The sequence below is a fragment of the Pseudomonas sp. MWU13-2862 genome (assembly GCF_023242495.1).
GTDB classification, from domain to species: Bacteria; Pseudomonadota; Gammaproteobacteria; order Pseudomonadales; family Pseudomonadaceae; genus Aquipseudomonas; species Aquipseudomonas gingeri_D.
Genome location: NZ_JALMEZ010000004.1, coordinates 115,344 through 173,014, shown reverse-complemented (window position 1 = coordinate 173,014; position 57,671 = coordinate 115,344). Strand labels below are relative to the sequence as shown.

At 62.0% G+C, this 57,671-nt stretch carries 47 protein-coding genes and 1 pseudogene (1 of these 48 only partly in view); 27 read left to right on the top strand and 21 right to left on the bottom strand.

Annotated elements, in window-relative coordinates; translation table 11 throughout:
• Positions 1-106: 106 nt before the first annotated feature.
• Positions 107-2,410 carry a YgiQ family radical SAM protein gene (locus M5C56_RS09050; RefSeq protein WP_103495682.1) on the top strand — a complete coding sequence of 768 codons (2,304 nt, stop codon included), beginning with the start codon at positions 107-109 and terminating at the stop codon, positions 2,408-2,410.
• A gap of 135 nt (positions 2,411-2,545) precedes the next feature.
• Here the strand turns inward: M5C56_RS09050 and M5C56_RS09045 are convergent, their stop codons facing one another.
• Positions 2,546-3,925: an ATP-binding protein gene (locus M5C56_RS09045; protein ID WP_103495660.1), complete on the bottom strand. Its 1,380-nt coding sequence runs from the start codon at positions 3,923-3,925 to the stop codon at positions 2,546-2,548.
• A gap of 316 nt (positions 3,926-4,241) precedes the next feature.
• On the opposite strand from M5C56_RS09045, the gene M5C56_RS09040 reads away from it, so the two are divergent.
• The 5 genes from M5C56_RS09040 to M5C56_RS09020 all read left to right on the top strand — a co-directional run bounded on the left by M5C56_RS09040 (position 4,242) and on the right by M5C56_RS09020 (position 12,564).
• Positions 4,242-5,162 (top strand): NAD synthetase, encoded by a 921-nt coding sequence (locus tag M5C56_RS09040; RefSeq protein WP_103495661.1) that lies wholly within the window; start codon positions 4,242-4,244, stop codon positions 5,160-5,162.
• On the top strand, positions 5,162-5,620 hold the full coding sequence (locus tag M5C56_RS09035; protein WP_103495662.1) for a hypothetical protein: 459 nt from the start codon (positions 5,162-5,164) through the stop codon (positions 5,618-5,620). Before M5C56_RS09040 ends, M5C56_RS09035 begins: the two co-directional genes overlap by 1 nt.
• A 182-nt stretch (positions 5,621-5,802) precedes the next feature.
• The gene (locus tag M5C56_RS09030) at positions 5,803-9,078 is read left to right on the top strand and encodes a transglutaminase family protein (protein ID WP_103495663.1); all 3,276 of its coding nucleotides are present in this window, start codon (positions 5,803-5,805) and stop codon (positions 9,076-9,078) included.
• 88 nt (positions 9,079-9,166) lie between these two features.
• Positions 9,167-11,653: a circularly permuted type 2 ATP-grasp protein gene (locus M5C56_RS09025; RefSeq protein WP_103495664.1), complete on the top strand. Its 2,487-nt coding sequence runs from the start codon at positions 9,167-9,169 to the stop codon at positions 11,651-11,653.
• Positions 11,653-12,564 carry a transglutaminase family protein gene (locus M5C56_RS09020; RefSeq protein WP_103495665.1) on the top strand — a complete coding sequence of 304 codons (912 nt, stop codon included), beginning with the start codon at positions 11,653-11,655 and terminating at the stop codon, positions 12,562-12,564. Before M5C56_RS09025 ends, M5C56_RS09020 begins: the two co-directional genes overlap by 1 nt.
• Positions 12,565-12,732: 168 nt before the next feature.
• Here M5C56_RS09020 and M5C56_RS09015 read toward each other — a convergent pair whose 3' ends face one another.
• Complete coding sequence (locus M5C56_RS09015; RefSeq protein WP_177144542.1) at positions 12,733-12,909, bottom strand: hypothetical protein; 177 nt, start codon at positions 12,907-12,909, stop codon at positions 12,733-12,735.
• 419 nt (positions 12,910-13,328) lie between these two features.
• On the opposite strand from M5C56_RS09015, the gene azu reads away from it, so the two are divergent.
• A complete protein-coding gene (gene azu / locus M5C56_RS09010) occupies positions 13,329-13,775 on the top strand; it encodes an azurin (protein WP_103495666.1) in 447 nt (148 codons plus the stop codon).
• A gap of 27 nt (positions 13,776-13,802) precedes the next feature.
• Here azu and M5C56_RS09005 read toward each other — a convergent pair whose 3' ends face one another.
• From M5C56_RS09005 to M5C56_RS08990, 4 genes are all read right to left on the bottom strand, one after another.
• A complete protein-coding gene (locus M5C56_RS09005) occupies positions 13,803-14,498 on the bottom strand; it encodes a hypothetical protein (protein WP_103495667.1) in 696 nt (231 codons plus the stop codon).
• A gap of 112 nt (positions 14,499-14,610) precedes the next feature.
• Complete coding sequence (gene nadE / locus M5C56_RS09000; protein ID WP_103495668.1) at positions 14,611-15,438, bottom strand: ammonia-dependent NAD(+) synthetase; 828 nt, start codon at positions 15,436-15,438, stop codon at positions 14,611-14,613.
• Between the two features lie 59 nt (positions 15,439-15,497).
• On the bottom strand, positions 15,498-16,697 hold the full coding sequence (pncB, locus tag M5C56_RS08995; RefSeq protein ID WP_103495669.1) for a nicotinate phosphoribosyltransferase: 1,200 nt from the start codon (positions 16,695-16,697) through the stop codon (positions 15,498-15,500).
• A 239-nt stretch (positions 16,698-16,936) separates the two neighbouring features.
• Complete coding sequence (locus M5C56_RS08990) at positions 16,937-17,842, bottom strand: LysR family transcriptional regulator (protein ID WP_103495683.1); 906 nt, start codon at positions 17,840-17,842, stop codon at positions 16,937-16,939.
• A 164-nt stretch (positions 17,843-18,006) separates the two neighbouring features.
• Between M5C56_RS08990 and M5C56_RS08985 the strand changes: the two genes are divergently transcribed.
• The 8 genes from M5C56_RS08985 to M5C56_RS08950 all read left to right on the top strand — a co-directional run bounded on the left by M5C56_RS08985 (position 18,007) and on the right by M5C56_RS08950 (position 27,789).
• Positions 18,007-19,497 carry an aldehyde dehydrogenase family protein gene (locus M5C56_RS08985; RefSeq protein ID WP_103495670.1) on the top strand — a complete coding sequence of 497 codons (1,491 nt, stop codon included), beginning with the start codon at positions 18,007-18,009 and terminating at the stop codon, positions 19,495-19,497.
• A 25-nt stretch (positions 19,498-19,522) separates the two neighbouring features.
• The gene (locus M5C56_RS08980) at positions 19,523-20,806 is read left to right on the top strand and encodes an FAD-binding oxidoreductase (protein WP_103495671.1); all 1,284 of its coding nucleotides are present in this window, start codon (positions 19,523-19,525) and stop codon (positions 20,804-20,806) included.
• A gap of 363 nt (positions 20,807-21,169) precedes the next feature.
• A complete protein-coding gene (locus tag M5C56_RS08975) occupies positions 21,170-22,303 on the top strand; it encodes a branched-chain amino acid ABC transporter substrate-binding protein (RefSeq protein ID WP_103495672.1) in 1,134 nt (377 codons plus the stop codon).
• A 170-nt stretch (positions 22,304-22,473) separates the two neighbouring features.
• The gene (locus M5C56_RS08970; protein ID WP_103495673.1) at positions 22,474-23,388 is read left to right on the top strand and encodes a branched-chain amino acid ABC transporter permease LivH; all 915 of its coding nucleotides are present in this window, start codon (positions 22,474-22,476) and stop codon (positions 23,386-23,388) included.
• Between the two features lie 3 nt (positions 23,389-23,391).
• Entirely contained in the window at positions 23,392-24,690 is a 1,299-nt protein-coding gene (gene livM / locus M5C56_RS08965; protein ID WP_103495674.1) for a high-affinity branched-chain amino acid ABC transporter permease LivM, read from the top strand.
• A complete protein-coding gene (locus tag M5C56_RS08960) occupies positions 24,687-25,562 on the top strand; it encodes an ATP-binding cassette domain-containing protein (protein ID WP_103495675.1) in 876 nt (291 codons plus the stop codon). The genes livM and M5C56_RS08960 overlap by 4 nt, the downstream gene beginning before the upstream one ends.
• Entirely contained in the window at positions 25,559-26,275 is a 717-nt protein-coding gene (locus tag M5C56_RS08955) for an ABC transporter ATP-binding protein (RefSeq protein WP_100939676.1), read from the top strand. The genes M5C56_RS08960 and M5C56_RS08955 overlap by 4 nt, the downstream gene beginning before the upstream one ends.
• Positions 26,276-27,024: 749 nt before the next feature.
• Positions 27,025-27,789 carry an SDR family oxidoreductase gene (locus M5C56_RS08950; protein WP_103495676.1) on the top strand — a complete coding sequence of 255 codons (765 nt, stop codon included), beginning with the start codon at positions 27,025-27,027 and terminating at the stop codon, positions 27,787-27,789.
• Between the two features lie 186 nt (positions 27,790-27,975).
• On the opposite strand, the gene M5C56_RS08945 is transcribed toward M5C56_RS08950, so the two are convergent.
• The 7 genes from M5C56_RS08945 to M5C56_RS08915 all read right to left on the bottom strand — a co-directional run bounded on the left by M5C56_RS08945 (position 27,976) and on the right by M5C56_RS08915 (position 33,273).
• Complete coding sequence (locus tag M5C56_RS08945) at positions 27,976-29,109, bottom strand: AGE family epimerase/isomerase (protein ID WP_103495677.1); 1,134 nt, start codon at positions 29,107-29,109, stop codon at positions 27,976-27,978.
• Positions 29,110-29,214: 105 nt separating this feature from the next.
• Positions 29,215-29,787 (bottom strand): HupE/UreJ family protein, encoded by a 573-nt coding sequence (locus M5C56_RS08940; RefSeq protein WP_103495678.1) that lies wholly within the window; start codon positions 29,785-29,787, stop codon positions 29,215-29,217.
• Positions 29,788-29,827: 40 nt separating this feature from the next.
• Positions 29,828-30,442, bottom strand: a complete 615-nt coding sequence (gene ureG / locus M5C56_RS08935) for an urease accessory protein UreG (RefSeq protein WP_103495679.1) — start codon at positions 30,440-30,442, stop codon at positions 29,828-29,830.
• Positions 30,443-30,451: 9 nt separating this feature from the next.
• The gene (locus tag M5C56_RS08930; protein ID WP_103495680.1) at positions 30,452-31,126 is read right to left on the bottom strand and encodes an urease accessory UreF family protein; all 675 of its coding nucleotides are present in this window, start codon (positions 31,124-31,126) and stop codon (positions 30,452-30,454) included.
• The gene (gene ureE, locus M5C56_RS08925; RefSeq protein WP_100939670.1) at positions 31,123-31,623 is read right to left on the bottom strand and encodes an urease accessory protein UreE; all 501 of its coding nucleotides are present in this window, start codon (positions 31,621-31,623) and stop codon (positions 31,123-31,125) included. The genes M5C56_RS08930 and ureE overlap by 4 nt, the downstream gene beginning before the upstream one ends.
• 292 nt (positions 31,624-31,915) lie before the next feature.
• Positions 31,916-32,548 (bottom strand): TetR family transcriptional regulator, encoded by a 633-nt coding sequence (locus tag M5C56_RS08920; protein WP_103495681.1) that lies wholly within the window; start codon positions 32,546-32,548, stop codon positions 31,916-31,918.
• Positions 32,549-32,712: 164 nt separating this feature from the next.
• Entirely contained in the window at positions 32,713-33,273 is a 561-nt protein-coding gene (locus M5C56_RS08915) for a hypothetical protein (RefSeq protein WP_247263103.1), read from the bottom strand.
• A gap of 361 nt (positions 33,274-33,634) precedes the next feature.
• Between M5C56_RS08915 and M5C56_RS08910 the strand changes: the two genes are divergently transcribed.
• The 4 genes and pseudogenes from M5C56_RS08910 to M5C56_RS08895 form a co-directional block, all read left to right on the top strand.
• Entirely contained in the window at positions 33,635-35,704 is a 2,070-nt protein-coding gene (locus tag M5C56_RS08910) for an AsmA family protein (RefSeq protein WP_103496131.1), read from the top strand.
• Positions 35,705-35,825: 121 nt separating this feature from the next.
• Positions 35,826-36,716, top strand: a complete 891-nt coding sequence (locus tag M5C56_RS08905) for a triacylglycerol lipase (RefSeq protein WP_103496132.1) — start codon at positions 35,826-35,828, stop codon at positions 36,714-36,716.
• A gap of 383 nt (positions 36,717-37,099) precedes the next feature.
• Positions 37,100-37,384, top strand: a complete 285-nt coding sequence (locus tag M5C56_RS08900; RefSeq protein WP_103496133.1) for a hypothetical protein — start codon at positions 37,100-37,102, stop codon at positions 37,382-37,384.
• Positions 37,385-37,563: 179 nt separating this feature from the next.
• A pseudogene (locus M5C56_RS08895) lies at positions 37,564-37,686 on the top strand (3-oxoacyl-ACP synthase); the annotation flags it as partial.
• 82 nt (positions 37,687-37,768) lie between these two features.
• Here M5C56_RS08895 and M5C56_RS08890 read toward each other — a convergent pair.
• Complete coding sequence (locus M5C56_RS08890) at positions 37,769-38,716, bottom strand: LysR family transcriptional regulator (RefSeq protein WP_103496134.1); 948 nt, start codon at positions 38,714-38,716, stop codon at positions 37,769-37,771.
• Positions 38,717-38,847: 131 nt separating this feature from the next.
• Here M5C56_RS08890 and M5C56_RS08885 point away from each other — a divergent pair, with 131 nt between their 5' ends.
• The 3 genes from M5C56_RS08885 to M5C56_RS08875 all read left to right on the top strand — a co-directional run bounded on the left by M5C56_RS08885 (position 38,848) and on the right by M5C56_RS08875 (position 43,870).
• Entirely contained in the window at positions 38,848-40,371 is a 1,524-nt protein-coding gene (locus tag M5C56_RS08885) for a CoA-acylating methylmalonate-semialdehyde dehydrogenase (RefSeq protein WP_103496135.1), read from the top strand.
• Between the two features lie 14 nt (positions 40,372-40,385).
• Positions 40,386-41,270: a 3-hydroxyisobutyrate dehydrogenase gene (gene mmsB / locus M5C56_RS08880; RefSeq protein WP_103496136.1), complete on the top strand. Its 885-nt coding sequence runs from the start codon at positions 40,386-40,388 to the stop codon at positions 41,268-41,270.
• A gap of 236 nt (positions 41,271-41,506) precedes the next feature.
• Positions 41,507-43,870 (top strand): DNA polymerase II, encoded by a 2,364-nt coding sequence (locus M5C56_RS08875; RefSeq protein WP_103496168.1) that lies wholly within the window; start codon positions 41,507-41,509, stop codon positions 43,868-43,870.
• A gap of 9 nt (positions 43,871-43,879) precedes the next feature.
• On the opposite strand, the gene M5C56_RS08870 is transcribed toward M5C56_RS08875, so the two are convergent.
• Complete coding sequence (locus tag M5C56_RS08870) at positions 43,880-45,502, bottom strand: methyl-accepting chemotaxis protein (RefSeq protein ID WP_247263102.1); 1,623 nt, start codon at positions 45,500-45,502, stop codon at positions 43,880-43,882.
• A 619-nt stretch (positions 45,503-46,121) separates the two neighbouring features.
• On the opposite strand from M5C56_RS08870, the gene M5C56_RS08865 reads away from it, so the two are divergent.
• On the top strand, positions 46,122-47,600 hold the full coding sequence (locus M5C56_RS08865; RefSeq protein WP_103496137.1) for an NCS1 family nucleobase:cation symporter-1: 1,479 nt from the start codon (positions 46,122-46,124) through the stop codon (positions 47,598-47,600).
• A gap of 68 nt (positions 47,601-47,668) precedes the next feature.
• Here the strand turns inward: M5C56_RS08865 and M5C56_RS08860 are convergent, their stop codons facing one another.
• Positions 47,669-48,016: a cupin domain-containing protein gene (locus M5C56_RS08860; RefSeq protein WP_103496138.1), complete on the bottom strand. Its 348-nt coding sequence runs from the start codon at positions 48,014-48,016 to the stop codon at positions 47,669-47,671.
• Positions 48,017-48,055: 39 nt separating this feature from the next.
• Complete coding sequence (locus M5C56_RS08855; protein ID WP_103496139.1) at positions 48,056-48,988, bottom strand: LysR family transcriptional regulator; 933 nt, start codon at positions 48,986-48,988, stop codon at positions 48,056-48,058.
• A gap of 80 nt (positions 48,989-49,068) precedes the next feature.
• Here M5C56_RS08855 and M5C56_RS08850 point away from each other — a divergent pair, with 80 nt between their 5' ends.
• Positions 49,069-49,836, top strand: a complete 768-nt coding sequence (locus M5C56_RS08850) for a sulfite exporter TauE/SafE family protein (protein WP_103496140.1) — start codon at positions 49,069-49,071, stop codon at positions 49,834-49,836.
• Between the two features lie 144 nt (positions 49,837-49,980).
• Here the strand turns inward: M5C56_RS08850 and M5C56_RS08845 are convergent, their stop codons facing one another.
• Positions 49,981-50,409, bottom strand: coding sequence for a hypothetical protein (locus M5C56_RS08845; protein ID WP_103496141.1), 429 nt, complete (start codon positions 50,407-50,409; stop codon positions 49,981-49,983).
• 488 nt (positions 50,410-50,897) lie between these two features.
• Here M5C56_RS08845 and M5C56_RS08840 point away from each other — a divergent pair, with 488 nt between their 5' ends.
• The 3 genes from M5C56_RS08840 to M5C56_RS08830 all read left to right on the top strand — a co-directional run bounded on the left by M5C56_RS08840 (position 50,898) and on the right by M5C56_RS08830 (position 53,409).
• Positions 50,898-51,794 (top strand): LysR family transcriptional regulator, encoded by an 897-nt coding sequence (locus M5C56_RS08840; RefSeq protein WP_103496142.1) that lies wholly within the window; start codon positions 50,898-50,900, stop codon positions 51,792-51,794.
• Between the two features lie 142 nt (positions 51,795-51,936).
• Entirely contained in the window at positions 51,937-52,830 is an 894-nt protein-coding gene (locus tag M5C56_RS08835; protein WP_103496143.1) for an NAD-dependent epimerase/dehydratase family protein, read from the top strand.
• A 210-nt stretch (positions 52,831-53,040) separates the two neighbouring features.
• Positions 53,041-53,409, top strand: coding sequence for a glyoxalase superfamily protein (locus M5C56_RS08830; protein WP_103496144.1), 369 nt, complete (start codon positions 53,041-53,043; stop codon positions 53,407-53,409).
• Between the two features lie 156 nt (positions 53,410-53,565).
• On the opposite strand, the gene M5C56_RS08825 is transcribed toward M5C56_RS08830, so the two are convergent.
• The 3 genes from M5C56_RS08825 to ggt all read right to left on the bottom strand — a co-directional run.
• Positions 53,566-55,488, bottom strand: coding sequence for a methyl-accepting chemotaxis protein (locus tag M5C56_RS08825; protein WP_103496145.1), 1,923 nt, complete (start codon positions 55,486-55,488; stop codon positions 53,566-53,568).
• 262 nt (positions 55,489-55,750) lie between these two features.
• Positions 55,751-57,217: a phospholipid carrier-dependent glycosyltransferase gene (locus M5C56_RS08820; protein ID WP_103496146.1), complete on the bottom strand. Its 1,467-nt coding sequence runs from the start codon at positions 57,215-57,217 to the stop codon at positions 55,751-55,753.
• Positions 57,218-57,334: 117 nt separating this feature from the next.
• Positions 57,335-57,671, bottom strand: partial view of a gamma-glutamyltransferase gene (gene ggt / locus M5C56_RS08815; protein WP_103496147.1) — the end only. The gene runs 1,496 nt beyond the window's last position; only the last 337 of its 1,833 coding nucleotides appear in the window; its start codon lies beyond the right edge, outside the window; its stop codon occupies positions 57,335-57,337.

Here is a 57,671-nt window from a genome sequence, read left to right as displayed (position 1 = left end):
CTCGGCGGATGGGCGCGGGTAAAACCCGACGGTTATCGTCGGACTTGATCAAAATTTGTGCTATATTCCGCGCCCGCGAATTTTCATCTCGACACCGGTCATCGCCATGCAAGCAGCCAAGCCGTTATTTGACTATCCCAAGTACTGGGCCGAATGTTTCGGGCCCGCGCCCTTCCTGCCCATGAGCCGGGAAGAGATGGATCAGCTTGGCTGGGACTCCTGCGACATCATCATCGTCACCGGTGACGCCTACGTTGACCATCCGTCCTTCGGCATGGCGATCATCGGCCGGCTGCTGGAGTCCCAGGGCTTCCGCGTCGGGATCATTGCCCAGCCGAACTGGCAGTCCAAGGACGACTTCATGAAGCTCGGCGAGCCGAACCTGTTCTTCGGGGTCGCGGCCGGCAACATGGACTCGATGATCAACCGCTACACCGCCGACAAGAAAATCCGCTCCGACGACGCCTACACGCCAGGCGGCCTGGCCGGTAAACGTCCGGATCGCGCCAGCCTGGTCTACAGCCAGCGCTGCAAGGAAGCCTACAAGCATGTGCCGATCGTCCTCGGCGGCATCGAGGCTTCGCTGCGCCGGATCGCCCACTACGACTACTGGCAGGACCGCGTGCGCAACTCGATCCTGATCGACGCCAGCGCCGATATCCTGCTCTACGGCAACGCCGAGCGGGCGATTGTCGAAGTCGCCCAGCGCCTGTCCTACGGCCACAAGATCGAAGACATCACCGATGTGCGCGGCACCGCGTTCATCCGTCGCGACACGCCGGCGGGCTGGTACGAAGTCGATTCCACGCGCATCGACCGGCCGGGCAAGGTCGACAAGATCATCAACCCGTACGTCAACACCCAGGACACCCAGGCCTGCGCCATCGAGCAGGAAAAGGGTCCGGTTGAAGACCCGCAGGAAGCCAAGGTCGTGCAGATCCTGGCCAGCCCGCGCATGACCCGCGACAAGACCGTGATCCGCCTGCCGTCGGTGGAAAAGGTCCGTGGCGACGCGGTGCTCTATGCCCACGCCAACCGCGTGCTGCACCTGGAAACCAACCCGGGCAACGCCCGTGCGCTGGTGCAGAAGCATGGCGATGTGGACGTCTGGTTCAACCCGCCGCCCATTCCGATGACCACGGAAGAAATGGACTACGTGTTCGGCATGCCTTATCAGCGTGTCCCGCACCCGGCGTATGGCAAGGAGAAGATCCCGGCCTACGACATGATCCGGTTCTCGGTAAATATCATGCGTGGCTGCTTCGGCGGCTGTACCTTCTGCTCCATTACCGAGCACGAAGGGCGGATCATCCAGAACCGTTCCGAAGAATCGATCATTCGCGAGATCGAAGAGATCCGCGACAAGGTGCCGGGTTTTACCGGGGTGATTTCCGACCTCGGCGGTCCGACCGCGAACATGTACCGCATTGCCTGCAAGAGCCCGGAAATCGAATCCGCGTGCCGCAAGCCGTCGTGCGTGTTCCCTGGCATCTGCCCGAACCTGAATACCGACCACTCGTCGTTGATCCAGTTGTATCGCAGCGCTCGCGCGTTGCCAGGTGTGAAGAAGATCCTGATCGCTTCCGGCCTGCGCTACGACCTCGCGGTCGAGTCGCCGGAGTATGTCAAGGAACTGGTGACCCACCACGTCGGCGGCTACCTGAAGATCGCCCCGGAGCATACCGAGGAAGGTCCGCTCAACCAGATGATGAAGCCGGGCATCGGCAGCTATGACAAGTTCAAGCGCATGTTCGAGAAGTACTCCAAGGAAGCCGGGAAAGAGCAGTACCTGATTCCGTACTTCATTGCCGCGCACCCGGGCACCACCGACGAAGACATGATGAACCTGGCGCTGTGGCTCAAGGGCAACGGCTTCCGGGCTGACCAGGTGCAGGCGTTCTATCCGTCGCCGATGGCCACCGCCACGGCCATGTACCACTCGGGCAAGAACCCGTTGCGCAAGGTCACCTACAAGAGCGACGCGGTGACCATCGTCAAGAGCGAGGAGCAGCGCCGGTTGCACAAGGCGTTCCTGCGCTACCACGATCCGAAGGGCTGGCCGATGCTGCGCGAGGCGTTGCAGCGCATGGGCCGTGGCGACCTGATCGGGCCGGGCAAGGACCAGTTGATTCCGCTGCACCAGCCGGCGACCGACAGCTACCAGAGCGCGCGCCGGAAGAACTCGACACCGGCCGGCAGCCACAAGGTGGCGAAGGACACGACCACCAAGATCCTCACCCAGCACACCGGCCTGCCGCCCCGTGGCAGCGATGGCGGCAATGCCTGGGACAAACGCGAACAGGCCAAGGCCGCCGCGTTTGCCCGCAACCAGCAAGCCGCCAAGGAGCGTTCCGACGCAGCCAAGGGCAAAGGCAAGAAGCCGACCCGCAAGCCGGTGGTGCCGCGCTGAGGCGCTAGCTTCAAACGCTAAGTGAAATACAAAACGCCAGCATCGCGCTGGCGTTTTGCTGTGTGTTCAACGTGGTTTTTTCGACAGCATCAGGTCACAGGAGCCTGTGTTCCACGTTAGCTTTGCCGGTATTGATTATTTGAGCACTTCCCAGTATCCGCTTTTAGTTGGGCCTACATGTCGGATAGTCCCGGATACCCGAAGCTTGTTCAGATGATATTTGACCCCATCAGAGCTCAGTCCGAGCTGCCTTGCCAGTTCGTAGCGGGTAGCGGCAGGTTGCTGGCGCAATAGCTCTACAATTTTCTCTCGCACCGTCCCCGGACGAACTTCTTGGGTAGTTTCTTGGGTAGTTTCTTGGGTAGTTTCTTGGGTGGTCAGCGCAGCATCTACTCGGTTCGCTGCCAGTTGTACCGGATCGGCTCGGAAAGTGAGCATCAGTCCAGACAAACCGTCATCGAATAGAGGTGGCGGAATACCGTGTTTGCGACACTCACTGAGGATCTTTTCGATCCCCCGTCCCCAGGACTCCACATAGCCAGCGCGGAAAAATGCTGACGCCAGAAGTGGATTGAATGGATGGGACGGATGTTTCGCCAGCAGTTGCTCCTGCGTCCAGCGATCCGGCAATTGGCCTGGGTTCCAGATCACGATTTGATGTTCATAGACGCTTATCTGGATTGGGATGCCGCTGGCGTAATCTTTGTGGATCACCGCGTTGAGCAGAGCTTCACGCAAGGCTTGCAAAGGGAACAGATATCGCTCCACGCGCTGGATACCTTCGTAACGGATATACGCCTTGAGGTATTTGCTGTGCAGTAGTTCCAGGGTCTTTTCCACTTGGCTGAACAAGTCGCCGTGGATTTCGTCCTGATAGCGCAAATCGTCGTCGGTGATGAAAAAACCGAGTTTGATATAGGCACCAGGTACGAAGCGCTCGGGCTGAGTGCCAAACAGGAGCGCGGTCGCCCGCTTCAGGTATTGGCCTTCTTCCAGTTGCAGGCTGGCGAGCAAGACGATGTCACTGTCTCCAAGCACGGCTTCATCCACCCGCCCACTCTTGGCGGCTCTGGCACGGAACCCTTGAAACGCGGTGGCTTGGCAGTCGTCGAGAGTCAGGCCCGGTAGAGGCACGCCATCCCAGTGCAGGCCCTGTTTGCGCAGTAGAAAGCGCGATAACGCAGGGCCTTTCAACTCCTGCTTGGTACTACCGCTGCGGTAGTGGTATTCACCCTTGTAACTGACTGGGCTGGGATAGGCCGGCACCACAATTTCCAATAGGTCTTTACCTGCCTCTTCACGCAGATTCACATCTACCATGATGCCGAGTACGTCGCGGACCTTATTGGGAATATCCTCCAGCAGGCGGGCGGCATCGGCCAGACCGACGGGGTTTCCAGAGTCGCTGCGCCCAATTTCCAGCACTCCGCCCTCGGCATTGGCGAAACCGCATATCCACTTCAGATAATCGTCTCGCCACGTGGCCTTCCATTCCCGCTGTTGGTGTTCACTCATGCCAATCGAATCCTTCCTGTGAGGAGTGCCTTGATTGGCCGCGTCATAATCGAGGTTCCTGAGCCGACCATCGTTGCCCACCTTTATCGTGAAGGCCGTAAGAATATCATCGCGCCCATATGGAATATGCCTCGACCTTGTCAGCGGATTTCTCTACGTCAACCTGCGAGCCCTCAGGAGAGCGTCGCGAGTTTCGAAGTCCTCGTTGAAAGCCGGGCGTTAGCTTGGTGCTGGCGTTTTGGTTTCTATCGGAGACCTGTTCCGTTTGCTAAGGTGCGGCGAATTTCCCAGCGCTCGATTCAAGGATGAACACTGCATGAGCAACCCGCTCCCTGGCATCGGCATGGATTCCAGCCCCTCGCAATTCCTCGCCCGCCAACGCATCGAAAGCCAGATCAACCTGCCGAAGCTCTTTGCGGCGATTGATGCCGACCCTGGCATCGTCGGGGCCGGCGTGGTCTATATCGACGCCGACTTCAACGTCGTCACCCTGCGCGAATTCCAGCCGATCTGCAGTATCCAGCCCAAGCGCATCATCCTGCGCGAGGCGCAGAAGTACATCGCGCCGGTGCAGTTTGCCCAGCAGGTGCAGGACAATCCCCGTGAGTCGCGTCTGGTCGGAGAAGCGATCAATACCACCTTGTCCTGCGCGGGGGCGGTGATCGGCTGGGTGGTGGTGTTGAGTGGCTCGGTGGCGGTTCCCTTTTCGGCCGGGGCCAGTTCGGTGGTGGTTGCCATTGGCTACACCGCAGCCGTCGCCAGTACCGCGCAATGCGCCATCGGGGGATACCGAACGGTCAACGAAGCGGTCAATCCTGCGCGCAATGACAATCTGGATAGCGAGGCCTGGTATCAGTACACCTCGATAGCCCTGGATGCTGCTTCGTTGATGGGGGTTGGGGCATCATCCCTGACGACCCTCAAGCTGGTACGCATGACCAAGGCCACCACCGGCAAGACCGTTCGTGAGGTGCTGCGCGGGCTTAACCGTCAGGAGCGTTCGAAGTTGACCAAGGAACTGTTGAGTATCAACGATCCCAGGCTGACCCCGAAAATGCTCAAGTTGAAACAGCTGGCCGGCGAGTTGCCCAAGCGTTTCACGCCCACGGAGATCAAACATGCCACAGTGACCCAGATCAAGGACTCCCTGGGGGCCGCCATTGGACTGACTGGCAGCGCCTTGTCCGGCAACGTGAAAACCATCGCCGTCGGGCTTTACGAGGAGATCGAGGAATAATGGAAGATCTGAGCCTGCCGCGTTTCTTGGCACACTACTTCCCCACCTTCATCGGCGGGATTTTTGCGGCGTTGATCTCCGTCTCCTGTGGCGTGCCGCTGGTGGGTGACCACTTTTTCCCTGACTCCTCGTTAGGCGAGCAGGCGACCGGCATGTTTATCGCGGTCGTGGCACTGGCATTGGTGGTGGTTCACTGCAATTTCATGATTGTACGCGGTCGTCCTCAATGGGTTCGGGGACTGGTTCTGTTATTCGCGCTTTGTTTTTTGAGTGTGTTGCCGACCATCGAGTCTCACCCTCATCGAGTCATTTACGGATTGGCTGTCTTTGCACCGCTTATTGGCCTGCTGCTGCTCAACAGCAAGCGCCACCGCGAAATGCGCAGCAAGCTCGTCGATATTCGCCACCAACGCGAAGCCCTGAAAAATGCCCTGAAGGCCCGGCGCAAACCACGCTGAGAACGTCGTTCGACCATTCGCCCCGTTTCTGTGCGACTCTCTGCACTACGCCCTCAAGCTGGCGCCATTCTGGTGCTGTGCTTAGCTGAGCGAGCACGACTCACGCCGAAAGCGCAGGACTTGGCCAAGTGGCATAAGTCTTGCGCGCACAGGTATAAGCCCAGGCTCGCAGGAGGCACGCCGTGTCGATCCATGTCGTATTGCACCATGTCACGCATTACCGCTATGAACGCGCCATCGAGCTCGGTCCGCAGATCGTTCGCCTGCGTCCGGCGGCCCACAGTCGCACGCGGATTTTGTCCTATGCGCTGAAGGTCCAGCCCGAGCAGCATTTCATCAACTGGCAACAGGACCCCCAGGGCAACTACCTGGCGCGGCTGGTGTTCCCGGAAAAAACCACGGAACTGCGTATCGAGGTCGACCTGGTCGCCGAGATGGCGGTGTTCAACCCGTTCGACTTTTTCCTCGAGCCCTACGCCGAGAAAATCCCGTTCACCTACGCCGCCGATGAAAAGCACGAGCTGTCGCCCTATCTGGAAAAGCTGCCGCTGACGCCCAAGTTCCAGGCCTACCTGGACGGCATCGACCGCACGCCGTTGCCCAGCGTGGACTTCCTCGTGGCCCTCAACCAGCGCCTGAGCGAAGACATCGGCTACCTGATCCGCATGGAGCCGGGCGTGCAGACGCCCGAGCAGACCCTCGTCAACGCCTCCGGCTCCTGCCGCGACTCGGCCTGGTTGTTGGTGCAACTGCTGCGTCACCTGGGGCTGGCGGCGCGTTTTGTCTCCGGCTACCTGATCCAGCTCACCGCCGATGTGAAAGCCCTCGACGGCCCATCCGGCACCGAGGTCGACTTCACCGACCTGCACGCCTGGTGCGAAGTCTATCTGCCGGGTGCCGGCTGGATCGGCCTGGACGCCACTTCCGGGCTGTTCGCCGGGGAAGGGCATATTCCGTTGGCCTGTAGTCCCGATCCGTCGTCAGCGGCGCCAATCAGTGGCCTGGTGGAACCTTGCGAGTGCGAGTTCAGCCATGAAATGTCGGTGGAGCGGATCTGGGAGGCGCCGCGCGTCACCAAGCCCTACACCGAGGAGCAATGGCTGGCGATCCAGGCCCTGGGCCGACAAATTGATGCCGATCTGCTCGAAGGTGATGTGCGCCTGACCATGGGCGGCGAGCCGACCTTCGTCTCCATCGACGATCCCGACGGCGCCGAGTGGAACACCGCCGCCCTGGGCCCGGACAAACGCCGGCTGTCCGCCGAACTGTTCCAGCGCATGCGCAAGCGGTATGCCCCGCAAGGCCTGGTGCATTTCGGCCAGGGCAAGTGGTATCCGGGCGAACAGCTGCCGCGCTGGTCGCTCAACAGCTACTGGCGCCGCGATGGCGTGCCGATCTGGCATAACGACGCACTGATCGCCGATGAGCAGGAAGATTACGGTGCCGACGGCGAAATGGCCGGGCGTTTCCTGGCGAGTGTTGCCGAGCGTCTGAAACTGCCGAGCCGCTTCGTGTTCCCGGCCTACGAGGATAATTTCTACTACCTGTGGCGCGAGGGGCAGTTGCCGATCAACGTCACGGCCACGGACCCACGACTGGATGACGAGCTGGAGCGCGCGCGGCTGCGCAAGGTGTTCTCCCAGGGCCTGGACAAGGTCATCGGCCAGGTGCTGCCGCTGGCCCGCACCGCCGCCAATGACCATTGGCAGAGCGGGCGCTGGTACCTGCGGGACAGCCATTGCCGGCTGGTACCGGGGGATTCGCCGCTGGGTTATCGCCTGCCGCTGGCGTCCCAGCCTTGGGTGACGGCGGCGGAATATCCCTTCGTGCACCCGACCGATCCGAACCAGGATCTGCCCGAGTTGCCGGACACCGCCGCCCTCAAGGTCCACGGCGAGCCCGTGGTCAGCGAAGAGCGGGTGCCGAAGATCGACGAGTCCGCCGCCTGGCTGACCCGCACCGCCTTGTGCGCCGAAGCCCGGGGCGGGCGCCTGTACCTGTTCATGCCACCGCTGGAGCGGGTCGAAGACTATCTGGAGTTGGTCAGCGCCATTGAGGCCACCGCCGAGGAGCTGCATTGCCCGGTGTTGCTGGAAGGCTACGAGCCACCCCACGATGCGCGTCTGGCAAACTTCCGGATCACCCCGGACCCGGGCGTGATCGAGGTCAATGTACAGCCGTCCGCCACCTGGGACGAGTTGGTGGAACGCACCGAGTTCCTCTATGAGGAGGCGCGCCAGACCCGCCTGACCACCGAGAAATTCATGATCGACGGGCGCCATACCGGCACCGGCGGCGGCAACCATTTTGTTCTCGGCGGCGCCACGCCGGCGGACTCGCCGTTCCTGCGCCGTCCCGACCTGCTGCGCAGCCTGATCAGCTATTGGCACAATCACCCGTCGCTGTCCTACCTGTTCTCCGGACTGTTTATCGGCCCGACCTCCCAGGCACCACGGGTGGACGAAGCGCGCAACGACTCGCTGTACGAACTGGAAATCGCCTTCGCCCAGATGCCGCAACCGGGTGAGGAATGCCCGCCCTGGTTGGTGGATCGGCTGTTGCGCAACCTGCTGATCGACGTGACCGGCAACACCCACCGTGCCGAGTTCTGCATCGACAAGCTCTATTCGCCGGATGGTGCGACGGGCCGCCTGGGCCTGCTGGAACTGCGCGCCTTTGAAATGCCGCCCCACGCGCGCATGAGCCTGACCCAGCAACTGCTGCTGCGGGCGCTGGTGGCGCGGTTCTGGCGCGAGCCCTATGCACCGCCCAAGCTGGCGCGCTGGGGCACCGAACTGCACGACCGCTTCCTGTTGCCGCACTTTATCGAACAGGACTTCGCCGATGTGATTGTCGATCTCAACGCCGCCGGTTATCCCCTGCGCGCCGAGTGGTTCGCCGCACACCTGGAGTTCCGTTTCCCGAAAGTCGGCGATTACGCGGTCAACGGCATCGAGCTGGAAGTGCGCCAGGCCCTCGAACCCTGGCATGTGCTGGGTGAGGAGGGCGCGGTCGGCGGCACGGTGCGTTATGTGGATTCGTCCCTGGAGCGCCTGCAGGTCAAGTTGAGCGGCCTGGCGCCGCAACGCTATCTGCTGACCTGCAACGGCGTGGCGGTCCCGCTGCAACCCACCGGGCGGGTCGGCGAATTTGTCGCCGGCGTGCGTTATCGCGCCTGGCAACCGGCCAACTGCCTGCAACCGACCATCCCGGTCCATGCGCCGTTGGTGTTCGACCTGCTCGACACCTGGATGCATCGCTCCCTGGGCGGTTGCCAGTACCATGTCGCCCACCCGGGCGGGCGCAACTATGAGACCTTGCCGGTGAACGCCAACGAAGCGGAAAGCCGGCGCATGGCGCGGTTCTTCCGCCTCGGCCACAGTCCTGGCACGCTGCCGGTTCCGACGTTGAAGATCAACGACGAACTGCCGATGACATTGGACTTGCGACACACATAAATCTGACAGGGCGCACGGAGTTTTCGCGTATCCGTGCGCCATCTGTCTGCGTTAACCTTGATTGCCCTTGCCGTCTGCCGAGCTTTCCATGCCCGACCTGCTTGACCGCTACCCGCTGACACCGGGGACCTATCACGAACTGCTGGACGACGGCGGCGCCGTGCGTGCGCATTGGCGGCCGCTGATCGACCAGCTGCAACGCAGCACGCCCGTACAACTGGCTCAGCGCCAGGCCTTGTTGGCCCGGCAGATCCAGGAAAACGGCGTGACCTACAACGTCTATGCCGACCCCAAGGGCGCCGACCGGCCCTGGGAGCTCGATCTGTTGCCGCATATCATCCCCGCTGACGAATGGCAGCGGGTGGCGGCGGGCATTGCCCAGCGCGCGCGACTGTTGAACGCGGTGCTGGCCGATCTCTATGGCCCGCAAACCCTGATTCGCGACGGCCTGCTGCCCGCCGAGCTGGTCTTCGGCCACAACAATTTCCTCTGGCCGTGCCAGGGCATCCAGCCACCGGCGGGGACCTTCCTGCACATGTTCGCCGTGGACCTGGCGCGCACGCCGGACGGTCGCTGGTGGGTCACGGCGGATCGGACCCAGGCGCCCTCCGGGGCCGGTTATGCCCTGGAAAACCGCACCATCGTGTCGCGGGCCTTTCCCGATCTTTACCGCGACTTGCGGGTACATCACCTGGCCGGGTTCTTCCGCACCCTGCAGGAAACCCTGGTACGCCAGGCGCCGAGCGATGCCGAGGCGCCGCTGGTAGTGTTGCTGACCCCGGGACGTTTCAACGAAAGCTATTTCGAACACCTCTACCTGGCGCGCCAACTGGGCTATCCGCTGGTGGAAGGCGGCGACCTGACGGTGCGCGACGCCACGGTCTACCTCAAGACTTTGAGCGGCTTGCAGCGGGTGCACGCGATCATGCGCCGGCTCGACGACGACTTCTGCGATCCGCTGGAGCTGCGCACCGACTCGGCCCTCGGCGTGCCCGGCCTGATGGAGGCGGTGCGCCAGGGCCGGGTGCTGGTGGCCAATGCCCTGGGCAGCGGCGTGCTGGAGTCCCCCGGTCTGCTGGGCTTCCTGCCGAAAATCAACCAGCACCTGTTCGGTGAAGAACTGATCCTGCCGTCCATTGCCACCTGGTGGTGCGGTGAGCCGCCGGTGCTGGCCCAGGCCCTGGAAAAACTGCCTGAGCTGTTGATCAAGCCGGCGTTCCCGTCCCAGAGTTTTGTCCCGGTGTTCGGCCGCGACCTCGATGACGAGCAGCGCCAGGCCCTGGCCGAGCGCATACGCGCACGGCCTTACGCCTATGTCGCCCAGGAGTTGGCGCAGTTGTCCCAGGCGCCGATCTGGCAAGCCGAGGAGGGTGCCTTGCAACCGAGGGCTATCGGCATGCGCGTGTACGCTGTTGCCAGCGCCGAGGGTTATCGGGTGTTGCCCGGTGGCCTGACGCGGGTGGCTGCCGACGCTGACGCCGAGGTGGTGTCGATGCAGCGCGGCGGTGCGAGCAAGGACACCTGGGTGCTCAGCGAACGCACGCCCAGCGGTGAGCAATGGCGCACCCAGCGTTCCCTTGGGGTCCGTGACCTGGTGCGACGCGATCCCTATCTGCCGTCGCGGGTGGTGGAAAACCTGTTCTGGTTCGGCCGCTACTGTGAGCGTTGTGATGACAGCGCGCGGTTGTTGCGGATCATGCTGGCGCGTTATGTCGACGGCGATGATCCCCAGGCCCTGCAGGCGGCGGTGGAGCTTGGCGAAAGCCTGATGCTGCTGCCGGACGAGGGCGAATTGCCCGAGCGCCTGCTGGCGGCCCTGCTCGGCGACGACTGGCCGTTCAGCCTGCGCTCCAACTTGCAGCGCTTGCAGTGGGCGGCGTCCCAGGTGCGCGGCAAGCTGTCGCGGGAAAACTGGCAGGCGCTGGTGGAGTTGCAGCGCGAAGCCCTGAGCCTGGAAAGCGAAGACCCGAACTTCGGCGAGCTGCTGGACTTCCTCAACCGCCTGGTCATGTCCCTGGCGGCCTTGTCCGGTTTTGCCCTGGACGATATGACCCGCGACGAGGGCTGGCGTTTCCTGATGATCGGTCGGCGCATCGAGCGCCTGCAGTTTCTCAGCAGCAGCCTGGCGGCCTTCCTGCGCGGCATCGCGGTGTTCGATCAGGCCGGGCTGGAGTGGTTGCTGGAGCTGGGCAACAGCAGCATCACCTATCGCTCGCGCTATCTGGCGGTGCCGCAACTGATCCCGGTGCTCGACCTTTTGCTGCTGGATGAGCAGAACCCCCATGCGGTGCTGTTCCAGCTGAAACTGGTGAGCCGCACCTTGCGCCGTTTGAACGATGACTTCGGCGTCCCACGGGAGTTGGGGCTGAACCAGTTGGTCGAGCGCCTGGGGCGTTTCGATCTCGGCAACCTGGAAGGCGCCTTGTTCGGCGAGACCGGCGTGCGCGATGTGCTCGACGGCCTGGCCGAGCTGTTGCAGGAAGTCGCCGATGCCAGCGGCCAGGTCTCCGATCGCCTGGCCTTGCGGCATTTTGCCCATGTCGACGATGTCAGCCAGCAGACGGTGTCCGTGTGATGAGTGCCCTCTACCAGATTTTCCACGATACCCACTATCACTACGACAGCCCGGTGTCCCTGGCCCAGCAACTCGCCCACCTGTGGCCGCGGGCTTGTGACTGGCAAGTGTGCAGCGAGCAGATGTTGAAGATCAGCCCCGAGCCCACCAGCCGCCGGGATGAGCTCGATGTGTTCGGCAATCCCTTGACCCGGCTGGCGTTCGAGCGGCCCCATGACGAGTTGCTGGTCAATGCCTGGCTGAATGTCGAGGTGCTGGCGCGGCCGGCGGTGGACTTCAATTTGTCCGCCGCCTGGGATGACACACGCAACGCCCTGACCTACAGCGGCCAGGTATTGAATCCGGAAACTCTCGAAGCCTGCCGTTATCGTTTCGAATCGCCCTACGTGCATCTGAAGAAAAGCTTCGTCGAGTTTTCCGAGAGCTGTTTCCCGCTCGGGCGTCCGTTGCTGGTGGGTGTCCAGGCGTTGATGGAGAAGATTTTCAGCGAGTTCACCTTCGATGCCGAGGCGACCCAGGTCGCCACGCCGCTGGTGGAGGTGCTGGAGCGGCGGCGCGGGGTCTGCCAGGACTTCGCCCACCTGATGCTCGCCTGCCTGCGCTCGCGGGGCCTGGCGGCGCGTTATGTCAGCGGCTACCTGCTGACCCAGCCACCGCCCGGCCAGCCGCGGCTGATCGGTGCCGATGCCTCCCATGCCTGGGTGTCGGTGTTCTGTCCGGTGTCGGGCTGGGTGGATTTCGATCCGACCAACAATGTGCAGCCGGCCCTGGAGCACATCACCCTGGCCTGGGGCCGGGATTTCTCCGATGTGTCGCCGTTGCGCGGGGTGATTCTGGGGGGCGGCAACCATGACCCGGAAGTCCAGGTGACGGTGATGCCGATGGGGGATGTGGGGCGGTCGGTCAGCTAAGCCGGATATGACTTCGAAAACGCTACGGAACCTGTGGGAGCAGAGCTTGCTCGCGAAGCTTTTGGCGGTTTTGAGGGCCTTTTCGCGGGCAAGCCCGGCTCCTACAGTTTGGCGTCGAGCGCGGGTTTTGCGTACGCCCTGAATCTGTAGGAGCAGAGCCCGGTGCAATCAGGCGTTCGGGGTCGGATCCTGTGCCTCGGTTTCTTCGCCTTCCGCTTCGGGGTTCAACAAGGCCGCGGCCTCTTCTTCGGCGGTGGTTTTCTTGCGCTGCAGCTTTTCCTCTTTCTTCTGCTCTTTGGCCAGGTCGCGTTGACGTTTGGCAAAGGAGTAATTGGGTTTGGCCATGGGCGATCCTCTGGGGTCGAAGGTGAGGTTGAGCGGCGCGTATTCTGCCTGTGTTCGTGGCGCAGCACACGAAACAATGGTTTTTCGCGACAGGCTGACCCCAGAGTAAAGGCTGGCAGGCGACTCTCCAAGGATTAAACCTCGCGCGACGGCCTTTCAAAGGTACCGCTGGCCCCGCAGGCGTAAGCGGCGAGCAAGCTTTGCAACAGGCTGTTAATTGACATGGTAGACGCTCCGTTGGCTGAGAACGTCCTAATGTTAGAGGGCGCCAGTTCGTCTGGCTGGTTGATTGTATCCATCGAAGCGATAGCATAGGATTGTATACAATCTGTTGATGCAGATCAGGAGAACTGAGCCATATTTTGGTTATTCTCCCCATTTGAGCCCTTGATTTTCATACCCTGCCTTGGAGATTCACCATGTTCGCCAAAGTTGTTGCGGTATCCCTGCTGGCCCTCGCCAGTGGCCAGTTGCTTGCCGCCGAATGTAAGGTCGATGTCGACTCCACCGATCAGATGTCCTACACCGTCAAGGAAATCAACATCGACAAGAGCTGCAAGACCTTTACCGTGAACCTGAGCCATTCCGGCAGCCTGCCGAAGAACGTCATGGGCCATAACTGGGTACTGAGCAAGGCCTCCGACATGGCCGCGATCGCGTCTGAAGGCATGGGTGCCGGGATCGACAAGAACTACCTGAAAGACGGCGACACCCGCATCATCGCCCACACCAAGATCATCGGTGCCGGTGAAAAAGACTCGGTCACCTTCGACGTGTCAAAACTGACCGCTGGTGAGGACTACGAGTTCTTCTGCTCGTTCCCGGGCCACAACTCGATCATGAAGGGCAAGCTCGCGGTCAAGTAACCCGTGCCGCAACCCTGGCTCCAGCGGTCAGGGTTGATCCTTCATCTTGAGATTCAGGCGAATACGTTTGCCTTGCAGGTCCTCCAGGCTCAGGGTTCCGCCGAGCCTGGAGGGTTTGCGATTGCCGCCGATCACCCGCCCCTGATCGTCCAGCGCATGGCAGGTGAGTACCTGGCCCGGCCCGAAGAGGGCGTCGGGGTCGGTAATCTCCCAATCGCACAAGCCCTCATACTGTTTCTCTCCCGAACTCGGAAAGCCCGACACCCCCGGCCGCAGGTTGTCGCGCACGGCAATCGAGCCGCCATGGGTGATGCTGCGGTTCAGGTTGTCAGGTCCGTAGAACGCCTCGGTCTCGAAGTCCACTTCACTCAGATACAGTTTGCAGTCAGGCAATTCGTAGCCCAGGGGCACCTTGAAGTCGGAGCTGCGGGGCGTGTCGGCGAGGGCGGTATTGAAATGCAGCACCGGCGGTTGATAGGGGCAGCCGGTCTGGTTGGCTTGCGGGATGTAGTGCGCATTGGCGCGCAAGGCGATTTGCGCCGGCATCTGGGCGATCAGCAGAAAATGCGCGGCGCTGGGCTGGCCGGCCGCCTGCTTGTCCGGCGTACTGGCGGCGGTGGCAACCCAGCAGACCACCCCGAGCGCGCCGAGCAGCGGAAAAAACCAGGGGTGCCGGAACACGGGTTGCGCGTGCAACTTGGGGTATTTGCGATTGAGCAACATCGGGTGGGGCCCTGCCAACAACAAGATGCGGCGAAGACTGCCCAGTGACCGATGTTGCCTCAAGTGCTAGGCGGAAAAATAGACGATTCCTACGACATTCCCGCCGAATAAATCACGGCGCAAATGGCATCTCACGCTTGTGATGGGTTTTTTCGTACGTCCGACAAATGATGTCGAAAGCTTCCTGGCGCACCGGCTCGCCGTGCAGGAAGGCGTCGATCTCGGCATAGGTCACGCCGTGGGAGGCTTCGTCGGGCTTGCCCGGTGCCAGGTCCTCGAGGTCGGCGGTGGGGATTTTCTCCACCAGGAACTCCGGCGCGCCGAAGTGCCGGGCGATGGCCCGGACCTGGTTTTTCACCAGGCCGCTCAACGGCGCCAGGTCGCAGGCGCCGTCACCGAACTTGGTGAAGAACCCCATCACCGCTTCCGCCGCGTGGTCGGTGCCGATCACCAGGCCATGGGCGGCGCCGGCGATGGTGTACTGCGCGACCATGCGCATGCGCGCCTTGGTATTGCCAAGGACGAAGTCCCGCGACACGGCGGCCTTGCCTTCGAAGGCGGCGACTTCGCCAGCCAGGGATTTGACCGCCGGGCCGATATTCACCGTGTGGCGTTCGTCGGGGGCGATAAAGTCCACCGAGGCCTGGGCTTCATGTTCGTCGAACTGGGTTTCGTACGGCAGGCGCACCGCAATGAAGCGGTAATCCAGGTTGCCGGTACGTTCGCGCAGTTCACGCATGGCGCGTTGGGCCAGCAGGCCGGCGGTCAATGAGTCGACACCGCCGCTGATACCCAGCACCAGGGTCTTGAGCCCGGAGTTCAGCAGGCAATCCTGGATAAAGGTGACCCGTCGCGCGACTTCGGCTTCGAGGGCGGCCTGGTCGGCGAACGGTGGCTGGACCTTGAGCTGTTCAGCAATTTGGCGCTGTACGGCTTGCATGATTCACTCCTTGCGGGATGGGGTCTGGAACAGGTTGATCGGTACCACTGGACGAGTTTCTAGCCGGGGACCTGGAACACATGGCGCAGGTAGGCCACGAAATTCGGGTCCTTGCACTGGGCCTTGCCCGGCTCGTCGGAGATCTTCGCCACGGGTTGGCCATTGCAGGCAGTCATTTTAAGCACGATGCTCATCGGTTCCACCCCTTCGATGTCGCAGGTGAGGTTGGTGCCGATGCCGAAGCTGACATTGATCCGACCGCGTAGCGCGCGAAATATCCCCAGGGCCTTGGGCAGGCTGAGGCTGTCGGAAAACACCAGGGTCTTGCTCATCGGGTCGATACCCAGCTGGTGATAACGATTGATGCATTTTTCGGCCCAGATCACCGGGTCGCCGGAATCATGGCGCAAACCGTCGAAGAGCTTGGCGAAGTACAGGTCGAAGTCCGTGAGGAAGGCATCGGTGGTGATGCAATCGGTCAGGGCGATGCCGAGCAGGCCGCGGTACTCGCGGACCCAGCAGTCGAGCGCGGCGATCTGGCTGTCGATCAGCCGTGGACCGAGTTGCTGGTGGGCCATGATCCACTCGTGGGCCATGGTGCCCAGGGGCTTCATGTCGAATTCGCGGGCCAGGTGCACGTTGCTGGTGCCGACGAAGCGTCCGGGGAAGTCGTGCTTGAGCACGCTGACCACTTCTTCCTGGACCCGGTAGGAGAAGCGCCGGCGGGTGCCGAAGTCGGCGACCTGCAGTTCCGCCAGTTCATCGGGGGAGGCATTGGCGTTCAGCCAGTCGAACTTGCGGTACAGCTGTTCGCGGGCCTGGCTCAGCAGGGTTTCCTGGTAGCGGTAGCGGTTGCGCACTTCGCTGACGATGGCCAGCAGCGGCACTTCGAACAGGATCACATGCAGCCACGGGCCGCGCAGGCGGATAAACAGCTCGCCGTTCTCGATCCCGGTGTGGATATAGCGCAGGTTGAAGCGGAACAGGCCGAGGAAGCGCAGGAAGTCCGGCTTGAGGAAGCTGATGCGTTCCAGGAAACCCAGCTGGTCGGCACTCAGGCTCAGTTCGGCGAGGCGTTCGACCTGGTAGCGGATTTCCGCCAGGTACGGGCGCAGGTCTTCACTGTTGCGGCAGCGGAAATCCCATTCGACTTCGACGTTGGGGTAGTTGTGCAGCACCGCCTGCATCATGGTCAGCTTGTAGAAGTCGGTGTCCAGCAGGTTCTGCACAATGCGATCGCCAAAGGCCTTATCGCTCATAACGGGTATCTCCATGCCGGTCGCGCGTTACAGCGGCGTCCTGGCAGTTCTTGAATGAAGACCGCTAGTGGCGCATATCCGTTGGCGGTTTTACCAGCGATTTTTGTTGCGGGTGCCGCCTCTTCGCGGGCAAGCTCCGCTCCCACAGGTTCCCGGTCGTGCGCAGAACTCAGGTACGACTCGAGACTGTGGGAGCGGAGCTTGCCCGCGAAGAGGCCCGAGAGGGCAGCGCAATACCCTCAAGGTTGCACGGGACTGTCGATCTGCTCCAGCATCCAACTGACAAAATCCCGCACCTTCGGCACCTCCGCCGAATGCTCCGGGTAGGCCAGGTAATAGGCGTCGTGGTTGGGCATCGCATGGGGCCAGGCGAGCACCAGCTTGCCCTCCATCAGTTCCTCCTCCACCAGGAACCTGGGCAGCAAGGCTACGCCGCAGCCGACCTGGGCTGCCCGGATACACATATAGAAGGTCTCGAAACGCGGCCCGTGGTAACTGTGTTCGGTGTGATACCCCTGGCTGTCGAACCAGTCGTGCCAGGCCTGGGGCCGCGAGGCGTTCTGCAGCAGGACCAGCTCGCTCAACTGCGTCGGATCGCTGAAGGGCTTCTCCGGCAGGCAGCCCGGCGCGCACACCGCCACCAGCTCTTCACCGAACAGCTTCACGCACTCGGTGCCCGGCCGCGAACCCTGGCCGAAATAGAACGCCAGGTCGCTGCGGCCCTGCAGCAGGTCGTCGGCTTCCTGTTCGTTGCACAGGTCCAGGTGGATATGCGGGTGACGCAGGCGCCAGCCCTTGAGCCGCGGCACCAGCCAGCGGGCGCCGAAGGTCGAGGGTGTGGACACCCGCAGGACTTCGGTTTCACCGCCGTAGGAACGCAGGTAGTGGGTCGACATCTCCACCTGTGTCAGGATTTTTCGGACTTCCACCAGGTACAGATCCCCGGCCGGCGTCAGTTGCAGGCGTCGCCGTACCCGGCGAAACAGCAGGTGCTGCAACAGTTCTTCCAGCTGCGCGACCTGTTTGCTCACGGCACTCTGGGTCAGGTTCAGCTCTTCTGCCGCGCGGGTGAAGCTCAGGTGGCGGGTGACGGCTTCGAAACATTGCAGGGCCGTGATCGAAGGCAGGTATCTTTTATTCAGCATGGACGGGCCTTTTTCTTCTGTCTTGCGCTGCATGAATAAATGGAATGATATCTCGCCTAATCGTCGTTTGTTGGCAAAGCTGAAGGCCGCTACAACTGAAGGTCTGAATCGTCGTGTTGTTTTCGACTGAAGCTTTCCGTTTTTCGCCTACAGGAGTGACCCCCATGGTTGCCGCATTGCTTGATCGTCTTGGTGTGGACCCGGCGCTGTATCAACAGGGCAAACAGCCCGTGCATTCGCCCATCGACGGCAGCCGCATCGCCGGCGTGAACTGGGAGGGCGCGGCTGAGGTCGAGCAGCAGGTCAGCCGTGCCGAGCACGCCTTCGACGCCTGGCGCAAGGTGCCGGCGCCGCGCCGTGGCGAGCTGGTGCGCCAGTTCGGTGAAGTGCTGCGCGAATTCAAGGCCGACCTCGGTGAGCTGGTTTCCTGGGAAGCCGGCAAGATCACCCAGGAAGGCCTGGGTGAAGTGCAGGAAATGATCGATATCTGCGACTTCGCCGTGGGCCTGTCGCGCCAGCTGTACGGCTTGACCATCGCCTCCGAGCGTCCGGGCCACCATATGCGTGAGTCCTGGCATCCCCTGGGTGTGGTCGGCGTGATCAGCGCCTTCAACTTCCCGGTCGCGGTCTGGGCCTGGAACACCACCCTGGCGCTGGTGTGCGGCAACTCGGTGATCTGGAAACCTTCGGAAAAGACCCCGCTGACCGCGCTGGCCTGCCAGGCCCTGTTCGAGCGCGTACTGAAAAACTTCAGCGATGCGCCCGAGTACCTGAGCCAGGTGATCATCGGTGGCCGCGACGCCGGTGCCGCCCTGGTCGATGACCCGCGTGTGGCGCTGATCAGCGCTACCGGCAGCACCCGCATGGGCCGCGAAGTGGCGCCGAAAGTGGCCGCGCGCTTTGCCCGCAGCATTCTCGAACTGGGCGGTAACAACGCCATGATCCTCGGCCCAAGCGCCGACCTGGACATGGCCGTACGGGCGATTCTGTTCAGCGCCGTTGGCACCGCCGGCCAGCGCTGCACCAGCTTGCGGCGTCTGATTGCCCATGAATCGGTCAAGGCGGAAATCGTCACCCGTTTGAAAGCGGCCTATTCCAAGGTCCGTATCGGTCATCCGCTGGAAGGCAACCTGGTCGGCCCGCTGATCGACAAGCAAAGCTTCGAGAACATGCAGGACGCCCTGGAGCAGGCCCTGAGCGAAGGCGGCCGGGTGTTCGGCGGCGAGCGCCAGTTGCAGGACAAATTCCCGAATGCCTATTACGTGTCGCCGGCCATCGTCGAGATGCCGGAGCAGAGCGAAGTGGTCTGCCACGAAACCTTTGCCCCGATTCTCTACGTGATCGGTTACACGGAGTTCGCCGAAGCCCTGCGTTTGAACAATGCGGTGCCACAAGGCCTGTCTTCGTGCATCTTCACCACCGATGTGCGCGAGGCCGAGCAGTTCATGTCGGCGGTGGGCAGCGACTGCGGCATTGCCAACGTCAACATCGGCCCGAGCGGTGCGGAGATCGGCGGCGCCTTTGGCGGCGAGAAGGAAACCGGTGGTGGTCGCGAGTCGGGTTCGGACGCCTGGCGCGGTTACATGCGCCGCCAGACCAATACCGTGAACTACTCGCTGGAATTGCCGCTGGCCCAGGGCATCACCTTCGACTGACGGGTTTCATTTTCGGAGTCTGGCAATGCCGTTACGTGAAGAATGTCTATGGGAAACACTGACGCCGCAGCGGCCTGAAGCACCGTCCTTCAAGGGCGAGTTGAAGGTCGATGTCTGCGTGATCGGCGCCGGTATCACCGGGCTCTCGGCCGCGATTCACCTGCGTGAGCAAGGCAAGAGCGTCTGCGTGCTGGAGGCCCATCGTACCGGCCACGGCGGTTCCGGTCGTAATGTGGGGCTGGTCAATGCCGGGATGTGGATTCCCCCGGACGAGATCGAGGCCGGTTTCGGCGAAGCGGTGGGCAGCCAGCTCAACCGCATGTTGGGGGCGGCGCCGGCCCTGGTCTTCAGCCTGGTGGACAAGCATGGCATCGATTGCCAGCTGCGCCGCGAAGGCACCTTGCACATGGCCCACAACGCCAAGGGCGAGGCTGATCTGCGCAGCCGTGAAGCGCAGTGGAAACGTCGTGGCGCACCGGTGGAGTTGCTGACCGGCAAGGATTGCGAAATCGCCACCGGCACCCAAAAAATCGGCGCCGCCTTGCTCGACCGGCGCGCCGGCACCCTCAATCCCATGGCCTATACCTCGGGCCTGGCCAAGGCCGCGTCGCGGCTGGGGGCGCAGCTGTTCGACCATTCCCCGGCCACCCGCCTGGAACGCCAGGGCCAGCGTTGGTCGGTGCAGACCGCCGAGGGCGCGGTCAGCGCCGAACAGGTGGTGATGGCTTCCAATGCCTACACCGAAGGCGAGTGGACCGAACTGCGGCGCAACTTCTTTCCGGGCTACTACTACCAGGTCGCCTCCAGCCCGCTGACCGAAGAAGCCGCGCGGCAGATACTGCCGGGCGGACAGGGCTCCTGGGATACCCGCCAGGTGCTCAGCAGCATTCGCCGCGATGCCGACGGTCGCCTGTTGCTGGGCAGCCTGGGCAACGGCAACCAGAAACCGGCGTGGTTCCTGCGGGCCTGGGCCGACCGCGTGCAACAGCACTATTTCCCCTACCTGAAAAAGGTCGACTGGGAATGCACCTGGACCGGTTGTATCGCCTTTACCCCCGACCATCTGATGCGCCTGTTCGAACCGGCGCCCGGTTTAGTGGCAGTCACCGGCTACAACGGGCGTGGGGTGACCACGGGGACGGTGGTCGGCAAGGCGTTCGCCGATTACCTGTGTAACGGAAATCCTCAGGCCCTGCCGATTCCCTTCGCGCCCATGCGGCCGATACCGGCGGTGGGCCTGCGCAGTGGTCTCTACGAGGCTGGCTTTTCGCTGTATCACGCGGGCCAGTGCCTGCGGATTGTCATTTGAAACAACAAAAAATGCCGAATCGGACGGCGCTTTTGTTCGAGACGGCTAGCCTGTAATGGTGCGCGATGTAGCAGTCGCGCACCGCGAGTGTGCACTTCGGTGACGCACGTTGTTACAGGGTGGTTGCACGCCCTTCGGCGCCATGGTTGCAATAGTGGCACCGCTGGGTTGCACCTTTTTTCTTGAAAGGTTCCACCTTCCGCGGTTTAGACGGTTGCACGCCCAGTTAAAAAGGGCCCGAAACAGTCCATAAAACAATAAGACAGCGACTTTTTGCAGAACAAAAAACCTATGGCACGCCCCTTGCTCTGAGCATTCATTGAAGTCGCAGTGCCAACTAAAAAAACCTTGGAGCACCACCTCATGTCCCAGACGTTTTACAAGAAAGGCTTTGTAGCCCTCGCAGTGGCTGCTGCGTTGGGTGTTTCTGCGTTTGCTCAGGCTGACGTCAAGATCGGCGTGGCGGGTCCGATGACCGGTGCCAACGCTTCTTTCGGCGAGCAGTACATGAAAGGTGCGCAAGCGGCGGCGGATGCGATCAACGCGGCCGGTGGCGTCAACGGCGAAAAAATCGTCCTGGTCAAGGGCGATGATGCCTGTGAGCCAAAACAGGCGGTAACGGTCGCCAAGGACCTGAGCAACCAGAAAGTCGCCGGCGTCGTCGGGCACTTCTGTTCCTCTTCCACCATCCCGGCTTCGGAGATCTACGACGAAGCGGGCATCATCGCGATCACCCCGGGCTCTACCAACCCTCAGGTGACCGAGCGCGGTCTGGGTGCGATGTTCCGTATGTGTGGTCGTGACGACCAGCAGGGCATCGTGGCCGGCAACTACATCGTCGACGTGCTCAAGGGCAAGAAAGTCGCGGTCATCCACGACAAGGACACCTATGGGCAAGGCCTGGCGGATGCCACCAAGGCCCAGTTGATCAAGCGCGGTGTGACTCCGGTTATCTACGAAGGCCTGACCCGTGGCGAGAAGGACTTCAGCGCCTTGGTGACCAAGATCCGTGCCGCCGGTGCCGACGTGGTCTACTTCGGCGGCCTGCACCCGGAAGCCGGTCCGCTGGTCAAGCAACTGCGCACTGAAGGCTTGAAAGACGTCAAGTTCATGTCTGACGACGGTATCGTCACCGACGAACTGGTGACCACTGCCGGTGGTCCGCAATACGTCGACGGTGTACTCATGACCTTCGGCGCCGACCCACGTCTGCTGCCGGACAGCAAGGCGGTCGTTGACCAGTTCCGCAAGTCGGGCTACGAGCCGGAAGGTTACACCCTCTATGCCTACGCCTCGGTACAGACCCTGGCCGCGGCTTTCAACGGCGCCAAGTCCAACAAGGGCGAAGAAGCGGCCAAGTGGCTGAAAGCACACCCGGTCAAGACCGTGATGGGCGAGAAGACCTGGGACGCCAAGGGCGACCTGAAGATCTCCGACTACGTGGTCTACCAGTGGGACAAAGACGGCAAATACCATCAGCTGGAAAAACAGAAGTGACATGAAGGCCTGACCCGGCTGGCGCCCCGTGCGCCAGCCAGTCGCCAAGCGTGTCCGTGCAGTACCTGTCTTTTCTCGTAGAGCTGCACATGGCTGTGCTGCGACGGTGGCTGAACCCCGGCCGTCGCGGTGCGCTTCTGTGCAGTCTCTCAAATGCGTGAGATTGCGTTATGGATGGTATTTTCCTGCAGCAACTGGTCAACGGCCTGACCCTCGGGTCGGTCTATGGCCTGATCGCCATCGGCTACACAATGGTCTATGGCATCATCGGCATGATCAACTTCGCCCACGGCGAGGTTTACATGATTTCCGCTTACCTCGCGGCAATCAGTCTGGCTCTGCTGGCTTACTTCGGTATTGAATCCTTCCCGCTCCTGATGCTCGGCACGCTGGTCTTCACCATCATCGTCACCGGGGTGTATGGCTGGGTCATCGAGCGTATCGCCTACAAACCCCTGCGCAACTCCACCCGCCTGGCACCGCTGATCAGCGCCATCGGGATTTCGCTGATCCTGCAGAACTACGCGCAGATCGCCCAGGGCGCCAAGCAACAGGGCGTACCGACGCTGCTCACCGGCGCCTGGCGCGTCGATGTCGGCAGCGGCTTTGTCCAGCTCACCTACACCAAGGTCTTTATCCTGGTGGCCGCGTTCCTCGGCATGGGCCTTTTGACCTATGTCATCAAGTACACCAAGTTGGGCCGCATGTGTCGCGCGACCCAGCAAGACCGCAAGATGGCTTCGATCCTGGGGATCAACACCGACCGGGTGATCTCCTATGTGTTCATCATCGGCGCGGCCATGGCGGCCCTGGCCGGTGTATTGATCACCATGAACTACGGCACTTTCGACTTCTACGCCGGCTTCGTGATCGGCATCAAGGCGTTCACCGCCGCGGTGCTCGGCGGCATCGGCTCGCTACCGGGCGCCATGCTCGGCGGGATCATCCTCGGCATCTCCGAATCGCTGTTCTCCGGCCTGGTCAACTCGGATTACAAGGACGTCTTCAGCTTCTCGCTGCTGGTCCTGGTACTGGTCTTTCGGCCGCAAGGCCTGTTGGGCCGTCCTCTTGTGTCGAAGGTGTAAGCAATGTCCTCAACCACTCAAAAATCGCTCGATATCAAGAAAAGCCTGGTTGACGCCATTCTCGCCGGCCTGGTTGCACTGATTGTCTTCGGCCCCATCGTCGGGGTCGTCCTGGAGGGCTACAGCTTCAACCTGCAACCGACCCGCGTCGCCTGGCTGGTGGCGATTGTGATGCTCGGCCGTTTTGCCCTCAGCCTGTTCCTGCAGACACCCAAGGGCCTGCGGATTCTCGAAGGCTTCGAGAGCACCGGTTCCGGTGTGCACGTGCTGGCGCCGGACTACAAGTCGCGCCTGCGCTGGATCATCCCGATCATGATCGCGATCGCGGTGATCTTCCCGGTCTTCGCCAACTCCTACCTGCTGGGTGTGGTGATCCTCGGTCTGATCTATGTCCTGCTCGGCCTGGGCCTGAACATCGTGGTGGGCCTCGCCGGCCTGCTCGACCTGGGCTACGTGGCGTTCTACGCCATCGGTGCCTACGGCCTGGCGCTGGGTTATCAATACCTCGGGCTGGGGTTCTGGACCGTCCTGCCGCTGGCTGCCATCACCGCCGCGCTGGCGGGGTGCATCCTCGGCTTCCCGGTCCTGCGCCTGCACGGTGACTACCTGGCCATCGTGACCCTGGGCTTCGGCGAGATCATCCGCCTGATCCTCAACAACTGGCTGTCGCTGACCGGCGGTCCGAACGGGATGCCGGCGCCTCTGCCGACCTTCTTCGGCCTGGAGTTCGGCAAGCGCGCGAAGGAGGGCGGGATTCCCTTCCATGAGTTCTTCGGCATCGCCTACAACCCGGACGTGAAGTTCTATTTCATCTACACCGTGTTGTTCCTGGTGGTACTGGCCGTGCTCTACATCAAGCATCGCCTGACCCGCATGCCAGTGGGCCGCGCCTGGGAAGCCTTGCGTGAAGACGAGATCGCCTGCCGCGCCATGGGCTTGAACCACGTGCTGGTAAAACTCTCGGCGTTCACCCTGGGGGCTTCCACCGCCGGTCTGGCGGGGGTGTTCTTCGCCACCTACCAGGGTTTCGTCAACCCGACTTCCTTCACCTTCTTCGAGTCCGCGCTGATCCTCGCCATCGTGGTGTTGGGCGGCATGGGCTCGACCATCGGTGTGGTGATCGCGGCGTTTGTACTGACCGTGGCGCCGGAGCTGCTGCGTAGTTTCGCCGAATACCGTGTATTGCTGTTCGGCGTATTGATGGTGTTGATGATGATCTGGCGGCCACGTGGCCTGATCCGCATCAGCCGCACCGGGGTGACCCCACGCAAGGGCGTCCTGGTGGGAGGGACTGGCCAATGAGTAATGACATCGTTCTGAAAGTCGAAAAGCTGATGATGCACTTCGGGGGGATCAAGGCCCTCAGCGACGTCAGCCTGCAAGTCAAACGCAACTCGATCTTCGCCCTGATCGGCCCCAACGGCGCGGGCAAGACCACGGTGTTCAACTGCCTGACCGGCTTCTACAAGGCCACTGGCGGCAAGATCGAACTGAATGTGCGCGACAAGCGCACCAACGTGATCCAGCTGCTGGGTGAATCCTTTCGCCTGGGGGATTTCGCTTCGCCGAAAACCTTCTTCAGCCGGCTCTACTACAAGATGTTCGGTGGCACCCACCTGGTGAACCGTGCGGGCCTGGCCCGGACCTTCCAGAACATTCGCCTGTTCAAGGAAATGTCGGTGCTGGAGAACCTGCTGGTGGCCCAGCACATGTGGGTCAACCGCAACATGCTCTCCGGCATCCTCAATACCAAGGGCTACCGCAAGGCTGAAAGCGACGCCCTGGACACCGCGTTCTACTGGCTGGAAGTGGTCGACCTGGTGGACTGCGCCAACCGCCTGGCCGGCGAGTTGTCCTACGGCCAGCAACGCCGCCTGGAAATCGCCCGGGCCATGTGCACGCGGCCGCGGATCATTTGCCTCGACGAACCGGCGGCGGGCCTCAACCCCCAGGAAACCGAAGCGCTGAGCGCGATGATCCGGTTGCTGCGCGACGAGCACGACCTGACCGTGGTGCTGATCGAACACGACATGGGCATGGTCATGAGTATTTCCGACCACATCGTGGTACTGGACCACGGCAACGTGATTGCCGAGGGGGGGCCGGAAGCCATCCGCAACGATCCGAAAGTGATTGCCGCCTACCTGGGCGCCGATGAAGAGGAACTGGTATGAGTCAACCTATCCTCGAACTGAAGAACCTGGAAGTGTTCTACGGGCCGATCCAGGCCCTGAAGAAGGTCTCGTTGCACATCAACGAAGGCGAAACCGTCAGCCTGATCGGCTCCAACGGCGCGGGCAAGTCGACGCTGCTGATGTCGATCTTCGGCCAGCCGCGGGCTGCCGCCGGGGAGATCATCTACCGGGGCGTCGACATTACCCACAAGTCGTCCCACTACATTGCCTCCAACGGTATCGCCCAGTCGCCGGAAGGCCGCCGGGTGTTCCCGGACATGACCGTGGAAGAGAACCTGCAGATGGGCACCATCCCCATTGGCGACAAGTTCGTCGACGAGGACATGCAGCGCATGTTCGAGTTGTTTCCACGGCTCAAGGAGCGGCGTAACCAGCGGGCCATGACCATGTCCGGCGGCGAGCAGCAGATGCTGGCGATTGCCCGGGCGCTGATGAGCCGGCCCAAGCTGCTGTTGCTGGACGAGCCGAGCCTGGGCCTGGCGCCGATCGTGGTGAAGCAGATCTTCGCCACCTTGCGCGAGCTGGCGGCCTCGGGCATGACCATCTTCCTGGTGGAGCAGAACGCCAACCACGCCCTGCGCTTGTCGGACCGGGCCTATGTGATGGTCAACGGCGAGATTCGCCTCAGTGGCACCGGCAAGGAGCTGCTGGTCAACGAGGAAGTGCGCAACGCCTACCTGGGCGGACATTAGACTCCTACAGGTTTGTGCGACCCTGAAACGCCCTGTGATCTTCGGATCCGGGGCGTTTTTTTGTCTGTCCACAGCCTGGATCCGAAATTGTGGAAAACAATCTGGGCAACCTGCCAAAGTGCGACATGAAACCGCTGCAAATGATTGTTTTGTCATCAATTTGACTTGTCCCCGTTTGCTGTGGAGGTGGCTGTGGGTAACGTGGGAGTAGCTGGCTGAGAGCCTTTGAAACCGTGGCTTGCAGCGCGCTGGTTGTTTTTTGATCGGTGGTGTTTTGCAAGGCGCCGAGCCGTTTTGTCAACAGGTATATTGTCACGCCTTGCGCCCGACAAGCCGCCTGCACAGCCTGTGGATAACTCTGTGGGCAAACTCTGGAAACATGCCCCTGGGTGGCGTAATTACTGGCCTGGAGCCACTGGCGTGAAATCGTCCCCAGGGGATTTTTCGCCGGTGGCTACACAACGGTTGTTCCGGGGTCAAGGGAAAAACTTTTGAAATACCGCTGGAGGCCTTGTGTACAGCGGATCGGCGGGTTTTCGAGTTGCCCCCGGATACTGTGGACGGGGCTGTGGATAAGGTGCGCACAGCAGGCGCCAGGCCACGGTTTGCGTGGCTTTGCTGTGATTGGGTGTTTTTTGTACAGTTGCGTTGTTTTCAAGATTCCATTTCTTCAGTGGCCGGCGTTGAGGCATGCTGCGCAACGACCGTATTCATATCTGGCGGCCCGCGGGCCGAGCAAGGAGAACTCCATGACATCCACGTTGTTTATCACGGGCGCGACTTCCGGTTTTGGCGAGGCCTGTGCCCGTCGTTTTGCCGAGGCCGGCTGGAAGCTGGTGCTCACCGGTCGTCGTGAGGAGCGCTTGAATGCCTTGTGCGCCGAGTTGTCGAAGCAGACCGAAGTGCATGGCCTGGTGCTGGATGTGCGCGACCGCAAGGCCATGGAAGAAGCCATTGCCAACCTGCCGCCGAGCTTCGCCAAACTGCGCGGTCTGATCAATAACGCGGGCCTGGCCCTGGGGGTCGATCCGGCGCCCAAGTGCGACCTCGACGACTGGGACACCATGGTCGATACCAACATCAAGGGCTTGATGTACAGCACCCGTCTGCTGCTGCCGCACCTGATCGCCTATGGCCGTGGGGCGGGGATCATCAACCTGGGGTCGATTGCCGGCAACTACCCGTACCCGGGCAGCCATGTCTATGGCGCGAGCAAGGCGTTCGTCAAACAGTTCTCCCTGAACCTGCGCTGCGATTTGCAGGGCACGGGTGTGCGGGTGACCAATATCGAGCCGGGGCTGTGCGAGAGCGAGTTCTCGCTGGTGCGTTTTGCCGGTGACCAGGCGCGTTACGACGCGACCTATGCCGGTGCCGAGCCGATCCAGCCGCAGGACATCGCCGATACGATCTTCTGGGTGCTCAACACTCCGGCCCACGTCAATATCAACAGCCTCGAGCTGATGCCGGTGAGCCAGACCTGGAGCGGGTTTGCCATCGAGCGCAACAAGGGCTGAGAACGTTAGCTTATTGTGGCGAGCGGGTTTGGCCTGATGCCTTGCAGCCAAGGCCAGGGACTGTCCCCTGTGGGAGCAGAGCTTGCTCGCGAAGAGGCCCTTGAGGCCGCTAAAAGCTTCGCGGCGGTGTGGCGATCCGACAAGCACCGCTCCCGCAATGTCTTCAAGTACCTGCTTGTGCTTGGCTCAGCCGAAATACTCGGCCAGGCCACTCAGGCAGGTCGCCAGGTGATAAGGGGTGGTCGACGGCATATCCTTCCGGCTGACCTCGCCCTTGGCGTCCAGGCACTCGTGCCAGCCGCCCGGGTGCAGGAAGTGCTGCTGCAAGGCCGCCAGCTGGTGCTGTAGGCGCGCCGAGTTATCCACACGCAACGTCAGCGCCCGCAGGTATTCGGCCTGGGCCCAGATCCGTTGGGTGCCGTCGCGCAGGCTGCCGTCGATGCCCAGCATGCCGCTGACCGCGCCGCTTTGCGGATCGACCCCCGATTGCTCGGCAAAGGCGAACGCCCGCTCCAGCGAGCCATGCAGCGCGGTGCCGCGCAGCAAGGGCGATGATTCCAGCAGGAACAGCCATTCGAACTGATGGCCCGGTTCGAACCAGTTATCCACAGCCCCCAGCGGTTTCTCCAGCATCACGCCGTGGTGGCGGTCGATAAAGCGTTGCTGCATGCCGGTGGCCAGGGCCAGCAGTGCGCCCTGGGTGGTGGCGTCTTCACGTACCGACAGGGTTGCCAGAAAAGCTTCGGCCAGGTGCATCAACGGGTTCTGCAACGGCCCGCTGCCCAGGGGCGACCAGTCACGATCCAAACTCGCTTCATACAGGCCGTCGCCATTGGCGAAACGCACGGCGATCACTTCCAGGGCGGCGTTGAGCACCGACTCCACCAGCGGCTCGCGGACCTTGGCCCAGTAATGGGCGCAGGCGAAGAGAATAAAGGCGTGGGTGTAGAGATCCTTGCTGGTGTCCAGCGGCTTGCCGTGGGGGTCGACGCTGTAGAACCAGCCGCCGTACTCGGCATCGTGGAAATGCCGTTGCAACGAACGGAACAGCGCGCTGGCGCGTTCGCTGGCGGCGGGGAAAGCGGCGTCGCCGATCAGGCTGGAAAACAGATACAACTGACGGGCGCAGGCCATGGCGCGATAGCGTTGCGCGGGCAACGGCCGATGGTCGGCGTCCAGCGCCTCGTAGGGCAGCGCCATCTCGGCGTTCCAGCCGGGGCCTTGCCACAGCGGCACGATGACCTGGCGGAAGTGGTCTTGCACGGTGTTGAACAGTGCACTCAATTCAGGCGTGGAGGCGGAGCTGGAAACATCGGGCATCGGCTGGCGTCGTCAGGGCAAGGGCGGTTGCGCGACATGTTAACAGGCGGCCGCTGGCGATGCTGTTCCTTGTGGTGAGCGGGCAAGCCCGCTCGCCACAAAGTCTCAGCCCGCGAGCAACCAGACCCCGGTGGCCGCCGACGCAACACCGGCCACCCGCACCAACGGTGCCGCGGCTTGCGGCAACACCCGCACCACGGCATAACCCAGTGCATGCAAAGTCGCGGTCGCGACCACAAAACCGGCCGCATAGGTCCACGGGCTCGACATCTCTGGCAGTTCAAGACCGTGGGCCACACCATGGAACAAGGCAAACAGCGCCGTCGCCGCCAGCGCCAGGCTCAACGGTGGCCGTACCGCCAGCGCCACCGCCAGGCCCAGGGCCAATACCGATGCGGCAATCCCGCTTTCCAGTGCCGGCAGCGCCAGCCCTTCGAAACCCAGTACCCCGCCGAGCAGCATGGTTCCGACAAAGGTGCAGGGCAACGCCCAGCGCGCGCTGCCTTTTTGCTGCGCCGCCCATAAACCGACGGCCACCATCGCCAGCAAATGATCGATGCCGCTGACCGGATGGCTGACACCCGCCATCCAGCCGCTGTCGCCGTGGCCGGGATGGGCAAAGGCGATGGCCGGCATAAGCAGCAGGGCGAGGGTACCGAGGATTTTTTTCAAGGTCATGGTCGGGCTCCGTATTGTTGAAGTAGCGGTTGGCCAGGCATCAGGCTGCTGTCAGCAGGCCCTGGCGTTCGATAAAGGCGACGATGGCGTCCAGGCCATGTCCGGTTTTCTGGTTGCTGAAGACAAACGGCTTGTCACCGCGCATGCGCCGCGTGTCGCTGTCCATCATCTCCAGGGACGCGCCCACCAGCGGTGCCAGGTCGATCTTGTTGATCACCAGCAGGTCGGACTTGCAGATCCCCGGCCCGCCCTTGCGCGGCAGCTTGTCGCCGGCCGAGACGTCGATCACGTAGATCGTCAGGTCGGAGAGTTCCGGGCTGAAGGTCGCCGAGAGGTTGTCGCCGCCGGACTCCACCAGGATCAGGTCCAACCCCGGGAAGCGACGGTTCAACTGGTCGACGGCTTCGAGGTTGATCGAGGCATCCTCGCGAATCGCGGTGTGCGGGCAGCCACCGGTTTCCACGCCGATGATCCGCTCCGGGGCCAGGGCTTCGTTGCGCACCAGGAAGTCGGCGTCTTCGCGGGTGTAGATATCGTTGGTGACCACCGCCAGGTTGTAGCGGTCGCGCAGGGCCAGGCACAGGGCCAGGGTCAGGGCGGTCTTGCCGGAGCCCACCGGGCCGCCGATACCGACACGCAGAGGTTGTGCGTTCATCATGTTCTCCTAGGAACGAAACAGGCGGCTGTACTGGCGCTCATGGGCCATGCACGCCAGGGACAGGCCGAAGGCGGCGCTGCCGATGGATTGAAGGTCCTGGGCCGTGGCGGCTTGCTGGGCCTGTTGCAGCAGGGGCAGCAACTCGCTGGTCAGGCGCTGGGCGGCTTGCTGGCCCAGGGGCAGGGTTTTCATCAGCACGGCCAGTTGGTTTTCCAGCCAGCTCCAGAGCCAGGCGGCCAGGGCGTCCTGGGGGCTGATCTGCCAGGCGCGGGCGGCCAGCGCCCAGCCCAGGGCCAGATGCGGTTCGCTTTGCTGTGCGAGGAAGGTTCGGGCGGTGTCATCCAGTTCCGGCAGGCCGCTGAGCAACTGCTGCAGGGAATAACCCATCTGCCGGCTTTCCTGATACAGCTCGCGGGTTTCACGGCTGGCGCGGTGTTCTTCGCAGAGCTGTTGCAACTCGCCCCAGTTTTCGTCCGCCGCTGTCTGGCAATGGGCGAGCAGCAGCGGCGCTTCGAAGCGGGCCAGGTTGAGCAGCAATTGATCGGCGATCCAGCGCCGGGCGCCATCTGCGTCCTTGACCCGGGCCTGTTCCACGGCCATTTCCAGGCCTTGGGAATAGCTGTAGCCGCCGATGGGCAATTGCGGGCTGGCCAGGCGCAACAGCGCCCAGGCCGGGTTCATGGGCGCACACCGAACTGGTGCAGGCGCGGCGGGTAGTTGAAGTCTTCGTCGCCGTGGCGGGAGTGGTGATGGCCGCCGCCGTAGGCACCGTGTTCCGGCTGGAACGGCGCTTCGAGGGTTTCGGTATGGGCGCCAAGTTGTTCGAGCATGGCCTTGAGCACGTAGTCGTCGAGCAGCCTGAGCCAGCCGTCGCCGACTTGCAGGGCGACATGACGGTTGCCCAGGTGATAGGCGGCGCGGGTCAGTTCGAAGGCATTGCGGCAGGTGACGTGCAGCAGTTGTTCGGGGCGTGCGCAGACCCGCACGATGCGGCCGTCCTCGGCTTCCAGGTATTCACCGTCGTACAGCGGTGGCTGGCCACGTTCAAGGAATAGTCCTACGTCCTCACCCTCGGCACTGAAACAGCGCAGGCGACTTTTGCTGCGGGCTTCGAAGTTCAGGTGCAGCTCGGCGGCCCAGGTGGATTGCGCTTCGATTCTGCGATGAATCACCAACATCAGGAGGCTTCCGGCAATGAGCGATGGTTGAGCTAGAGCAAGGGGCTTGCCAATCGTTCGCCGCGTAGGAAAGTCCCGTCAGAAAGCGCTGGATGCCTGAAAAGGGAGCGTAGTCATGTTTCAGAATGTTTCAAGATGGTGCGCAAGTGGTGTCGATGCGCTTTTGTGGTGCCTGGCGGGCCTCATCGCCGGCAAGCCGGCACACAGGTCCGCGTTTCAACGCCAGGATTGCGTCGTGTCGAACTGTAGGAGCCGGCTTGCCGGCGATCCGGGTGCAGGGCACCCGTTCCGGTTACTCGGTACTGCCCAGACCCTGCCAATGCTTCAATCCGATAAAGATGAAGCGCAGTTGCTGGGTGATCTTGGCCTGGGGCGTCAGATGTTCCGGCAAGGGATCGGACGGTGGGTCGATGATATCCGGCAGGGTGGCGAACACACTCTTGACGATCAGGTCGGCCATGACCGCCAACCCGGCGGGGTCCAGGTGGTCGAGCTTGGGCATCAGGCCCAGGTCGGTCGCCAGGTCCGTGCTGATATTTTCCCGCAACGCCCCGATGGCCTGGCGCACCGGCTGCGAACCACCGTATTGCTCACGGGCGAGAAACAGGAACTGCGAGCGATTGGCCGCCACCACATCGAGAAAAATCCGCACCGACGCATCGATGATGCCGCCCATGACGAACTCGTTATGGCGCACCAGCCGGATGGTTTCGCGGAAGGTCTGGCCGACTTCGCGGACCAGGGCCAGGCCGAGCTGGTCCATATCGTCGAAATGTCGGTAGAAACCGGTGGGCACGATGCCGGCGGTCTTCGCCACTTCCCGCAGGCTCAGGCTGCCGAAGCCACGGCCGGATTCCATCAGGTGCCGGGCAGCGTCCATGAGCGCGTGTCGAGTCTGTTGTTTCTGTTCGGCGCGGGGCAGCATCGCAAGGGTATTTTCTGGATGAAGAGAGCGGCGCACTCTAGCAAATCAGCTTTGCCGGCGTCGAACCAAGACAGGGGGGCAATCGCGGGATTTCGAATATTCAGGGCCCTGAAATATCAAAGCCCGGTCCAGGAGACCGGGCTTTGTTCCAGGCCAGCAAGGCCTTAACTCAGGCTGCTGTTGCGTTCGATCACACGGTCACCGCCGTCTTGGACCAGGCCTTTCTCTTCCAGGCGAGCACGGCCACCTTCGGCGAATTTGTCGTTCTCACCAATGGAGGTCTTGCTGGAGCCGTTCTCGGCCAGGGCTTGGCCCAGAGGAGTGTGGTCAGAGCCGTTCTCGCTGACAGTGTCGCCATTCCGTTCGCCGATAGCGGTCTTGCTGGAGCCGTCGGCGGCCAGGGCTTGGCCCAGAGGGGTGTGGTCAGAGCCGTTCTCGCTGACAGTGTCGCCATTCCGCTCGCCGATAGCGGTCTTGCTGGAACCGTCGGCAGCCAGGGCTTGGCCCAGAGGAGTGTGGTCAGAGCCGTTCTCGCTGACAGTGTCGCCATTCCGTTCGCCGATAGCGGTCTTGCTGGAACCGTCGGCAGCCAAGGTATTCAGCACTTGGCTAACAGTCGCATGGCTGGCTTGAGCCTGTGGTGCAGCTTGTTCACGGGCTGGCAACGCGTGGGCATTGGCAGCCAGGACGGCAAGGGTGAGGCTGAGGATTAATTGGCGTTTCATGATCGGTTGCTCCGTAGGAGGGCGATAAAGTGGGTACGGAGCTAATGCTACTCTTGCAAAATCGATATAAAAGTTCATAAGCACAATGTTAATAATCAACGGAATTGATGGTTCTACCCAAACCCCTCTAGATCAAGGCTTACAGCGCGTTACCTTTGCCCCGCAATGGGTATTTTCGACTCACTGCCGCGCCACATGGGGGCATGCAGTGAACGAAAAGCTGGCGGATGGGTCAGGACCGTTGGTTCCCAGCCCGGGTCGATTAATGGTTTTTGGCGTTAAACCTTGTCGGGCGTTTGTGGGTCGTACAGGCATAATGCGTCGATTTTTGGACGCTCAGTCGTTCTAGGAGCGCCGTGCAATGACGCGCACTCGAAAGATTCTTGCCTGGACCGGCGCCAGCCTTGTCCTACTGCTGGCCGTGCTGGTCGCCGTCATCGCCTTGTTCGATTGGAACCGGGTCAAACCGCCGATCAATGCCAAGGTCTCGGCCATCCTCCATCGTCCCTTCGCCATCAATGGCAATCTGGACCTGCGCTGGCAGCGTGAAGCCGACGAGGGCGGCTGGCGGGCCTGGGTGCCTTGGCCGCATCTGATCGCCGAGGACCTGACCCTGGGCAATCCCGACTGGTCGAAGAGCCCGCAGATGGTCACCCTCAAGCGCGTCGAACTGCGTCTCTCGCCGTTGCCGCTGCTGGCGCAGCAGGTGGTGATCCCACGTATCGACCTGACCGAGCCCAATGCCAGCCTCGAACGCCTGGCCGATGGTCGCGCCAGTTGGAGTTTCCAGTTCGATCCCTCGGACCCGAATGCCGAACCGTCCAGTTGGGTGGTGGATATCGGTGCCATTGGTTTCGACAAGGGTCATGTCACCCTCGACGACCAGAGCCTGAATGCTCACTTGGATCTGGTGATCGATCCGTTGGGCAAGTCGATTCCGTTCGGCGATATCGTCGGTGACAAGGCTGCGAAAAAAGCTCTGGAGAAGGGCGCTGCGCCCCAGGACTATGCCTTTGCGCTGAAGGTCAAAGGCCAGTACCACGGCCAGAACCTCGCCGGCAGCGGCAAGATCGGCGGCTTGCTGGCCTTGCAGGACGCGGCCAAACCGTTCCCGGTCCAGGCTGACGTGAAGATCGCTGACACCCGTATCGCCGTCGCCGGGACCCTGACCGACCCACGCAATCTCGGCGCCCTCGACCTGCGCCTGACGCTGTCGGGCACCAGCCTGGGCAACCTCTACCCGTTGACCGGCGTCACCCTGCCGGATTCGCCGGCGTATGAGACCGACGGTCATCTGATCGCCAAACTACGGGATCCCGCCGGGGCCGCGTTCACCTACGAGAAATTCAACGGCAAGATCGGCACCAGCGATATCCACGGCGACCTCACTTATCTGGCGAGCCAGCCGCGGCCCAAACTCAGTGGCACCCTGGTCTCCAATCAACTGCTGATGACCGACCTGGCGCCGTTGATCGGCGCCGACTCCAACGCCAAACAGAAGGCCCGTGGCGGTGAAAGCAAACAGCCGGCGGACAGGGTGCTGCCGGTGGAAGAGTTCCGCACCGAGCGCTGGCGCGACATGGACGCCGACGTGGAATTCACCGGCAAGCGCATCGTCCATAGCAGCGAATTACCGTTTACCGACCTCTATACCCACCTGGTGCTCACCGACGGCGAGCTCAGCCTGGAGCCCCTGCGTTTCGGCGTGGCCGGTGGCAAGCTCGACGCACAGATCCGCCTCAACGGCCGCACCACGCCGATGCAGGGCCGGGCCAAGCTGACGGCGCGCAACTTCAAGCTCAAGCAACTGTTCCCCACCTTCGAGCCGATGCAGACCAGCTTCGGTGAACTCAATGGCGATGCGGATATCGCCGGCACCGGTAACTCGGTGGCGAAGTTGCTCGGCACCTCCAATGGCGACCTGAAGATGCTGGTCAACGATGGCGCTATCAGCCGTGGGTTGATGGAGATCGCCGGGCTTAACGTGGGCAACTACGTGGTCGGGAAAATCTTTGGCGACAAGGAAGTGAAGATCAATTGCGCGGCTGCGGACCTGGGGATCAAGAGCGGCCTGGCGACCACCCGGCTGTTTGTCTTCGATACCGAGAACGCGATCATCTATATCGATGGCACGGCCAACTTTGCCAGCGAGCAGTTGGACTTGAAGGTCACGCCTGAGTCCAAGGGCTTCCGCTTGTTGTCCTTGCGCTCGCCTTTGTATGTGCGAGGCAAATTTATCAAGCCTGATGCCGGCGTGCAGGCGGTGCCGTTGATGTTGCGCGGCGCAGGCATGGTGGCCCTGGGCTTGATTGCCGGGCCGGCGGCGGGGCTGCTGGCGTTGGTGGCGCCCAGCGGCGATGTACCGAACCAGTGCGCGCCGTTGCTGGAACAGATGCGTGCGGGCAAGGCACCGAAGACGGTGAAGGGCTGAAAGCGTGGCGTGATACCGGCTGGCCGGCTCGCCACAATGCATTTGTCATCTTCAATGCCGATGCTTTGACCTTCGCAGTGCTGCCGGGCTTTGGCTTTTGACCTTCAGGGACGCTCACGGGATGCCGCAAGAACTTGCCACACGTTATCCGCTGGTGCTGGTGCCGGGCATGCTCGGTTTTGTCCGGCTGGTGTTTTTTCCCTATTGGTACGGGATTGTGCCGGCCTTGCGCCGTGGTGGCGCGCAGGTATTTCCGGTGGCGGTCTCGCCGCTGCATTCCAGCGAGGTGCGTGGCGAGCAATTGTTGGCGCGGATCGAGCAGATCCGCCGCGACACCGGGGCCGACAAGGTCAATCTGATCGGCCATAGCCAGGGCGCATTGACCGCCCGTTATGCGGCGGCGAAACGGCCGGAGTGGGTGGCCTCGGTGACCTCGGTCGCCGGTCCCAATCATGGCTCGGAGCTGGCGGACTATTTTGACAAGCACTATCCCCGTGAGGGGCTGCCGGCTCGTCTGCTCAGCCTGGCGCTTTGTATGGTGGCGCGGGTGATGGGATGGCTGGACACGGGCCATTACGGGCTGAGGCTGCCGATGGACCTGCCGGCGTCACACCAGTCGCTGACCAGCGAAGGGGTTGCGCTGTTCAATCTGCAATACCCGCAAGGGTTGCCGCAGAGCTGGGGCGGGCAGGGCGATGAACTGGTGAATGGCGTGCGTTACTACTCCTGGTCCGGGATCTTGCAGCCCGGGATCACGGATCGCGGGCGCAATCTGTTCGATGGCACCAACCGCAGTTGCCGGCTGTTTGCCAAAACCTTCGTGCGCGAGGCCGGGCAGTGCGATGGCATGGTCGGCCGTAACAGCTCGCATTTGGGAACGGTGATCGGCGATGACTATCCGCTGGATCACCTCGATATCGTCAACCAGTCGTTCGGGTTGGTGGGCAAGGGCGCGGAGCCGATCCGGTTGTTTGTCGAGCATGCGCGGCGGTTGAAGTTGGCGGGTGTCTGAAGCGAGGTGTTCAACGCTGAATGCCCTGTCGCAGAGAGTGAAAATGCCATCGCTGGCAGCGGTACTGGCACGTATTTCAGGGTGTAAAAGCGGCAGCTATTCGGCGATTCACTGGACTATAGTTCGGTGGTCATCGACGAATCGGTGACCGGTCTTAGCCGATCGAAATACATGCTATTGGATGCACAAGCGCCTCCAGTACAATGCGGGCGCTTTTTGTCGCTTTGCGTTTTGCTATGGCGGCTGTGCGCGGGACATCTTCGGGTGTGCCGGGTTGTCCCAAAGTATGTCCCGGTCGGCTAACCCGCGTGCAGCTGCCACCCTCACTTGTTTAGCCGCAAAAGGGTGGTCGCTATTCAGCCTACATACTTTGGATTTGAATCATGACCAATTTCCGCCCGCTACAAAGCAACCTCACTGACGCCCCGGTGCTCTACCTCAAGATTGATGTCCCGGTGCGCAATCTCTACGAATTTGCCATACAGCGCCTGAAGGCGGCTCGCGACCTGAGCCACAGCCTGACCTGCATGAGCATCGGCAATACCTGCGACCGCGATCTCCAACACTTCGCCTCAGCGGCCTATCTGTTATTGCAGGATGGCTGCGATGCGTTGGATGCAATGCAGGGGCGATTCACGGATCGTCAGCCAAGCGCCTTGCAGGCCTGATCCGAAAAACGCGGATCTGAAAACACCACACAAACCTGTAGGAGCGTGGCTTGCCCGCGAAGCTTTTAGCGATCTTGAGGGCCCCTTCGCGGGCAAGCCCTGCTCCTACAAGGGACCGCGCCCGGTCCTGCCGAGCATCTGGTGTGCCCGAAAATCTTCCAAACAGGAGGCCAGATACTATGTCGAAAACATCGAAAACTGACTGGGAGCACCTGGCCAAGCTGAACGACCAGGATATCGACACCAGCGAAATCCCCGAGCTGAGTGAAGACTTCTTCCGCAGTGCCGAATTGCGCTTGCCTGCGATGGGGCCCTGGAGGCTTGAGTCGCCCGCAATGACGCCATCGCTGGCAAGCCAGCTCCCACAAGAGATCACGCCCAGCCTCAATCGTGGAAAACCATGCTCCGCGTTTCCCCCATCAACAGCGCCTGATTGCGCTCCGTCACATCCCGAATGTAATCCCACAACAAGGTAATGCGCTTCAACTTGCGCAGATCTTCCCGGCAGTACATCCAGAACTGCCGGGTGATATTCACTTCATCCGCCAGCACCGGCAGCAGCCTCGGGTCCTGGGCCGCGAGGAAACACGGCAGGATTGCCAGCGCGCGGCCCTGCTGCGCCGCGACGAACTGCGCAATCACGCTGGTGCTGCGCAAGTTGGCCGTGGCATTCGGCAGGGCATTGGCCAGGTACAGCAGCTCATTGCTGAACGCCAGATCATCCACATAGCTGACAAACCGATGCCGCCCCAAATCACTGGCACGACGGATCGGCGGATGCTGGTCCAGATATTCCTGGGTCGCATACAGCTGCAAGCGGTAATCACACAACTTGCAGCACACATACGGCCCATGCTCCGGCCGTTCCAGCGCGATAACGATATCCGCCTCGCGCTTGGACAAACTGATGAAGTGCGGCAACGGTAGGATATCGACGGAAATCGCCGGGTACGCATCGACGAAATGACTCAACTGCGGGGTGATGAAAAAGCTGCCGAACCCCTCCGTGCAGCCCATCCGCACATGCCCCGACAGCGCCACGCCAGACCCCGAGACCTGCTCGCAAGCCATGTGCAAGGTGCTTTCGATGGACTCCGCATAGCCCAGCAAACGCTGGCCTTCAGCGGTCAGCACAAAACCGTTGGTCCGGGATTTTTCGAAGAGCAAGGTGCCTAGCGCACCCTCCAGTGAGCTGATGCGGCGCGACACCGTGGTGTAGTCCACCGCCAGGCGCTTGGCCGCGCTGCTGGCCTTGCGGGTACGGGCGACCTCGAGGAAAAACTTCAGGTCGTCCCAGTTCAATGAACCCAAAGACGTGATGTTTTTTTGCATGTTGGTCCGGTTTTTATGTGCATTCTTATTAGAAGAACGCACATCTATACTCCAAAAACAGTCCAGTCACCATGCTCGGGCGCTGCCTCGCCCGCCTCGGATTCGGCCCCACAATAATTCAGGAGACTTCAATGAACGTTTCTCTCAAGCCCGACACCACTCTCAAGACCGCCAAGCTGCTGATCAATGGTGAGTGGGTCGAATCCCAGACCAGTGAATGGCACGACATCGTCAATCCGGCGACCCAGGAAGTACTGGCCAAAGTCCCGTTCGCCACCGCCGCTGAAGTCAACGCCGCCATCGACGCCGCGCACCGCGCCTTCCAGACCTGGAAGCTGACCCCCATCGGCGCGCGCATGCGCATCATGCTCAAGCTGCAGGCGCTGATCCGCGAACACTCCAAGCGCATCGCCGTGGTCCTCAGCGCCGAGCAGGGCAAGACCATTGCCGACGCCGAAGGCGATATCTTCCGTGGCCTGGAAGTGGTGGAACACGCTTGCTCCATCGGCACCCTGCAGATGGGTGAGTTCGCCGAGAACGTCGCCGGCGGTGTCGACACCTACACCCTGCGCCAGCCCATCGGTGTCTGCGCCGGGATTACCCCTTTCAACTTCCCGGCGATGATTCCGCTGTGGATGTTCCCGATGGCGATTGCCTGCGGCAACACCTTCGTCCTCAAACCGTCCGAGCAGGACCCGCTGTCGACGCTGCTGCTGGTGGAACTGGCGTTGGAAGCCGGTGTACCGCCAGGCGTGCTCAACGTGGTGCATGGCGGCAAGGAAGTGGTGGATGCGCTGTGCACCCACAAGGACATCAAGGCTGTTTCCTTCGTCGGTTCGACTGCCGTCGGCACCCATGTCTACGACCTCGCCGGCCGCCACGGCAAGCGCGTGCAGTCGATGATGGGCGCGAAGAACCATGCGGTGGTGCTGCCCGATGCCAACCGTGAACAAACCCTCAATGCCCTGGTCGGTGCCGGTTTCGGCGCGGCTGGCCAGCGCTGCATGGCGACTTCGGTGGTGGTGCTGGTGGGCGCGGCGAAACAATGGTTGCCGGACCTCAAGGCCCTGGCGCTGAAACTCAAGGTCAATGCCGGCAGCGAGGCGGGCACCGATGTCGGTCCGCTGATTTCCAAGCGCGCGAAAGAGCGTGTGCTGAGCCTGATCGAAAGCGGTATCAAGGAAGGCGCCAAGCTGGAGCTGGACGGTCGCGATATCCAGGTGCCGGGCTTCGAGCAGGGTAACTTTGTCGGCCCGACCCTGTTCTCCGGGGTGACCACCGATATGCAGATCTACACCCAGGAAATCTTCGGCCCGGTGCTGGTGGTGCTGGAAGTCGACACCCTTGACGAGGCGATCGCCCTGGTCAACGCCAACCCGTTCGGCAATGGCACTGGCCTGTTTACCCAGAGCGGCGCCTCGGCGCGCAAGTTCCAGAGCGAAATCGACGTCGGCCAGGTCGGCATCAATATCCCGATTCCGGTGCCGGTACCCTTCTTCAGCTTCACCGGTTCGCGCGGTTCCAAGCTCGGTGACCTCGGTCCGTACGGCAAGCAGGTGGTGCAGTTCTACACTCAGACCAAGACGGTCACCAGTCGCTGGTTCGACGATGACAGTGTCAACCATGGTGTGAACACCACCATCAATCTGCGCTGAGCGAGGAATCTGTCATGAAGATTGCATTTATCGGCTTGGGCAATATGGGCGCGCCGATGGCGCGCAACCTGATCAAGGCCGGGCACAGCCTGAATCTGTTCGACTTGAACAAGACTGTGCTGGAAGAGTTGGCAGCCCTTGGCGGGACCATCAGCGCATCGCCGAAAGCCGCGGCCCAGGGCAGTGAGCTGGTGATCACCATGCTGCCGGCGGCGGCCCATGTGCGTAGCGTCTGGTTGGGTGAGGACGGTGTGCTGGCCGGTATCGGTCGGGGCGTGCCGGCGGTGGATTGCAGCACCATCGATCCGCAGACCGCCAAGGATGTTGCGGCGGCAGCGGCCAGGCAGGGCGTGGCGATGGGCGATGCGCCGGTGTCCGGTGGGACCGGCGGTGCGGCGGCCGGGACCCTGACCTTTATGGTCGGGGCTTCCCAGGAGCTGTTCACCACCCTGCAACCGGTGCTGGCGCAGATGGGCCGCAATATCGTCCATTGCGGCGAAGTGGGCACCGGGCAGATCGCCAAGATCTGCAACAACCTGCTGCTGGGCATTTCCATGGTCGGGGTCAGTGAAGCCATGGCCCTCGGCGCGGCGCTGGGGATCGACACCCAGGTGCTGGCCGGGGTGATCAACAGTTCCACCGGACGTTGCTGGAGTTCGGAGACCTATAACCCCTGGCCGGGGATCGTCGATACGGCGCCGGCATCGCGGGGGTATACCGGTGGTTTCGGGGCCGAGTTGATGTTGAAGGATCTGGGGCTGGCGACGGAAGCGGCGCGTCAGGCGCATCAGCCAGTGGTGCTGGGCGCGGTGGCGCAGCAGCTTTACCAGACGATGAGTTTGCGTGGGGAAGGGGGGTTGGATTTCTCGGCGATCGTCAATTCCTATCGCAAACCCTAGGTGTGTGAGGGGCTCCTGCGGCCTTCCGGTAAACGCCGCCTCAGGGCATGACACGAACCTGTAGGAGCGTGGCTTGCCCGCGAAGGGGCCCTTGAAGGCGCCAAAAGCTTCGCGGGCAAGCCCTGCTCCTACAGGTCTTCAGTGTTCTTGAGGGCTTGGGCAGGGCCGGATCCGCACACCTGTCCGTCCATGACGCGTAGAATCATCTCCCTGAAAATGCTTTCGAGGTGCGGGTGGTGGATCTACAGCAGGGTTTTGTCCTGACCCGGCATTGGCGCGACACCCCCACGGGCACGCAGGTCGAGTTCTGGCTGGCCACCGACAACGGTCCCCGGCATGTCCGGCTACCGCCGCAACCCTCCGTCGCTTTCATTCCCGTCGCCCATCGCCAACGTGCCGAAGCCTTGCTGCGTGGTGAGCGTGGAGTCGAGTTGCGTCCCCTGGAACTGCTCGACTTCCACCATCGTCCCATCCTCGGCCTGTATTGCCAGCAACATCGGCAACTGATGAATATCGAGAAGCTGCTGCGCAAGGGCGGCGTCGATGTCTATGAAGCCGATATCCGTCCGCCCGAGCGCTTCCTGATGGAGCGCTTTATCACCGCGCCGGTCCAGTTCGGCGGCACCGCCAACGTTGACGGCCCGCTGCTCGATACCCAGATGAAACCGGCGCCGGGCTATCGCCCGCGCCTGAAGCTGGTATCCCTGGATATTGAAACCACCATGCAGGGCGAACTGTATTCCATCGCCCTGGAAGGCTGCGGCGAGCGTCAGGTGTACATGTTGGGACCGGCCAACGGCGATGCCACCCAGGTCGATTTCAAGTTCGACTACCGCGACACCCGCGCCGGCTTGCTCGAAGCCCTGAACGACTGGCTGGCCCTCCATGACCCGGACGCGATCATCGGCTGGAACCTGGTGCAGTTCGACCTGCGCGTCCTGCACGAGCACGCTGAACGCCTGAAGGTGCCGCTGCGCCTGGGACGTGGCGGCGACGTCATGGGCTGGCGCGACAACGGCGCGCGCAACACCCATTATTTTGCCGCCGCCGCCGGCCGCTTGATCATCGACGGCATAGAGGCCCTGCGCTCGGCCACCTGGAGCTTTCCTTCCTTCAGCCTCGAATATGTGGCGCAGCACTTGCTGGGCGAGGGCAAGTCCATCGACAACCCGTACCAGCGCATGGACGAGATCGACCGCATGTTCGCCGAGGACAAGCCCGCCCTGGCGCGCTACAACCTCAAGGACTGCGAGCTGGTGACGCGGATCTTCGACAAGACCCAGTTGCTGACCTTCCTGCTGGAGCGCGCCACGGTCACCGGTTTGCCCACCGACCGCAGCGGCGGCTCCGTGGCGGCGTTCACCCACCTCTACCTGCCGTTGATGCATCGCCAGGGCTTTGTCGCGCCGAACCTGGGGGAGCGCACCCCCGAAGCCAGCCCCGGCGGTTTTGTCATGGACTCACGGCCTGGCTTATACGAATCAGTATTGGTGCTCGATTACAAAAGCCTCTATCCGTCGATCATCCGCACCTTCCTGATCGACCCGGTGGGGCTGGTGGAAGGCCTGCGCCATCCCGACGACAGTGACTCGGTTCCCGGCTTTCGCGGCGCGCGTTTCTCCCGTACGCGGCATTGCCTGCCGGCCATTGTCGAGAGTGTCTGGCAGGGCCGGGAGACGGCCAAGCGCGAACACAATGCGCCGCTGTCCCAGGCGCTGAAAATCATTATGAACGCCTTCTACGGCGTGCTCGGTTCCAGCGGCTGCCGCTTCTTCGATACGCGCCTGGCGTCGTCCATCACCCTGCGCGGTCACGAGATCATGCGGCGCACCCGCGAGCTGATCGAAGCTCAGGGTTACGCGGTGATCTATGGCGACACCGACTCTACCTTCGTCTGGCTCAAGCGAGCCCACAGCGAGGAGGACGCCGCACGGATCGGCCGCAACCTGGTAGCCCAGGTCAACCAATGGTGGCGCGAACACCTGCAACAGGAGCTCGGGCTGGACAGCGCCCTGGAGCTGCAATTCGAAACCCACTTCAGCCGCTTCCTGATGCCGACCATTCGCGGTGCCGAGGAGGGCAGCAAGAAACGTTATGCCGGGTTGGTAACCCGTGCCGACGGTACCCAGGAGATGATCTACAAAGGCCTGGAAACCGTGCGCAGCGACTGGTCGCCGCTGGCCCAGGACTTCCAGCAGGAGCTGTACCGGCGGATCTTCGACCGCGTGCCGTATCAGGATTATGTGCGCGACTATGTGCGCCGGACTCTGGCGGGCGAACTGGACGACCGGCTGGTCTATCGCAAGCGCCTGCGCCGCCAGTTGGGCGACTACCAGCGCAATGTGCCGCCCCATGTGCGGGCGGCACGCCTGGCCGATGAGTACAACGATGCCCAGGGCCGGCCCCGGCAGTACCAGAACGGTGGCTGGATCAGCTACGTAATCACTTTGGCCGGCCCCGAGCCGCTGGAGATACGCCGCGCGCCGATCGACTACGACCACTACATCACCCGGCAGCTACAGCCGGTGGCGGATGCGATCCTGCCCTTTGTCCAGGACGATTTCAGCACCCTGATCGGCGGGCAGTTGGGGCTGTTCTAAGCGTCAACCTCAGAGACTGAAGCGTGCCACCAAGCGATGCATATCGGCCGCCAGTCGCGACAGTTCGGTACTCGCCACCGAGGTCTGCTGGGCGCCGGTGGCGCTGTGCACGGACAGATCGCGAATGCTCGTCAGGTTGCGGTCCACGGTGCGTGCCACTTCAGCCTGCTCCTCGGAGCCGGCGGCGATGCGCAGGTTCATCTCGTTGATCTGGTTGATCGCCGTGGAGATTTCCGTCAGCGCGGCGCCCGCTTCGTGGGCGATGCGCAGGGTGTCCTGGGCTTCCTGGCAACTGTCCTGCATGGCGCCGGTGACCTGCTCGGTGCCCTGGCGAATGCGCTCGATGATCTGCGAGATTTCCCCGGTCGACTGTTGGGTGCGCCCGGCCAGCGCGCGCACCTCGTCGGCCACCACCGCAAAGCCACGGCCCTGCTCGCCGGCCCGGGCGGCCTCGATGGCGGCGTTGAGGGCCAGCAGGTTGGTCTGCTCGGCGATGGTGCGGATCACTTCCAGAACCTGGCTGATGTCTTGGGACTGCGCCGCCAGTTGCTGGACGTCACCGCTGGTGCTTTGCACGGTGGCGCTGAGTTTTTCGATGGCGGCGACAGTGTGCATCACCCGGTCCGAGCCGACATTGCTCGACTGGCCGGATGAGCGCGCCGCGTCCGAGGCCGTAGCGGCATTGCGGGCCACGGCGTCGACGGCGACGGTCATCTGGTTCACCGCCGTGGCGGCCTGTTCGATTTCCTGGTTCTGGCGTTGCAGGCCGCGACTGGATTCGCCGGTGACGCTGCTCATCTGTTCGGCGGCCGACGCCAGTTGCGTGGACGAATCGCCGATCAGGCGGATGGTTTCGCGCAGGTTGTCCTGCATGGTCCTGGCCGATTTCAGCAAGGTCGAGAACTCATCCTGGCCCTCGATCACGATCTCGCTGCGCAGGTCGCCACGGGCAATGGTGTCGTTGATCGTCAGCGCGTATTTCAGTGGCTCGACGATGCTGCGGGTGAAGAAAAACGCCAGGGCCAGCGTGGCGAGGGCGGCGACGATGATCAGCGCGACAATGACGTTGAAGCTGTTGTGGTAGGTCTGGTCGGAGTCCCGACCGGACTGCCTGGCGCCGTCGATATTCAACTGCACCAACTGGTCGATCGCTTGCTGCATCTGTTTGTTCAGGGGGATCTGCTCGTCGAGCAGGGCGGCGGCTTCGGCGTACTGGCCTTTCTGGCTGAAGTCGATGCAGCTGTCGGCCAAGCGCGTCAGGCGCTGGATACCGTCGCTGACCACCTTGAACAGTTGGCGTTCCTGGTCGCTGCTGATGTAGGCGCTGTAACTCTGCAGTTGAGTGAGCAGATCGGCGCGCAGGGTGCGGATGTTCTGCACGGTAGCGTCATGGTTGGGGGAGTTGGTCTGGGCGATCAGTCGACGGCTTTCCAGCAGCAGCTTCAGGCCCGTGGCATTGACCCGGTCGGCGGCGATAACGCCCGACATGGAGTGCTCTTCCAGTTGCGCGGCCAGACCACGGATCGACTTCATGTTCGACAGGGAGAACAAGCCGAGGATGACCAGCAGCAAGGTGATGGCAGCGAAGCTCAGGGCGGAGCGCACAGGGATCTTGAGGTTCCTCAACAGCATGACGAACGGCTCCTGGATAGGGTCGATGAGGGAAGGGGGCTGGAAGCGGGGTGAGTTCTTTCCGAATGTCGCGATACTGGCATAGTAATGTTACCGCCCACAGAACGTGATGATTGAATTAACTAATCAGGCTGATAGCTTTCGGGTCGGGGGAGTGGCCCGGTGCCGGAAGCAGGCTCCAGCAGGCTCCAGCAGGCTCCAGCAGGCTCCAGCAGGCACCAGATTGGCGCAACGGTTGCACCGGACTCGCGCCTGGGCGCTATCAAACGGCGACACCCGTATCGTCCAAATACTCTTCAGCAGGATTTCGAACCCAAAAAGGGATCGGAAAGCCCGTGCCCGAAAAATAAGCGTCTACGCTGATCGAACACTTCAATGAACAATTTTATTCATTGGATGTATCCATTTTAAAGACTTCAGTCGCACCAATCGGAACGTCCCCAAGCAGCAAGGCCCCTTCAAGTTCAGATCTTCGAGCGTTCATCAGACGGCTCATGATTTTTCTGGCGCGTATTTTGCTGATACGTGTTTATCAGGCTTGCGGTTGTGGCCAATCTTGCATGCATCTGTATTCAAAATAATGCCAATCAGAATGCGAAAAATCATGGGAGTCACCCCGATGTCTATCGATGCAAATCAGGTCCCGGTGGTCGTCATCACCGGCGCGCACGCCCAGCTCTACAACCAGGACCTGGCGCCCACGGCGCCGGAGGGGCGAACCTGGGGGACGTTCAGCCTGTTCTCGATGTGGATGTCCGACGTTCACTCGGTCGGCGGTTATACCTTTGCCGCCAGCCTGTTCTTTCTAGGGCTGACGGGCTGGCAGGTGCTGCTCTCGATGATCGTCGGGATCACCATCGTCTACTTCCTGATGAACCTGATCGGCAGGCCGTCGCAAAAGTACGGCATTCCGTTTCCGGTGGTCGCGCGCATGTCTTTCGGCGTCCGCGGCGCCAATCTCGCCGCGGTCGTGCGGGGAATCGTCGGTATCGTCTGGTATGGGGTACAGACCTATTTCGCCTCCAAGGCGGTGCAGGTGCTGGTGATCGCGATGCTGCCCTCGGCGGCGGAGTTCACCCATAACAGCCTGCTGGGGCTGTCCACGCTGGGCTGGATCAGCTTCGCCTTCATGTGGTTTTTCCAGCTGGTGATCTTCCTGGCCGGGATGGAAACGATCCGCAAATTTATCGATTTCTGCGGCCCGGTGGTCTACGTGGTGATGTTCGCGCTGGCCGGCTGGATGATCTCCAAGACCGGCCTGGACAGCTTCTCGATGCAGTTCTCCGACAAGCACTTCACGGGCCTGGAGTCGATCGGCCTGATGGCCAGTGCCGCGATGCTGATCGTCGCCTACTTCGCCGCGCTGCTGCTGAACTTCGGCGACTTTTCCCGTTTCGCCAAGAGCGAAGCGGTGATGAAAAACGGCAACTTCTGGGGCCTGCCGGTGAACTTCATCGTTTTTGCGATCATCACGGTGATTGTCACGGGCGGTTCGATGAAGGTCTTCGGCGAGGCGATCATGGACCCGGTGCTGATTGTCGAGAAAATCAATAACCCCCTGGTGTCGATCATCGGCGCGCTCACCTTTATCGTCGCCACCATGGGCATCAATATCGTGGCGAACTTTGTCTCGCCGGCCTATGACATCGCCAATCTGGCGCCGCAGAAAATCAACTTCAAGCTGGGCGGCTTGATCACTTCGATCCTGTCGGTGCTGGTCTGCCCATGGCTGTTTGTCTCGAGTCCCCAGGCGATCACGATATTCGTCAGTATCTTCGGTGCCGTGCTGGGGCCGATGTTCGGCATCATGGTCGCCGACTACTATCGGGTGAAGCGCCAGGTCATCAAGCTGGAGGATTTGTACACGCTGTCGCCCGAGGGTTCGCTGTATTTCGAGAGCGGCTGGAACAGCAAGGCCCTGTTCGCGCTGATCGTTTCGGGAAGCCTATCGATCGGCCTGGCGCTGCTGGGCGCATTCGGCTTGATTTTCAATGTCGGTGACTGGGGATGGCTGATCGGTGCCGGCAGCGGGGCGATCGTTTATGTGCTGGCCAATCGTAGGGCGGCGGCTGTTTCAGCGCTCGGCGAAACAGTCTAGAGGGGCTGGGTGAAACGACGGGCAGGGTTATCCGTCGTTTCACCCGCGGCCTGTTCCGGCTGGCGGAATCAGGCGAAGACGAAATACTTGCGCACGGTTTCCACGACTTCCCAGGTGCCTTTCATCCCGGGCTCGATCACGAAGATATCGCCGGCGCGCAGGTGGATCGGCGCCAGGCCGTCCGGGGTGATGATGCAGTAACCTTCCTGGAAGTGGCAGTACTCCCACTTCAGGTACTCGACCCGCCATTTGCCCGGGGTGCAGATCCAGGTGCCCATGATCTTGCTGCCGTCTTCGCTGGTGTAGGCGTTGAGGTTGACGGTGTGCGGGTCGCCCGCCAGTTTTTCCCATTTGCAGGCATCGAGGACCGGCAACGGGTGGGTGTCGCGCAGAACGGTGATCGGTGGATTGGACATGCTGGGCTCCGGGCGCAGGTTCTTGAGGAAGCCTGCACCCTAGCGGTCGTCGGCACCGGGCAGTTGTCCAGGTTCGACATCGACCTGCCCATGAGCGCATAACGCATCGAGCAAGGCGCGGGCGTAACCCGGCAGGTGTTCGAACGAGCGGGCGCACAGCAGCAGCTTGCGTCGGGCCCAGGGCTCGGGCAACGGGCGGCTGACAAAGGCCGTCGCACCCGGCCAACGATCCAGGGTTGCCTGGGGCACGATGCCGGGACCCGCACCGCGCGCGACCATGCGCAACACCCCGTCAAAGCCGTCGGCCCGTACCCGCAGTTGCAGGCGCATTCCCAGGTGCAAGGCCTGTTCTTCCAGGTAGGCGGCGAGGGCGCTGCCGGCGGGCAGACCGACCTGTTCGTGGCGCAAGGTATCGCTGAAGCGCAGGTGCGATTGTTCCGCCAAGGCGTGGCCGAGGGGAATCGCCACCACCAGCGGATCATCGCAAAAGGGTCGGGTCTGCAAGTCCCGGGTATCCACCGCGTCGGAGACGATGCCGATCTCCGCCGCGCCCTGGCTGATGGCGTGGACAATTCGCAGGCTGGGCAACTCCTGCAGGTCGAGGTCGATATGCGGGTGGTTGTGCAGAAAGTCCGCGAGCCGTTCCGGCAGGTATTCGCTGATCGCGGCGCTGTTGCCCAGCAGGCGGACCTGGCCTTTCACGCCGTGGGCGTATTCGGCGAGGTCCTGGCGCAGGCGTTCGGCCTGTTGCAGCATCAGCCGGGCATGCTGGGCCAATGCCTTGCCGGCGGGTGTGGGGGTGACGCCACGGCGGCCACGCTGGAAGAACGGCGTACCAAGGGAGGTTTCCAGAGCCCGTATCCGTGCACTGGCGGCCGGCAGCGACAGGTGGCTGCGCGCCGCCCCGGCGGTGATATTGCCGGCGTCGAGGATATTCAGGTACAGCCTAAGGTCGATCAGGTCGAAGTGCATGCTCAGCCTCTCTCTTTGCAAGAGGCTAGCTCAATGCATGACAGATTTTCAAACTCGCCGCCCGGGTCCAGTCTGTCGGCATGAATACATTCCTCGAGTTTTACCAAAGCCTGGGCCTGGCCCTTTCCCTGCTGGTGCTGGGTACCTTTCTGCTGGCGGGCATGGTCAAGGGGGTGATCGGCCTCGGGCTGCCGACGGTTGCCATGGGCCTGCTTGGCCTGGCTATGGCCCCGACGCAGGCTGCGGCGCTGTTGATCATTCCCGCGACCCTGACCAATGTCTGGCAACTGGCGGCGGGTGGGCACCTGTCGACCCTGCTCAAACGGCTCTGGCCGATGTTGCTGGCGATCTTCCTCGGCACCGGCGCCGGCACGTGGTGGCTGGGTGGGGTGGAGGGTGGCCATGGGATGGTGCGGGCATTGGGCGCCGCCTTGCTGTTGTATGCCTTGAGCGGCCTGTTTCTGCCGACGCTACGGGTGGGGTTGCGGACGGAACGCTGGTTGGGTCCGGCCTGTGGGCTGGTCACGGGTATCATCACCTCGGCCACCGGTGTGTTCGTGATTCCCGCCGTGCCTTACCTGCAAGCGCTGGGCTTGAACAAGGACGAGCTGGTGCAGGCGCTGGGCCTGTCGTTCACTGTCTCGACCCTGGCGCTGGCCCTCGGTCTGTTCTGGCGTGGGGCGCTGGGAGAGGGGGCCCTGGGGGCCTCATTGCTGGTGTTGCTCCCCGCGATCCTCGGCATGCTGTTCGGGCAGTGGTTGCGCCAACGTGTCAGCGCCGCGCTGTTCAAACGAGTATTTTTTGTCGGGCTGGGCCTGCTGGGTGGGCATCTGCTGATCGGCGGTTGATGGCTTGAAGTGATCGTGGGGATAGGTCGCGGCCAGAGCCGCGGCGTCTTGTGCCGAATACAGGTTGCTGATCTCGGCCCATGCATACGGATCGGTCTTGAGTGTGCCGTGTTTGAGCGCCGACAGCTTCAGGATGGATTGCATTTATCGCTCTCTCAATTTTCTGAAACTACGCCTCAGTGAGCGCAGCGGCGCTGTGACTCTGAAGCTGTTGGATGCTTGCAGTCTCGTGACCTTCGCTTCGCTGAGCGCTAGTTGTTCGGTCAGCAGGAAGATCTGTCGCTGTCGTGCATTGAGTTCGATATTCAGAAAGTCGAGCGTAGGTGCTGGAATTTCTGTCGGTGCCGAGGGCTGGTTATCGTCATGTTCAAGCAAGGTAGGCAGGTTTTGCCAGAAGCGGTTGAGGGCGCTGAGAGTCGAGGTCTTGCCTTGGGCGATGATCTTCGCGACCCGGTCCCGATAGACGGCCAGCTCCACCTTTGCGGCGCTTAACGACGCCGATGGCCGGGTTTTGCCAAGTCGTGAAGTAAACCATTGCACCGTCAGTTCTTCGGCTGGCGGCAGGGCATGCATCTGCCCCCATCTCGGCCAGTGCCGTGTACTTGCCGGGGCTCAGATCCTCCGTCGAAAACACCGGCACGCCGAATACCAGGGCACTGATGGACAGGTGATGGCTGCGCTCAATTCCAGCAGGGCGGCAATCCGGCCCTGTTGTCGGTGTAATGAGTAGGACTTTTCTCTGAGTTGATGGGGCCATCCCAATTTTTGTAGTGTAATTCTTGTGTGGCTGAGAATAATTGATGATTGGGGTTTCTGAAGTAATGAATTATCCCTGGGGGCAAAACAGTCCTTCTTGAAGAAGAGAGTGGCGGGGAATAGGCTGGTTTGTGTCGGGATATTGGTGTCAATAGGCATTTAAGTGTCGAAGTTAGTTCAGGGAAGTTTATCTGGAGAGCGGCACTGACAATGTAATAATTGTGTTTGGATTAATACATTTCAGACAAAATAACGCAGCCGCTGAATAGGGCGATTGTCGAGCGAGTTTTCCATGAGGAACACAGGTGAAAGCCAGATCCGATGAATTGCAGATCTTTGTGTGTGTCATCGAGTGCGGCTCGATTTCCGCCGCAGCCGAACAGGTTGGCCAGACGCCATCGGCGGTCAGCCGGAGCCTGTCGCGGCTCGAGGCCAAGTTGGAGACCACCTTGATCAACCGCACCACGCGGCGCATGGACCTGACCGAGGAGGGCAAGTTTTTCTTCGAGCGAGCCAAGCAGATCCTGGAGCAGATGGATGAGCTGGAGGAGCGCCTGTCCTTACGTCAGCAGAGGCCGGCCGGGCGCCTGCGGATCAATGCCGCTTCGCCCTTCATGTTGCATGCGGTGGTGCCCTATATCGCGGAGTTTCGCCGCCTGTATCCGGATATCCAGTTGGAGCTCAACAGCAACGACCTGATCATCGACCTGCTGGAGCAAAGTACCGATATCGCCATTCGTATCGGCAACCTGGCGGATTCGACCCTGCACGCGCGTTCCCTGGGCAGCAGCCCGCTGAATATCCTCGCCAGCCCCGCGTATCTGGAAAAGCATGGGCTGCCAGCCAGCGTCAGCGAGTTGTCCGGGCATACATTGCTCGGGTTTACCCAGACCGAAAGCCTGAACCACTGGCCTTTGCGGCATGCCCAGGGTGATCGCTGGCAGATCCAGCCGGGCATCTGCGCGTCCAGCGGCGAGACATTGCGCCAGTTGGCCCTGGAAGGGCAGGGCATTGTCTGCCTGTCGCATTTCATGACCCATCAGGACATCCAGGCCGGGCGCCTGCGGGTGATTCTGCCCGAGGCCAACAGCGGCTATCGCCAACCGATTCACGCGGTGTACTACCGCAACTCGCAGCTGGCGTTACGGATTCAGTGCTTCCTCGATTTCATCCAGGACAAGCTGGCGGGGTATGCCGTGTAGGTGTCGGCATGGGGGGGCGGATCTGATGCTTTCAGATCATTCGTGACGCCTGCGCAAGAGTGAATTGGGTCGCATAGGCTTATTCGGCACGGATAAGTCTTCGATACTGGGTCCATCACTTACCCACGCACGGAGTTTCTCCATGAACGTTTTCATTACCGGCGCCGCCGGTTTTATTGGCGGCTCCATCGCCACTGGCCTGGTCAAGGCCGGTCATCAGGTCACGGGCCTTGTGCGCAGCGCCGAGCAGGCTGAAGAAATGCGGCGCCTGGGCATTACCCCTGTCATCGGTACCCTGGATGACAGCCTATTGCTCGCTGAACAGGCACGCCAGGCCGACGCGGTGATCAACGCCGCCAGCAGCGACCATCGGGGGGCGGTGGAAGCCTTGCTTGGCGCCCTGCGCGGCTCCGACAAGGTGTTCCTGCACACCAGCGGTTCGAGCATTGTCGGTGATGCCTCCGGCGGCCTGGCCAGCGACCACATTTACTATGAAGACCAACTGCCCGAACCGACTGTCGACAAGGCCGCGCGCGTGGCCATCGACAACCTGGTCCTGGGCGCGGCCGCCTTCGGCGTGCGCTCGGCGGTGCTCTGCAACACGCTGATCTACGGCCACAGCCGGGGCGTGAACCGCGACAGCGTACAGTTGCCACGGCTGCTCAAGCAGGCGCGCAAGAGTGGTGTGGTGCGCCATGTCGGCACGGGCCGGAACATCTGGTCCAACGTGCATATCGATGATGTGGTGGCGCTGTATCTGTTGGCACTGACCAAGACCCCTGCGGGCGCCTTCTACTTTGTGGAAAGCGGTGAGGCCGCGTTTATCGAGATGACCTCCGCCATGGCTCGGGCCCTGAACCTGGGCGAGCCGCAGGACTGGCCGCTGGCTGACGCCGAGGCCGAGTGGGGTTATGAAATGGCCAACTATGGCTTGGGTTCCAACAGCCGGGTACGCGGCAAGAAAGCCCGCGAACTGCTGGGCTGGGCACCCAAGCGTACGTCGGTGACCGAGTGGATTCTCAACGAAATGGTGTAACGCAGCCGCGGGTTGATCGTTCCCGGACTTGGGGGGGGCGATCAGCCCGGCCAGGCGCTCTGATCTGTTCGCTTGCCTGTGCGTCCCGGAGGCTTTAAGACGTGGTTTTTGCGAGCCACTTCGCGCTTTTTACGATGATGGCACCTAGCTATTAAAGAATCGGCTTTCGAGGCCGAAGCGCTTTGATCCAGGTAGCCAGGAAGACCCGTCATGAGTTTCGGTAAAACCACTCCCGTCCTGCATATCGATGACGAGGGCAGGGCGTTGGCGTTCTACATCGACTTCCTCGGGTTCTGCGTCGATTGGCAGCACCGTTTCGAACCCGGGTCTCCGTTGTACCTGCAAGTGTCCCGGGGCGATTGTGTGCTGCACCTGAGCGAGCACAAGGGCGACGCCAAGCCCGGGGCGGCGCTGCGTATTGAAACCGACGAGCTGGAAGCGTTCAGGGCGCAGTTGCTGGACCGGGTCGGCGGCGATGCTCCGCCAGAGATTCAGGCCATGCCCTGGGGCAGCCTGGACATGACGCTCCATGATCCGTTCGGCAATCGGCTGGTGTTTACCAACGCGATTTGCGCCTGACGACGTCCAGCCGGGCAGCGGAGCTGGCCGGGACGCCGGACCGCCGCGAAGAGGTCCATGAAGCCGGCAAATGCACGAGGTGGAAGGCAGTGCTGTTTTCTTCGACCTGATTGGCGCCACAGATTCCCTTCCGTGGGCTTGGCGAGACTGGGGTTATCAGACTCGGAAGTGGCTGACCATCGCCTGCAACTGACTACCCAACCGGGCCAGTTCGACGCTGGACGCCGCGGTTTCGTCGCTGGCGGCGGCGGTCTGTTCGGACACGTCACGGACATTGACGATACTGCGGCTGATCTCTTCGGCCACCGCACTCTGCTGCTCGGCTGCCGCGGCGATCTGCTGGTTCATCGACTGGATGTTCGACACCGTGCGGGTGATGTTTTCCAGTGAGGTGCCGGCCTTGCGGGTCAGGGCCACGCTGCTGTCGGTCAGGGTGCGGCTGTTGTTCATCACATTGGCCACTTGCTGGGTGCCGTTCTGCAAGGCGGCCACCAGGCCTTCGATCTCCTCGGTGGACTTCTGGGTGCGCTGGGCCAGGCCACGTACCTCGTCGGCGACCACGGCAAAACCGCGTCCGGCTTCACCGGCCCGTGCTGCCTCGATGGCGGCATTGAGTGCCAGCAGGTTGGTCTGTTCGGCCACGGCCTTGATCACGTCCATGACGGCACCGATCTTGTCGCTTTCCTTCTGCAGCACGCTCATGGCTTCGGTCGAACGCACCACTTCGGTGGCCAGGCGTTCGATCTGGGCAATGGCTTCGCCGACCACCTTGTCCCCTTCACGGGCTTCACCATCCGCGGCCGCGGCGGCCTGGGAGGCCTGTTCGGCATTGCGCGCGACCTCCTGAACGGTGGCGGTCATTTCGTGCATGGCAGTGGCGACCTGGTCGGTTTCGATCTTCTGGCTGTTGACCCCGGCGCTGGTCTGTTCGGTGACCGCCGAGAGTTCCTCGGCGGCGCTGGCGATCTGGGTGACGCCATCGCGGATACCGCTGATCAGGTCACGCAGGGTGCTGCCCATGCGCTGGATGCCTTGTTGCAACACGCCCAACTCGTCACGGCGGGTCACCACCAGGTTGTGGGTCAGGTCGCCGGCGGCAATGCGCTCGACCACGCCGAGGGTCTCGCGAATCGGGCGGGTGATCTGTCGGGTGATGACCACGGCGGCGAGAATCCCCACCAGCAACGCCAGCAGCGTACTGCCCAGTTGGAAGGTACGGGCCTGGGCGCTTTCGCTGTCACGCCGGTCCAGCTGGATCTGATACAGCGCTTCGCTGCGCGTGACGATGTCGGTGCCTTGGTCGGTCATTTCCTTGCGCGCCTGCACGGCGGCGGCGTTGGCGGACTTGTAGGCCTGCAACGCGGTGCGGTAGTTGCCCAGGGCCGTCTCGAGCTGGGTCACGGAGCCTTGTTCGGCGCTGCTGAAGGCTTGCTCCAGGTCCTTGAGCCCGGCGATCGCTTCGCTCAGCTGATTGAAGGCTTTCTGCTCGGTGTCCGGGTTGCTGTTGGCGGCGTAACCGCGCACTTCATAGCGGGTGAGCTGGAACTGTTCCTTGGCCCGGGTGATGGCCTGGAAGCGTTCGAAGCGGCCTTCCTCGCCAGGTTGCATGCGCAGCACCTGATCGTTGATGGCGGTGATCAGCTTGCTGACGGTATCGGCGTTGTCGCCCATGGTCTGGCGTGCGCCGTTACCGGTGCGATAGGCATCGCGCATCTTGTTCAGCGATTGCTGGTATTGCGTGATGAGGTCCGCCTGCTCCTTGAGCAGCTTGAGGTTTTCCGGGCTCTTGAAACTGCCGATCAGCTTCTGCTGTTGATCGATGAACGCTTGCAGGTTGACCTGGACGTTCTGGGCGGCGGTTTCGTCGCCGTTGGTCAGCATGTATTGCAGGCGCGCCACGCGCAGTTTGGTCAGCGAGGCGTTGAGCTGGGTGATGTCGCTCATCCAGTTGCTGCGGTCGATCAGCCCACCCAGGCTGTTCCAGCCGGTCAGGGCCAGGATGGTGGTCAGAAGCAGTACCAAGCCGAAACCCAGGCCAAGTTTCAGGTTGACGCTGATATTGCCAAACCAGCTATTCATCGAATTCCTCCAGGAACGTTGTGTTGCATGCTATCGGGTGGCTGGAAGGTGTTGTTTTTGGAGCCAGCTGAATTTGTTGGTAGAGCTTTTATCGGCGGTAACACAAATAGCTGAACGATATTTTGTCATACAGCATGTTTCTGCGTTGTGAGGACGAGGATAGCTTTGTTTGTCGTTTGCCTGTTCGTGAGGTCGATTTCAGGCAAAAAAAACCGGCGCTCCGAAGGCGCCGGTTCTTTACTGCTCGATCATGCGAGGCAATTTATTGGCCGTAGAAATTATACAGACGCTTGCCGCCGATGGTGATGGTGCTCAGGACCTTGATCGGCGCTGGCGGCGTCGGCACGTTCAACCCCTGGTCGACGATGACCACGTTGTTCGGCGAGGCTGTGAGAAAGGCTGTCAACTCGGCTTCGGTCATCAGCACTTGCTGCTGGCGCTGGGTATAGAACACGGTGGAGGCCAGTCGCTCCTCCGGTTGGAACAGGGCGACCTGTTTGCCGTGAGCCTGCAGTTCGATGACCTGGTCGGTCAGCGGTTTGAAGGAGTTCTTGAGGTCGGAGCGCGACTCCAGCGACGCCACTACCAGGTAGCCGACGACCACCAGTGCCATCAGCCCCATCGCCAGCGGACGGTGAAGTTTCACCAGCTTGGCGCTGAAGGGGGAGGTGGCCGAGCGCCGACGCAGCCATTCGAGAATCACCAGCGAGTATTCGGCGGCGATGATGGCGGCGGCTGGGGCCATGGACATCAGGTAGACCATGCGCTTGCTGGAAGCCAGGGTCAGCAGGGTGAACTGGGCCAGGATCCAGACAGTCGCGAACAACAGGTGACGATTGGCTACCAGGCGCTTGCGCAGGTTCCACAGGCCCAGGTACACCAGCAGGTTCCAGGGCAGGAAGGCTTCCGGCAGCTTGGCCAGGTAGTAGTAGAACGGCTCGTAGTGCCCGGCGGCGGTGAAGGATCCGCTGAAGCGGCCCACGCTGTTGGCCCACAGCACTTCACCGACGGCTTGCATACCGCCGCGCTGGTAGAGCAGCACCAGCCAGATCAGCAGGGGAATCAGCCCTAGCGCGGTGAACAGCGCCGGGCGCAGCCAGTCGCCGAAGCTGAAGCGTCTGTCGATCAGGCTTTGGCTCACCAGGTAGACGAAAATCACGATACCCGGCAGGGCGAGGCCCAGTACGCCCTTGCTCAGGGTCGAGATCACGATGCCCAGGGCGAAGACACACCACGCCGCCAGGGTCGGCTTGCCTTGTGTGCGTTGCTCGGTGGCGCGGAAGAAGGCCAGCAGGGCCAGGGTCACCCCTAGGCTGAGCAGTGCGTCTTCGCCGACCTGGCGTGCGTTGCCCAGGTAGCTGGCCATGGTGGCGAGCATGGCGGCGGCGGTCCAGGCCAGCACGCTCGGACGCCCGATCTTGCGCAGGAATGCAAACAGCGCGAGCACCGTGAACAGGCCGGCGAAGGCCGAGGCCAGGCGCACGGCCAGGGGGCTGCCGCCAAACAGCTGGATGGCGCCGGCATCGAGCCAGAGGCTCAAAGGTGGTTTTTCCAGGAAAGGCTCGCCCAGCAGGTGCGGGGTGACCCAATCCCCGGTCAGGTGCATTTCCATCGCGATCCCGGCTACCCGGGATTCGGTGGAGCCTTGCAGCTCATGGTTACCCAGTCCGAAAAAGAACAGTAGGCCGCTCATCAAGAGCAGGATCAGGAAGGGGCGTGTCATTCGCATAGTGATACCGAATAGAGAGGAAGCGGGCCGCAAGGCAATCTGTTGATTGAAAAAGTATACGGGGCGATTTCTCAACATATTGTGAAGAGCTATCGCCTTAGGGTATGTCTAAATGTTTCAGTCGCCCAAGGCTTCACCTTCGCGGCGAGGGTCGGCGCCACCGGCCCATGACGACAGACCCTTGGCATCACGCACGCGCATGATCGCCTGGGTGCCGCTGGTCATGTCCATCTCGCTGACGGCGTGGCCCTTGTCCTGCAGTGCCTTCACCAATTGCGGCGAGAACAGGCCCTGTTCCAGTTCGGTGGGGCCGTTGCGGCTGCCGAAGTTGGGCAGGTTGATGGCCGACTGTGGGTCGAGTTTCCAGTCCAGCAGGCCGACCAGGGTCTTGGAAACGTACTCGATGATCTGTGAGCCGCCGGGCGAGCCGACGGTGCCGAGAAACTCGCCGCTC

Excerpts from the sequence above, each read along its gene's own strand:
- M5C56_RS08920 (WP_103495681.1), bottom strand. The coding sequence starts at position 32,548 with ATGCTGCCCCGCGCCGAACAGAAACAACAGACTCGACACGCGCTCATG.
- M5C56_RS09035 (WP_103495662.1), top strand. The coding sequence starts at position 5,162 with ATGGAAGATCTGAGCCTGCCGCGTTTCTTGGCACACTACTTCCCCACC.
- M5C56_RS08820 (WP_103496146.1), bottom strand. The coding sequence starts at position 57,217 with ATGCGAATGACACGCCCCTTCCTGATCCTGCTCTTGATGAGCGGCCTA.
- M5C56_RS08930 (WP_103495680.1), bottom strand. The coding sequence starts at position 31,126 with ATGAACCCGGCCTGGGCGCTGTTGCGCCTGGCCAGCCCGCAATTGCCC.
- M5C56_RS09020 (WP_103495665.1), top strand. The coding sequence starts at position 11,653 with ATGAGTGCCCTCTACCAGATTTTCCACGATACCCACTATCACTACGAC.
- M5C56_RS08825 (WP_103496145.1), bottom strand. The coding sequence starts at position 55,488 with ATGAATAGCTGGTTTGGCAATATCAGCGTCAACCTGAAACTTGGCCTG.
- M5C56_RS08885 (WP_103496135.1), top strand. The coding sequence starts at position 38,848 with ATGAACGTTTCTCTCAAGCCCGACACCACTCTCAAGACCGCCAAGCTG.
- livM (WP_103495674.1), top strand. The coding sequence starts at position 23,392 with ATGTCCTCAACCACTCAAAAATCGCTCGATATCAAGAAAAGCCTGGTT.
- M5C56_RS08975 (WP_103495672.1), top strand. The coding sequence starts at position 21,170 with ATGTCCCAGACGTTTTACAAGAAAGGCTTTGTAGCCCTCGCAGTGGCT.
- M5C56_RS08915 (WP_247263103.1), bottom strand. The coding sequence starts at position 33,273 with ATGAAACGCCAATTAATCCTCAGCCTCACCCTTGCCGTCCTGGCTGCC.
- M5C56_RS08910 (WP_103496131.1), top strand. The coding sequence starts at position 33,635 with ATGACGCGCACTCGAAAGATTCTTGCCTGGACCGGCGCCAGCCTTGTC.
- pncB (WP_103495669.1), bottom strand. The coding sequence starts at position 16,697 with ATGAGCGATAAGGCCTTTGGCGATCGCATTGTGCAGAACCTGCTGGAC.
- M5C56_RS09025 (WP_103495664.1), top strand. The coding sequence starts at position 9,167 with ATGCCCGACCTGCTTGACCGCTACCCGCTGACACCGGGGACCTATCAC.
- M5C56_RS08980 (WP_103495671.1), top strand. The coding sequence starts at position 19,523 with ATGCCGTTACGTGAAGAATGTCTATGGGAAACACTGACGCCGCAGCGG.
- M5C56_RS08870 (WP_247263102.1), bottom strand. The coding sequence starts at position 45,502 with ATGCTGTTGAGGAACCTCAAGATCCCTGTGCGCTCCGCCCTGAGCTTC.
- M5C56_RS09005 (WP_103495667.1), bottom strand. The coding sequence starts at position 14,498 with ATGTTGCTCAATCGCAAATACCCCAAGTTGCACGCGCAACCCGTGTTC.
- M5C56_RS08845 (WP_103496141.1), bottom strand. The coding sequence starts at position 50,409 with ATGCATGCCCTGCCGCCAGCCGAAGAACTGACGGTGCAATGGTTTACT.
- M5C56_RS08905 (WP_103496132.1), top strand. The coding sequence starts at position 35,826 with ATGCCGCAAGAACTTGCCACACGTTATCCGCTGGTGCTGGTGCCGGGC.
- M5C56_RS08940 (WP_103495678.1), bottom strand. The coding sequence starts at position 29,787 with ATGACCTTGAAAAAAATCCTCGGTACCCTCGCCCTGCTGCTTATGCCG.
- M5C56_RS08850 (WP_103496140.1), top strand. The coding sequence starts at position 49,069 with ATGAATACATTCCTCGAGTTTTACCAAAGCCTGGGCCTGGCCCTTTCC.
- M5C56_RS08960 (WP_103495675.1), top strand. The coding sequence starts at position 24,687 with ATGAGTAATGACATCGTTCTGAAAGTCGAAAAGCTGATGATGCACTTC.
- M5C56_RS08945 (WP_103495677.1), bottom strand. The coding sequence starts at position 29,109 with ATGCCCGATGTTTCCAGCTCCGCCTCCACGCCTGAATTGAGTGCACTG.
- M5C56_RS08855 (WP_103496139.1), bottom strand. The coding sequence starts at position 48,988 with ATGCACTTCGACCTGATCGACCTTAGGCTGTACCTGAATATCCTCGAC.
- M5C56_RS08900 (WP_103496133.1), top strand. The coding sequence starts at position 37,100 with ATGACCAATTTCCGCCCGCTACAAAGCAACCTCACTGACGCCCCGGTG.
- ureE (WP_100939670.1), bottom strand. The coding sequence starts at position 31,623 with ATGTTGGTGATTCATCGCAGAATCGAAGCGCAATCCACCTGGGCCGCC.
- M5C56_RS09015 (WP_177144542.1), bottom strand. The coding sequence starts at position 12,909 with ATGGCCAAACCCAATTACTCCTTTGCCAAACGTCAACGCGACCTGGCC.
- M5C56_RS09040 (WP_103495661.1), top strand. The coding sequence starts at position 4,242 with ATGAGCAACCCGCTCCCTGGCATCGGCATGGATTCCAGCCCCTCGCAA.
- M5C56_RS08985 (WP_103495670.1), top strand. The coding sequence starts at position 18,007 with ATGGTTGCCGCATTGCTTGATCGTCTTGGTGTGGACCCGGCGCTGTAT.
- M5C56_RS09050 (WP_103495682.1), top strand. The coding sequence starts at position 107 with ATGCAAGCAGCCAAGCCGTTATTTGACTATCCCAAGTACTGGGCCGAA.
- M5C56_RS08890 (WP_103496134.1), bottom strand. The coding sequence starts at position 38,716 with ATGCAAAAAAACATCACGTCTTTGGGTTCATTGAACTGGGACGACCTG.
- azu (WP_103495666.1), top strand. The coding sequence starts at position 13,329 with ATGTTCGCCAAAGTTGTTGCGGTATCCCTGCTGGCCCTCGCCAGTGGC.
- M5C56_RS08950 (WP_103495676.1), top strand. The coding sequence starts at position 27,025 with ATGACATCCACGTTGTTTATCACGGGCGCGACTTCCGGTTTTGGCGAG.
- nadE (WP_103495668.1), bottom strand. The coding sequence starts at position 15,438 with ATGCAAGCCGTACAGCGCCAAATTGCTGAACAGCTCAAGGTCCAGCCA.
- M5C56_RS08865 (WP_103496137.1), top strand. The coding sequence starts at position 46,122 with ATGTCTATCGATGCAAATCAGGTCCCGGTGGTCGTCATCACCGGCGCG.
- M5C56_RS08860 (WP_103496138.1), bottom strand. The coding sequence starts at position 48,016 with ATGTCCAATCCACCGATCACCGTTCTGCGCGACACCCACCCGTTGCCG.
- M5C56_RS08990 (WP_103495683.1), bottom strand. The coding sequence starts at position 17,842 with ATGCTGAATAAAAGATACCTGCCTTCGATCACGGCCCTGCAATGTTTC.
- M5C56_RS08830 (WP_103496144.1), top strand. The coding sequence starts at position 53,041 with ATGAGTTTCGGTAAAACCACTCCCGTCCTGCATATCGATGACGAGGGC.
- ureG (WP_103495679.1), bottom strand. The coding sequence starts at position 30,442 with ATGAACGCACAACCTCTGCGTGTCGGTATCGGCGGCCCGGTGGGCTCC.
- M5C56_RS08970 (WP_103495673.1), top strand. The coding sequence starts at position 22,474 with ATGGATGGTATTTTCCTGCAGCAACTGGTCAACGGCCTGACCCTCGGG.
- M5C56_RS08835 (WP_103496143.1), top strand. The coding sequence starts at position 51,937 with ATGAACGTTTTCATTACCGGCGCCGCCGGTTTTATTGGCGGCTCCATC.
- M5C56_RS09045 (WP_103495660.1), bottom strand. The coding sequence starts at position 3,925 with ATGAGTGAACACCAACAGCGGGAATGGAAGGCCACGTGGCGAGACGAT.
- mmsB (WP_103496136.1), top strand. The coding sequence starts at position 40,386 with ATGAAGATTGCATTTATCGGCTTGGGCAATATGGGCGCGCCGATGGCG.
- M5C56_RS08955 (WP_100939676.1), top strand. The coding sequence starts at position 25,559 with ATGAGTCAACCTATCCTCGAACTGAAGAACCTGGAAGTGTTCTACGGG.